The organism is Streptomyces sp. NPDC002004, assembly GCF_053593975.1.
Genome location: NZ_JBSFDP010000033.1, coordinates 1 through 57,671, shown reverse-complemented (window position 1 = coordinate 57,671; position 57,671 = coordinate 1). Strand labels below are relative to the sequence as shown.

The 57,671-nt window shown below is 71.8% G+C and carries 51 protein-coding genes and 1 pseudogene (1 of these 52 running past the window's edge); 33 read left to right on the top strand and 19 right to left on the bottom strand.

All coding sequences use genetic code 11. From position 1 onward, the window contains the following. The 4 genes from ACWCP6_RS30960 to ACWCP6_RS30945 all read left to right on the top strand — a co-directional run. A protein-coding gene (locus ACWCP6_RS30960) for a CinA family protein (protein ID WP_450935908.1) crosses the window boundary here: on the top strand, positions 1-430 show its 3' portion. Its footprint begins 107 nt before the window's first position; only the last 430 of its 537 coding nucleotides appear in the window; the start codon falls outside the window, past its left edge; its stop codon occupies positions 428-430. Between the two features lie 109 nt (positions 431-539). After that, positions 540-914, top strand: a complete 375-nt coding sequence (locus ACWCP6_RS30955; RefSeq protein ID WP_450935907.1) for a helix-turn-helix domain-containing protein — start codon at positions 540-542, stop codon at positions 912-914. 221 nt (positions 915-1,135) lie between these two features. After that, entirely contained in the window at positions 1,136-1,606 is a 471-nt protein-coding gene (locus tag ACWCP6_RS30950; protein WP_450935906.1) for a Dps family protein, read from the top strand. 47 nt (positions 1,607-1,653) lie between these two features. Further along, complete coding sequence (locus ACWCP6_RS30945; RefSeq protein WP_450935905.1) at positions 1,654-1,917, top strand: hypothetical protein; 264 nt, start codon at positions 1,654-1,656, stop codon at positions 1,915-1,917. Here the strand turns inward: ACWCP6_RS30945 and ACWCP6_RS30940 are convergent. The 3 genes from ACWCP6_RS30940 to ACWCP6_RS30930 all read right to left on the bottom strand — a co-directional run bounded on the left by ACWCP6_RS30940 (position 1,865) and on the right by ACWCP6_RS30930 (position 8,330). Further along, complete coding sequence (locus tag ACWCP6_RS30940) at positions 1,865-2,629, bottom strand: SDR family NAD(P)-dependent oxidoreductase (RefSeq protein WP_450935904.1); 765 nt, start codon at positions 2,627-2,629, stop codon at positions 1,865-1,867. The genes ACWCP6_RS30945 and ACWCP6_RS30940 overlap by 53 nt on opposite strands. A gap of 32 nt (positions 2,630-2,661) precedes the next feature. Further along, positions 2,662-3,489 (bottom strand): Fpg/Nei family DNA glycosylase, encoded by an 828-nt coding sequence (locus ACWCP6_RS30935; protein WP_450935903.1) that lies wholly within the window; start codon positions 3,487-3,489, stop codon positions 2,662-2,664. A gap of 80 nt (positions 3,490-3,569) precedes the next feature. After that, on the bottom strand, positions 3,570-8,330 hold the full coding sequence (locus tag ACWCP6_RS30930; RefSeq protein ID WP_450935902.1) for an ATP-dependent helicase: 4,761 nt from the start codon (positions 8,328-8,330) through the stop codon (positions 3,570-3,572). Positions 8,331-8,422: 92 nt separating this feature from the next. On the opposite strand from ACWCP6_RS30930, the gene ACWCP6_RS30925 reads away from it, so the two are divergent. The 3 genes from ACWCP6_RS30925 to ACWCP6_RS30915 all read left to right on the top strand — a co-directional run bounded on the left by ACWCP6_RS30925 (position 8,423) and on the right by ACWCP6_RS30915 (position 10,619). Continuing rightward, positions 8,423-9,400 carry an AraC family transcriptional regulator gene (locus tag ACWCP6_RS30925; protein WP_450935901.1) on the top strand — a complete coding sequence of 326 codons (978 nt, stop codon included), beginning with the start codon at positions 8,423-8,425 and terminating at the stop codon, positions 9,398-9,400. 212 nt (positions 9,401-9,612) lie between these two features. Continuing rightward, on the top strand, positions 9,613-10,314 hold the full coding sequence (locus ACWCP6_RS30920; RefSeq protein ID WP_450935900.1) for an AzlC family ABC transporter permease: 702 nt from the start codon (positions 9,613-9,615) through the stop codon (positions 10,312-10,314). Then, the gene (locus tag ACWCP6_RS30915) at positions 10,311-10,619 is read left to right on the top strand and encodes an AzlD domain-containing protein (RefSeq protein ID WP_450935899.1); all 309 of its coding nucleotides are present in this window, start codon (positions 10,311-10,313) and stop codon (positions 10,617-10,619) included. Before ACWCP6_RS30920 ends, ACWCP6_RS30915 begins: the two co-directional genes overlap by 4 nt. A 113-nt stretch (positions 10,620-10,732) precedes the next feature. Here ACWCP6_RS30915 and ACWCP6_RS30910 read toward each other — a convergent pair whose 3' ends face one another. Beyond that, complete coding sequence (locus ACWCP6_RS30910) at positions 10,733-12,250, bottom strand: nitrate/nitrite transporter (RefSeq protein WP_450935898.1); 1,518 nt, start codon at positions 12,248-12,250, stop codon at positions 10,733-10,735. Next, positions 12,250-13,626, bottom strand: coding sequence for an alkyl sulfatase dimerization domain-containing protein (locus ACWCP6_RS30905; protein WP_450935897.1), 1,377 nt, complete (start codon positions 13,624-13,626; stop codon positions 12,250-12,252). Before ACWCP6_RS30905 ends, ACWCP6_RS30910 begins: the two co-directional genes overlap by 1 nt. Before the next feature lie 150 nt (positions 13,627-13,776). Between ACWCP6_RS30905 and ACWCP6_RS30900 the strand changes: the two genes are divergently transcribed. From ACWCP6_RS30900 to ACWCP6_RS30890, 3 genes and pseudogenes are all read left to right on the top strand, one after another. After that, positions 13,777-14,982, top strand: coding sequence for a PucR family transcriptional regulator (locus ACWCP6_RS30900; RefSeq protein ID WP_450935896.1), 1,206 nt, complete (start codon positions 13,777-13,779; stop codon positions 14,980-14,982). A gap of 433 nt (positions 14,983-15,415) precedes the next feature. Continuing rightward, a complete protein-coding gene (locus ACWCP6_RS30895; protein ID WP_450935895.1) occupies positions 15,416-15,772 on the top strand; it encodes a DUF6191 domain-containing protein in 357 nt (118 codons plus the stop codon). Then, positions 15,733-16,200 (top strand): annotated as a pseudogene (locus tag ACWCP6_RS30890) (DUF3995 domain-containing protein); the annotation flags it as partial. The gene ACWCP6_RS30895 and the pseudogene ACWCP6_RS30890, both read left to right, overlap by 40 nt. Before the next feature lie 55 nt (positions 16,201-16,255). Here the strand turns inward: ACWCP6_RS30890 and ACWCP6_RS30885 are convergent. Beyond that, the gene (locus ACWCP6_RS30885) at positions 16,256-17,218 is read right to left on the bottom strand and encodes a hypothetical protein (protein WP_450935894.1); all 963 of its coding nucleotides are present in this window, start codon (positions 17,216-17,218) and stop codon (positions 16,256-16,258) included. Between the two features lie 78 nt (positions 17,219-17,296). Between ACWCP6_RS30885 and ACWCP6_RS30880 the strand changes: the two genes are divergently transcribed. Together ACWCP6_RS30880 and ACWCP6_RS30875 are read left to right on the top strand one after the other, a co-directional pair. Next, positions 17,297-17,491, top strand: coding sequence for a DUF3046 domain-containing protein (locus ACWCP6_RS30880; RefSeq protein WP_450935893.1), 195 nt, complete (start codon positions 17,297-17,299; stop codon positions 17,489-17,491). 248 nt (positions 17,492-17,739) lie between these two features. Beyond that, the gene (locus ACWCP6_RS30875) at positions 17,740-19,023 is read left to right on the top strand and encodes an AI-2E family transporter (protein ID WP_450935892.1); all 1,284 of its coding nucleotides are present in this window, start codon (positions 17,740-17,742) and stop codon (positions 19,021-19,023) included. 19 nt (positions 19,024-19,042) lie between these two features. On the opposite strand, the gene ACWCP6_RS30870 is transcribed toward ACWCP6_RS30875, so the two are convergent. Next, on the bottom strand, positions 19,043-19,942 hold the full coding sequence (locus ACWCP6_RS30870; protein WP_450935891.1) for a hypothetical protein: 900 nt from the start codon (positions 19,940-19,942) through the stop codon (positions 19,043-19,045). A gap of 331 nt (positions 19,943-20,273) precedes the next feature. Between ACWCP6_RS30870 and recA the strand changes: the two genes are divergently transcribed. Continuing rightward, on the top strand, positions 20,274-21,401 hold the full coding sequence (gene recA / locus ACWCP6_RS30865) for a recombinase RecA (protein ID WP_450935890.1): 1,128 nt from the start codon (positions 20,274-20,276) through the stop codon (positions 21,399-21,401). Between the two features lie 3 nt (positions 21,402-21,404). Continuing rightward, positions 21,405-22,034 (top strand): recombination regulator RecX, encoded by a 630-nt coding sequence (gene recX / locus ACWCP6_RS30860; RefSeq protein ID WP_450935889.1) that lies wholly within the window; start codon positions 21,405-21,407, stop codon positions 22,032-22,034. 176 nt (positions 22,035-22,210) lie between these two features. Here recX and ACWCP6_RS30855 read toward each other — a convergent pair whose 3' ends face one another. The 8 genes from ACWCP6_RS30855 to ACWCP6_RS30820 form a co-directional block, all read right to left on the bottom strand. Next, entirely contained in the window at positions 22,211-22,669 is a 459-nt protein-coding gene (locus tag ACWCP6_RS30855; RefSeq protein ID WP_450935888.1) for a rhodanese-like domain-containing protein, read from the bottom strand. Then, positions 22,666-23,223, bottom strand: coding sequence for a cysteine dioxygenase (locus ACWCP6_RS30850; RefSeq protein ID WP_450935887.1), 558 nt, complete (start codon positions 23,221-23,223; stop codon positions 22,666-22,668). The genes ACWCP6_RS30855 and ACWCP6_RS30850 overlap by 4 nt, the downstream gene beginning before the upstream one ends. A gap of 161 nt (positions 23,224-23,384) precedes the next feature. Next, positions 23,385-23,570 carry a putative leader peptide gene (locus ACWCP6_RS30845; protein WP_450935886.1) on the bottom strand — a complete coding sequence of 62 codons (186 nt, stop codon included), beginning with the start codon at positions 23,568-23,570 and terminating at the stop codon, positions 23,385-23,387. Then, positions 23,509-25,104, bottom strand: coding sequence for an FAD-dependent monooxygenase (locus ACWCP6_RS30840; RefSeq protein ID WP_450935885.1), 1,596 nt, complete (start codon positions 25,102-25,104; stop codon positions 23,509-23,511). Before ACWCP6_RS30840 ends, ACWCP6_RS30845 begins: the two co-directional genes overlap by 62 nt. A 209-nt stretch (positions 25,105-25,313) precedes the next feature. Then, the gene (locus ACWCP6_RS30835; protein ID WP_450935884.1) at positions 25,314-26,213 is read right to left on the bottom strand and encodes an amino acid ABC transporter permease; all 900 of its coding nucleotides are present in this window, start codon (positions 26,211-26,213) and stop codon (positions 25,314-25,316) included. Continuing rightward, entirely contained in the window at positions 26,210-26,875 is a 666-nt protein-coding gene (locus tag ACWCP6_RS30830; RefSeq protein WP_450935883.1) for an amino acid ABC transporter permease, read from the bottom strand. The genes ACWCP6_RS30835 and ACWCP6_RS30830 overlap by 4 nt, the downstream gene beginning before the upstream one ends. A gap of 102 nt (positions 26,876-26,977) precedes the next feature. Continuing rightward, positions 26,978-27,808 (bottom strand): glutamate ABC transporter substrate-binding protein, encoded by an 831-nt coding sequence (locus ACWCP6_RS30825; protein ID WP_450935882.1) that lies wholly within the window; start codon positions 27,806-27,808, stop codon positions 26,978-26,980. Positions 27,809-27,963: 155 nt separating this feature from the next. Further along, positions 27,964-28,740 carry an amino acid ABC transporter ATP-binding protein gene (locus tag ACWCP6_RS30820; RefSeq protein ID WP_450935881.1) on the bottom strand — a complete coding sequence of 259 codons (777 nt, stop codon included), beginning with the start codon at positions 28,738-28,740 and terminating at the stop codon, positions 27,964-27,966. A 284-nt stretch (positions 28,741-29,024) separates the two neighbouring features. Between ACWCP6_RS30820 and ACWCP6_RS30815 the strand changes: the two genes are divergently transcribed. Beyond that, entirely contained in the window at positions 29,025-29,723 is a 699-nt protein-coding gene (locus tag ACWCP6_RS30815; protein ID WP_450935880.1) for a response regulator transcription factor, read from the top strand. A 9-nt stretch (positions 29,724-29,732) separates the two neighbouring features. Beyond that, positions 29,733-31,148: an ATP-binding protein gene (locus ACWCP6_RS30810; protein ID WP_450935879.1), complete on the top strand. Its 1,416-nt coding sequence runs from the start codon at positions 29,733-29,735 to the stop codon at positions 31,146-31,148. A gap of 77 nt (positions 31,149-31,225) precedes the next feature. Here ACWCP6_RS30810 and ACWCP6_RS30805 read toward each other — a convergent pair whose 3' ends face one another. Further along, positions 31,226-32,221, bottom strand: a complete 996-nt coding sequence (locus ACWCP6_RS30805; protein WP_450935878.1) for a TAXI family TRAP transporter solute-binding subunit — start codon at positions 32,219-32,221, stop codon at positions 31,226-31,228. 1,210 nt (positions 32,222-33,431) lie between these two features. Between ACWCP6_RS30805 and ACWCP6_RS30800 the strand changes: the two genes are divergently transcribed. Further along, positions 33,432-36,443, top strand: coding sequence for a BTAD domain-containing putative transcriptional regulator (locus ACWCP6_RS30800; protein ID WP_450935877.1), 3,012 nt, complete (start codon positions 33,432-33,434; stop codon positions 36,441-36,443). Here ACWCP6_RS30800 and ACWCP6_RS30795 read toward each other — a convergent pair. Next, a complete protein-coding gene (locus ACWCP6_RS30795) occupies positions 36,415-37,053 on the bottom strand; it encodes a DedA family protein (RefSeq protein WP_450935876.1) in 639 nt (212 codons plus the stop codon). The two genes, ACWCP6_RS30800 and ACWCP6_RS30795, sit on opposite strands and share 29 nt — an antisense overlap. A gap of 286 nt (positions 37,054-37,339) precedes the next feature. Between ACWCP6_RS30795 and ACWCP6_RS30790 the strand changes: the two genes are divergently transcribed. From ACWCP6_RS30790 to ACWCP6_RS30720, 15 genes are all read left to right on the top strand, one after another. After that, complete coding sequence (locus ACWCP6_RS30790) at positions 37,340-38,335, top strand: alpha/beta hydrolase (RefSeq protein ID WP_450935875.1); 996 nt, start codon at positions 37,340-37,342, stop codon at positions 38,333-38,335. Between the two features lie 124 nt (positions 38,336-38,459). After that, complete coding sequence (locus tag ACWCP6_RS30785; protein ID WP_450935874.1) at positions 38,460-39,641, top strand: acyltransferase family protein; 1,182 nt, start codon at positions 38,460-38,462, stop codon at positions 39,639-39,641. 67 nt (positions 39,642-39,708) lie between these two features. Further along, the gene (locus ACWCP6_RS30780) at positions 39,709-40,407 is read left to right on the top strand and encodes a class I SAM-dependent methyltransferase (RefSeq protein ID WP_450935873.1); all 699 of its coding nucleotides are present in this window, start codon (positions 39,709-39,711) and stop codon (positions 40,405-40,407) included. 98 nt (positions 40,408-40,505) lie between these two features. After that, the gene (locus tag ACWCP6_RS30775; protein ID WP_450935872.1) at positions 40,506-41,681 is read left to right on the top strand and encodes a cytochrome P450; all 1,176 of its coding nucleotides are present in this window, start codon (positions 40,506-40,508) and stop codon (positions 41,679-41,681) included. Between the two features lie 88 nt (positions 41,682-41,769). Continuing rightward, positions 41,770-43,314: a tryptophan halogenase family protein gene (locus ACWCP6_RS30770; protein ID WP_450935871.1), complete on the top strand. Its 1,545-nt coding sequence runs from the start codon at positions 41,770-41,772 to the stop codon at positions 43,312-43,314. A 92-nt stretch (positions 43,315-43,406) separates the two neighbouring features. Then, positions 43,407-43,961 carry a flavin reductase family protein gene (locus tag ACWCP6_RS30765; protein ID WP_450935870.1) on the top strand — a complete coding sequence of 185 codons (555 nt, stop codon included), beginning with the start codon at positions 43,407-43,409 and terminating at the stop codon, positions 43,959-43,961. Beyond that, complete coding sequence (locus ACWCP6_RS30760; RefSeq protein WP_450935869.1) at positions 43,955-45,262, top strand: cation:proton antiporter; 1,308 nt, start codon at positions 43,955-43,957, stop codon at positions 45,260-45,262. Before ACWCP6_RS30765 ends, ACWCP6_RS30760 begins: the two co-directional genes overlap by 7 nt. Positions 45,263-45,395: 133 nt before the next feature. Then, a complete protein-coding gene (locus tag ACWCP6_RS30755) occupies positions 45,396-47,927 on the top strand; it encodes a non-ribosomal peptide synthetase (protein ID WP_450935868.1) in 2,532 nt (843 codons plus the stop codon). Further along, entirely contained in the window at positions 47,924-48,922 is a 999-nt protein-coding gene (locus ACWCP6_RS30750) for a TauD/TfdA family dioxygenase (protein ID WP_450935867.1), read from the top strand. Before ACWCP6_RS30755 ends, ACWCP6_RS30750 begins: the two co-directional genes overlap by 4 nt. A gap of 50 nt (positions 48,923-48,972) precedes the next feature. Then, positions 48,973-50,007: a 2,3-diaminopropionate biosynthesis protein SbnB gene (sbnB, locus tag ACWCP6_RS30745; protein ID WP_450935866.1), complete on the top strand. Its 1,035-nt coding sequence runs from the start codon at positions 48,973-48,975 to the stop codon at positions 50,005-50,007. A gap of 18 nt (positions 50,008-50,025) precedes the next feature. Beyond that, a complete protein-coding gene (gene sbnA / locus ACWCP6_RS30740; RefSeq protein ID WP_450935865.1) occupies positions 50,026-51,021 on the top strand; it encodes a 2,3-diaminopropionate biosynthesis protein SbnA in 996 nt (331 codons plus the stop codon). Further along, positions 51,018-51,260, top strand: a complete 243-nt coding sequence (locus tag ACWCP6_RS30735) for an MbtH family protein (protein ID WP_450935864.1) — start codon at positions 51,018-51,020, stop codon at positions 51,258-51,260. Before sbnA ends, ACWCP6_RS30735 begins: the two co-directional genes overlap by 4 nt. Then, positions 51,257-52,246: a TauD/TfdA family dioxygenase gene (locus tag ACWCP6_RS30730; RefSeq protein ID WP_450935863.1), complete on the top strand. Its 990-nt coding sequence runs from the start codon at positions 51,257-51,259 to the stop codon at positions 52,244-52,246. Before ACWCP6_RS30735 ends, ACWCP6_RS30730 begins: the two co-directional genes overlap by 4 nt. A 36-nt stretch (positions 52,247-52,282) precedes the next feature. Further along, on the top strand, positions 52,283-53,245 hold the full coding sequence (locus tag ACWCP6_RS30725) for an ATP-binding cassette domain-containing protein (RefSeq protein WP_450935862.1): 963 nt from the start codon (positions 52,283-52,285) through the stop codon (positions 53,243-53,245). Then, positions 53,242-54,000, top strand: coding sequence for an ABC transporter permease (locus ACWCP6_RS30720; protein ID WP_450935861.1), 759 nt, complete (start codon positions 53,242-53,244; stop codon positions 53,998-54,000). The genes ACWCP6_RS30725 and ACWCP6_RS30720 overlap by 4 nt, the downstream gene beginning before the upstream one ends. Positions 54,001-54,024: 24 nt before the next feature. Here ACWCP6_RS30720 and ACWCP6_RS30715 read toward each other — a convergent pair whose 3' ends face one another. Then, complete coding sequence (locus tag ACWCP6_RS30715) at positions 54,025-54,684, bottom strand: response regulator (RefSeq protein WP_450935860.1); 660 nt, start codon at positions 54,682-54,684, stop codon at positions 54,025-54,027. After that, a complete protein-coding gene (locus ACWCP6_RS30710) occupies positions 54,681-56,030 on the bottom strand; it encodes a sensor histidine kinase (protein ID WP_450935859.1) in 1,350 nt (449 codons plus the stop codon). Before ACWCP6_RS30710 ends, ACWCP6_RS30715 begins: the two co-directional genes overlap by 4 nt. Positions 56,031-56,184: 154 nt before the next feature. Here ACWCP6_RS30710 and ACWCP6_RS30705 point away from each other — a divergent pair. Beyond that, positions 56,185-57,671, top strand: a 1,487-nt coding sequence (locus ACWCP6_RS30705) for an amino acid adenylation domain-containing protein (protein ID WP_450935858.1), incomplete at its 3' end; no start/stop codon positions are given.

Sequence of the window (57,671 nt, the reverse complement as noted above, 5' to 3'; positions counted from 1 at the left end):
TGTACCCGGGGCCTCCAAGGTCTTCCGCGGCTCCGTGACGGCGTACGCGACCGACCTGAAGCGGGACCTGCTGGGTGTCGACGGCGCCCTGCTGGACAGCAGCGGAGCCGTGGACCCCGGGGTCGCCCTTGAGATGGCGGCCGGGGTGCGCAAGGCGCTCGGAGCGGACTGGGGCCTCGCGACGACCGGCGTCGCCGGGCCCGACGCCCAGGACGGCCGGCCGGTCGGCACGGTGTTCGTCGCCGTGCACGGGCCGACCGGTGGCGGGAAAGTGGCCGCCCTGCGGTTGAACGGTGACCGTTCGGAAATCCGTATGGAGAGTGTACGGAGCGTGCTCGATCTGCTCCTGGAGGAGCTCATCGGCGCACGTACCGGCGAACGTACCGGGAATGAACGGGCACAGGATACGGAACAGAACGGGGGGACTTGATGTTTGCAGCCCTGAGTGAACACGACATCGCTCCCCGCACGGCCGCGGCGCGAGGCGGTACGGTGGGGCGTGAAGGATGCGGCTACACGGTCCGAGGAGGGAGCCACCGATGATTTTGCTCCGTCGCCTGCTGGGTGACGTGCTGCGTCGGCAGCGCCAGCGCCAGGGCCGTACTCTGCGCGAAGTCTCCTCGTCCGCCCGAGTCTCGCTCGGCTATCTCTCCGAGGTGGAGCGGGGGCAGAAGGAGGCTTCCTCCGAGCTGCTCTCCGCAATCTGCGACGCGCTTGACGTACGGATGTCCGAACTCATGCGCGAGGTGAGCGACGAGCTCGCTCTCGCCGAGCTGGCCGAGTCGGCGGCAGCCACTGAGCCGGTGCGTGCACCGGTACGCCCGATGCTCAATTCCGTCTCGGTGACCGGAGTGCCGCCGGAACGGGTGACGATCAAGGCGCCTACGGAAGCAGTGGACGTAGTCGCCGCCTGACGCCCCGGGGTGCGGACAGCCCCTGCGTCGACGCCTACGCATGACAAGAGCCCCGGCCGATGGCCGGGGCTCTCGCGTGTGCCCGGGGGCCACTGCCGGGGCTTCCCGGCAGCCGTACCGCCCGGACACCGCCGCATTCCTCGAGTGACCGGCTTTGCGGCTTTATGTCATGGTTGATGGAGCTGGGGGTCGGGCTGGACCGAGTGCCTGGAGGATGACGGATGTACGTCGTGAAGAGCCCGCTGTCCGAGACGGACCAGAAGACCGTCGGGAACGCTCTGCAGGGCGCGCTCGTGGATCTGCTCGACCTCTCGCTGGTCGCCAAGCAGGTGCACTGGAACATCGTCGGGCCGCGCTTCCGCTCCGTGCACCTCCAGCTGGACGAGGTCGTCGACACCGCACGGCTCCACTCCGACACCGTGGCCGAGCGGGCTGCGACCCTGGGGATCCCGCCCGACGGGCGGGCCGGGACCGTGGCGGGGACCAGCGGGATCGGGGCGGTACGGGAGGGCTGGGTGCAGGACGCGGACGCCGTCAGCACGCTCGTGGACGCGCTCGGCGCCGTCATCACCCGTATGCGTGAACGCATCGACGCCACCGGTGACCCGGATCCCGTCAGCCAGGACATCTTCATCGGAATCACGGCGGACCTCGAAAAGCACCATTGGATGTTCCAGGCGGAGAACGGCTGAGGCCGTGGTCCCCGGCATATGTGCGGCCGCGGCCTGAGGTGGCGGCCTTGGACGGACGAATACCGCGCGGGGTGCCCCTCGCCGTGCTCGTCGTGCTGGGCGCCCTCTGGTGGTGGGCGGTGCTCCGGCTCGCCCTGATGCCCGATGCCGGTCTCCTGGAGGGTGCCGTCGCCACGGGCGGCTGGGGGCTGAGTCTGCTCCCCGTGCACTGCGTGCCCAAGGAGAACGACCGGTCCGGGGTGCGGGGCGTCATCGGGGCTACCAGGGCATGGCGACGCCGCCGTTCGGGCGCAGGATCTGGCCCGTCGTGAACGCGGCCGCGTCCGAGGCCAGGTGCAGTACGGCATGCGCGACGTCCTCCGGCTCGCCGACCCGGCCCAGGGGGGACATGCGCACCATCAGGGCCTCCGTGTGCGCCTGGGCGCGAGGGTCGTGGCGCTCGGTCATCGGGGTCCTGATCCACCCGGGCGCGACGGCGTTCACCCTGATCCCGTGCGGCCCCACCTCGGTGGCCAGCGTCTTCGTCAGCTGGACTACCGCGGCCTTCGCGACGCCGTAGCAGAGCAGGCCCGGGCCCCCGGTGTCGACGGCGCCCGAGGCCATGGTGACGATGCTGCCGCGGGTACCTGAGGCGATCATGGCCTCGGCGGCCTCCTGGCAGGCGTGGAGCACGCCCTTGAAGTTGACGTTCAGCACCCGGTCGAGGTCCTCGTCCCGGGTCTCCAGCACGGGGCTGCTGTGCATGATCCCGGCGACGGCGGCCAGCACGTCCAGACGGTCGCAGGACCGGACGGCCCGTCGTAGCGCTGCGCGGTCGGTGACGTCGAGGACGTGCAGGTGCGCGACACCGCCGGCTCCCTTGACCAGTGCCGCGGTCTCCTCCAGGCCGGCGGCGTCCAGGTCCGCGCCGTGCACGACGGCCCCGGCCCGTGCCAGCAGCACGGCGACGGCACGGCCGATCCCGCTCGCGGCGCCGGTGACGAAGGCGGTGCGTCCCGTGAGGTCGTACGCGGCGACAGGCATGAAGGGACCGTACGAGCATTTCTGACGGTCCGTCAATTGGTTGGGCGGGAGCGGCCGGTACGGGGCGCGGGCGCCGGGCCCGGCTGGCAGGCCGGGCACCAGTAGGTCGGGCGGTCCTTGGTGCCGTCCCCCTGGTCCGCCGCGCGGACCGGGGTGCCGCAGCGCAGGCACGGGCGCGGGGCCCGGCCGTACACGAACAGGCGCTGGTCGCGGTGGCCGGTGGTGGAGCGGGCGGGACGATCGCGGTTCGCCTCGAGCAGCCTCTTCGCGAGGGCCGGCAGACGCTCGGCGGTCTCCGGCGGCAGCTCGCCGACGGGAAGCCACGGAGTGGCGCGGAGCAGGAAGCACAGCTCGGACTTGTAGACGTTGCCGATGCCCGCGAGATTGCGCTGGTCGAGCAGGGCCTCGCCGAGGGGCCGGCCGGGGTCCCGGAGGAGGTTCTCCAGGGCCAGCGCCGGGTCCCAGTCCGGCCCGAGCAGATCGGGCCCCAGGTGCCCGACCGCCTTCTCCTCGTCGGCCGTGCGGAGCAGTTCGAGGACGGGGAGCCGGTACCCGACGGCCGTGCGGTCGGCGGTGCCGAGAATCGCACGGATCTGGTGTCCGGGCCCGCCGCGCCAGGGCTCGCCCGCCGCGTACACCTTCCATGCGCCGTCCATCCGCAGATGGGAGTGCAGGGTGAGACCGCCCTCGATACGGGTCAGCAGATGCTTGCCGCGCGGTGTGACGTCCAGGACGGTGCGGCCCGTGAGGTCGGCCGTCGCATACCGCGGCACCCGCAGATCGGACCGCACGAGCACCCGTCCCGCGAGCGCGGTGTGCAGTCGGCGTGCGGTCTGCCAGACGGTGTCTCCTTCGGGCATGGAACCAGAGTGGCACGCGGGACGGCCGTATCCGGGCGGGCTTACCGTCCCGAGTGATGCATCCGCGCCCGCGGACCCCGTCACGCCCGTATCCGCAGCCCCCGGGGAGTCGCGTGGAAGCCCGACGTCTCCAGGAGCACACCGAGCGGCGAGGTGAGGGCCGAGACGCCGTTGATGCGCTCCACGGTGACCGTACCGAGGGCGCCGTCGCGGGCCGCGGTCGTGAGCGCCTCGGCCGCCGCGACGAGCCGGGGGTCGTCGGGCGCAGCCGGTTCCTCCGGGTTCGTCGGCCAGGCCAGCAGGGTCTTGCCGCCGCGCTCCATGTACAGGGTGAGCTCGCCGTCGACCAGGACGACCAGGGAACCGGCCTTGCGGCCCGGCTTGTGCCCGGCGCCGGTCGGCGGCTCGGGCCAGGGCAGGGCCGCCCCGTACGCGTTCGCCGGGTCGGCGGCGGCCAGCACCACACTGCGGAGGGCGGCGGAGCGCGGCCCCGCGCCGGGAAGGCCGGCGCCGAACCCAACGCCGGCGGCATCGCCCCCGAAGCCGTTCCCGGAGAAGCCGCCGGAGGGGAAGCCCGCCTGCGCAGCCAGGGCCGATTCGCCCCGCTCACGGGCGTTCGCCGCGGCGCGCAGCCGGTCCACCGCGCCGTCCATCGCGAACTGGGCGGCGCCCAGTCCCTCCACCACATAGCCCCGACGGGCCTGACCGCTCTCCTCGAACGCCGACAGCACGCGGTACGTCGCCGAGAAGCCGCCCTCGATCCCCTCCGCGGCGACCGCTCCCCGCGTCACCACCCCGTGCCGGTCGAGCAGGGTGCGGGCCACCGCGTGCGCGCGCACCGTGGAGTCCGGCTCCCGGGCGGGCAGCAGTGACCAGCGGCCCGCGACGGTGGGCGGGCCACCGCGCGAGGCCGGCCGGGCGGCGGCCGTCAGCGTGCCGTAGCGTCCGCGCGGCACGGCCCGCTTCGCGCGGTGCGCCGTGGAGCCTGCCGTGCGCCCCGAACCCAGCAGGGCGCGGAGCGGGGCCAGTGTGTCGTTCGTGAGCCGCCCCGTCCAGGCCAGATCCCAGAGGGCGTCGGCCAGTTGGGGATCGGTGACCTCGGGGTGCGTGGTGGCGCGGACCTGGTCGGCGATCTGACGGAAGAACAGGCCGTAGCCCCCGGACAGCGTGTCCAGGACGGACTGGTGCAGTGCCGTCGGTTCGAGCGGGTGCGGGGCCGGCAGCAGCAGCGGAGCGGCGTCCGCGAGATAGAGCGAGACCCAGCCGTCCTTGCCCGGGAGCGATCCCGCCCCTGACCACACCACCTCTCCGGCGGCGGTGAGTTCGTCCAGCATCGCCGGTGTGTATCCCCGCACCCGGGACGGCAGGACCAGCTTCTCCAGCGCGGACGCGGGAACGGACGCCCCCTGCAACTGCTCGACGGCGCGCACCAGTCCGTCGATGCCGCGCAGCTCCTGCCCGCCCAGGTGCTGCCACTGCGGCAGGAACTGGGCGAGCGCGGCGGGCGGCACCGGCTCCAGCTCGTGCCGCAGCGCCGCGAGCGACCGGCGGCGCAGCCGGCGCAGCACCGCCGCGTCGCACCACTCCTGTCCGATGCCCGCGGGGTGGAACTCGCCCTGGACGACGCGCCCGGCCGCGGCGAGCCGCTGGAGGGCGCCGTCCGTGACCGCCGTGCCCAGGCCGAACCGCGCCGCCGCCGTCGCCGATGTGAACGGGCCGTGGGTGCGCGCGTACCGCGCGAGGAGGTCGCCCAGCGGATCCTTCACCGGCTCCGTGAAAGCCTCCGGCACCCCCACGGGCAGGGCCGTGCCCAGGGCGTCCCGCAGCCGCCCCGCGTCCTCGACCGCCGCCCAGTGGTCCGCGCCCGCGATACGGACCCGGATCGCGCGCCGGGCCCCGGCCAGCTCCTCCGCCCAGCCGGGGTCGGCGCCGCGCTCGACCAGCTCGGCCCGGGTGAGCGGCCCGAGCAGCCGCAGCACGTCCGCGACGCCCTCGACGTCCTTGACGCGCCGGTCCTCGGTCAGCCACTGGAGCTCGCGCTCCAGCTCCGTCAGCACCTCCGCGTCCAGCAGCTCGCGCAGCTCCGCCTGGCCCAGCAGTTCGGCGAGCAGCCGCGAGTCCAGGGAGAGCGCCGCGGCGCGCCGCTCGGCGAGCGGTGAGTCGCCCTCGTACAGGAACTGGGCGACGTAACCGAACAGCAGCGAGCGGGCGAACGGCGACGGCTCCGGGGTGGTCACCTCGACGAGCCGCACCTTGCGGGACTCGATGTCGCCCATCAGCTCGGTGAGACCGGGGACGTCGAAGACGTCCTGGAGGCATTCGCGCACGGCCTCCAGCACGATGGGGAAGGAGCCGAACTCGCTCGCCACCTGGAGGAGCTGAGCGGCGCGCTGGCGCTGCTGCCACAGGGGGGTGCGCTTGCCCGGGTTGCGGCGCGGCAGCAGCAGCGCACGGGCGGCGCACTCGCGGAACCGCGAGGCGAAGAGCGCCGAGCCGCCCACCTGGTCGGTGACGATCCCGTCGACCTCGCCCTTGTCGAAGGCGACGTCCGCCGCACCGACGGGTGCCTGCTCGGCGTCGTACTCGGTGCCCGGCTTCGAGGGCTCCTGGTCGAGCAGGTCCAGGCCCATCAGGTCGGCGTCCGGCAGGCGCAGCACGATGCCGTCGTCGGCGTGCATGACCTGAGCGTCCATGCCGTACCGCTCGGAGAGCCGGGCGCCGAGGGCGAGCGCCCAGGGGGCGTGCACCTGGGCGCCGAACGGCGAGTGCACGACGACCCGCCAGTCGCCCAGCTCGTCCCGGAACCGCTCGACGACGATCGTCCGGTCGTCCGGCACATGGCCGCAGGCCTCGCGCTGCTCCGCCAGATACGCCAGCACGTTGTCCGCCGCCCAGGCGTCGAGCCCGGCGGCCAGCAGACGCAGACGCGCGTCGTCCTTCGGCAGGGAACCGATCTCGCGCAGGAACGCGCCCACCGCCCGGCCCAGTTCGAGCGGGCGGCCCAGCTGGTCGCCCTTCCAGAACGGGAGCCGGCCCGGAACCCCCGGAGCGGGGGAGACCAGGACCCGGTCACGGGTGATGTCCTCGATCCGCCAGGAACTGGTGCCCAGGGTGAACACATCGCCCACCCGGGACTCGTAGACCATCTCCTCGTCCAGCTCGCCGACCCGGCCGCCGCCCTTCTTCGGGTCGGACCCGGCGAGGAACACCCCGAACAGGCCGCGGTCCGGGATCGTGCCGCCCGAGGTGACGGCCAGCCGCTGCGCGCCCGGCCTGCCGGTGACCGTCCCGGCGACCCGGTCCCACACCACGCGCGGGCGCAACTCCGCGAAGGCATCGGACGGATAGCGGCCGGCGAGCATGTCCAGCACGGCCGTGAAGGCCGACTCGGGAAGCGACGCGAAGGGGGCCGCCCGGCGCACCGTGGCGAGGAGGTCGTCGACCTGCCACGTGTCCAGGGCCGTCATCGCGACGAGCTGCTGCGCCAGGACGTCCAGCGGGTTGGCGGGCACCCTTAGGGACTCGATGGAGCCGGAGCGCATGCGCTCCGTGACCACCGCCGATTGCACCAGGTCGCCCCGGTACTTCGGGAAGACCACACCCCGGGAGACCGCCCCCACCTGGTGTCCCGCACGGCCGACCCGCTGGAGACCGGAGGCCACGGACGGCGGCGACTCGACCTGCACCACCAGGTCCACGGCGCCCATGTCGATGCCCAGCTCCAGGCTGGACGTGGCGACCACGGCCGGCAGCCGGCCCGCCTTCAGGTCCTCCTCGACCAGGGCCCGCTGCTCCTTGGAGACCGAACCGTGGTGCGCGCGGGCGATCACGGCGGGCGCACCCTGGGCCGCCCCGGAGCCGCCCATGAGCTCGGCCGGCGAGTGGTGCTCCGCCAAGGCCTCGCCGGTCGCCCGCTCGTACGCGATCTCGTTCAGCCGGTTGCACAGACGCTCCGCGAGACGGCGCGAGTTGGCGAAGACGATGGTCGAGCGGTGCGCCTGGACGAGGTCGGTGATCCGCTCCTCGACGTGCGGCCAGATCGAGGGCCGCTCCGCGCCCTGCTCGGAGTCCGCGACCGGGGAGCCGCCCAGCTCCCCGAGGTCCTCGACGGGGACGACCACCGAGAGGTCGAACTCCTTGCCCGACGGCGGCTGGACGACCTCCACCTTGCGGCGGGGGGACAGATAGCGGGCCACCTCGTCCACCGGACGCACGGTCGCCGACAGGCCGATCCGCCGCGCGGGCCGGGGCAGCAGCTCGTCCAGCCGCTCCAGGGACAGGGCCAGATGGGCGCCGCGCTTGGTGCCCGCCACCGCGTGCACCTCGTCCAGGATCACCGTCTCGACACCCGTGAGCGCGTCCCGCGTCGCGGACGTCAGCATCAGGAACAGCGACTCGGGCGTGGTGATCAGGATGTCCGGCGGGCGGGTGGCCAGGGCGCGGCGCTCCGCGGCAGGCGTGTCGCCCGAGCGGATGCCGACCTTGACCTCGGGTTCGGGCTGCCCGAGCCGCACCGCCTCCTGCCGGATGCCGGTGAGCGGGCTGCGCAGATTGCGCTCGACGTCGACCGCGAGGGCCTTCAGCGGCGACACGTACAGCACCCGGCAGCGCTTCTTCGGGTCGGCGGGCGGCGGGGTCGAGGCGAGCTGGTCCAGCGCGGCGAGGAACGCGGCCAGCGTCTTGCCCGAGCCGGTCGGCGCCACCACCAGCACGTCCGAGCCCTCGGCGATGGCACGCCATGCCCCGGCCTGGGCGGCGGTGGGCGCGGAAAACGCCCCCGTGAACCAGCCGCGGGTCGCGGGGGAGAACGCCTCGAGGGCACGATGCGTGGGGCTGACCATGTCCCCATCCTGCACCCGGCCACCGACAAACGTGCTGACCTGCACAAACACCATCGGATCCGGTCGTCGTGGGTGTGCCGCAAAATGGGCACATGGCAGGTTCGGGGGAGCGGGCGCGGCACTGGCAGTACGAGGAGCTGCCCGGTGTCGACCTGCTGCGGGCGCGCTACATCCGCAAGACCTTCGTCCGGCACACGCACGAGAACTTCGTGATCGCCGCGATCAGCGACGGCCTCGAGGTCTTCCACCACGGAGGCGCCGACCAGTACGCAGGACCCGGCACCCTGGCCCTGGTCAACCCGGACACCCCGCACACCGGCCGGGCGGGCGTTCCCGAGGGATGGCGGTACGGGGCGGTCTACCCGGCACCGGAACTGGTCGCCGAGATCGCGGCCGAGACCACGGCCATCCGCGGCACCCCCGGGTTCCAGGCACCCGTGTTCCACGACCCGCGGTCGGCGCGCCTGGTCCACGAGGTGCTGCGGGCAGCCGACGAGGGCAACGCCCTCGCCGCCGACACCCTGCTGCGCGTGGTCGTGACCCGGCTGCTGCGCCTCAACGGCGGGGCGCTGCCACAACGGACGGTGCGCACCGCCGGAGCCCGCACCGCGGCACGCGCCCGGGCCGTCCTGGAGGAGCGCATGGCCGAGCCGCCGTCGCTGGAGCGACTGGCCGGCGAACTCGGCACCAGCCCGTTCGCGCTGTTGCGCGCCTTCCGCGACAGCTACGGCATGCCGCCGCACACCTGGCTCACCGACGCCCGGGTCCGCCGCGCCCGGCACCTCCTCGACGCGGGAACGGCACCCGCCGACGCAGCCGTCGCCGTGGGCTTCACGGACCAGCCGCATCTGAACCGTCACTTCGCGCGGATCGTCGGGGTCCCGCCGGGGGCGTACCAGCGCGAGCGCAAGAACGTACAAGATCAGGCAGGACGCCTCCTCGTACCGTCCAGGGCGTGGCAGAACGTACAGCAACCGGGGACATACGTCGCGAGGGCGACGCACCACGAGCCGGCGGGTCCCGGCCGGACACAGGGCCCGGGGCCGACGCCGGGCACCGGACGGACGTAGAGGGCCGGACGGACGTAGAGGGCCGGACGGACGGAGAGAGCCGGCAGGGCGGACGGAGTCGGTGGGATGCAGGGAGCCGTCGGGACGACGGGAGACCGCGGGGTGGTCCGGTCCCCGGGGACGGCGCACGTACCGGGGACGGCGGGCGCACGGAGGACGGTGGGCACCGGAAGTCCGACCGGGCCGTCGTCCGTGACGCACTCGGGGTCGGCGTGGCCGTGGGGCTCTCCGGGTTCGCCTTCGGAGTGACCTCGGCCGGCAGCGGCCTCACCGTGCTCCAGACCTGCGCCCTCAGCCTCCTGGTGTTCACCGGGGCGTCCCAGTTCGCGCTGGTCGGCGCGCTGGCGGCCGGCGGCAATCCGTTCACCGCGGCAGCGGGAGCTTTCTTCCTCGGTGTGCGCAACGCGTTCTACGGGCTGCGGCTGTCGCAACTGCTCGCCCTCCCGCGCGCGGTGCGTCCGTTCGCCGCCCACTGGGTCATCGACGAGACCACCGCGGTCTCGCTCGCCCAGCCCACCCGGCGCACCGCTCGCCTCGGGTTCACGGTCACCGGAGTCAGCCTCTATCTGCTGTGGAACCTGACCACCGTGCTCGGAGCCATCGGGGCCGAGGCGATCGGCGACACCGACGCCTGGGGCCTCGACGCCGCGGGACCGGCCGTCTTCCTGGCGCTGCTCGCACCGATGCTGCGGTCGACGACGGAACGCGCCGTCGCGGGCCTCGCCGTCGTCCTCGGACTGGGCCTGCTCCCGGTACTCCCCGCCGGCGTCCCCGTCCTCGTCGCGGCACTCGCCGCCCCGGCCGTGCTCTACGTCCGGGGGCGTGGGATGCGCGGGGGCGGCGAGCGGGAGAGCGAGGCGCAGCAAGCGAAAGAGGCGGATCAGGAGCACGAAGCGCGGAGGGAAGGCCGATGAACGTCTGGATCGCGGTCGGCGTGACCGCCGTGGGCTGCTACGCAGTCAAACTGATCGGCCTTCTGGTGCCCGCCGGGGTCCTGGAGAAGCCTCTGGTCAAGCGTCTCGCGGCGCTGCTTCCCGTGGCCCTGCTCGCCGCACTCACCGCCCAGCAGACGTTTGCCGACGGGCAGTCCCCGGTCCTCGACGCGAGGGCCGCAGGGCTCGCCGCGGCCGCCGTCGCCCTGGTGCTGCGGGCGCCCTTTCTGCTGGTGGTCGCGGCCGCCGTCCTGGTCACGGCAGGAGTGCGGGCGATGACCGGCTGAACCCGGCGGCACTCCGAGGGGGGCGACGGCCCGGCGGACTGGTCCAGGGGCTGCGGTCCAGGGGGCTGCGATCCGCGGGACGGCGGCCCCCTGGACGGCGAGACCCCGGCGCCCTACGGGAGGACCGGGAGGGCCAACGGCTCCGTCGACCGGCCCCCGAGCCGCAGCGCGTCCTGCTCGGGGCGGCAGAAGCATGCCGCCAGGAGTCCCGCCGCGACGAGGAGTCCCGAGGTGAGCAGCCAGCCGTGCTCGTAGCCCTCCCGGACCGTCGCCGCGCGGTCCACGAGGGTGCCGAGCACCAGGGGGGACAGGACGCCACCGAGCGCGTACACGCATGTCAGCGTGCCCAGGACCACACCGCGTTGAGCGGGCGGCGTGATCCGCGCACACGCGGTCGCCGCCACCGTCAGCATGACCATCGCCAATGCCATCGGGCCCATCATCAGCGGCACCTTGACCTCGACGGAGTCCACTGTTCCGTACACGGCGGTCGCGCAGCCGGCGGCCGTCAGGAGCAGCCCGGCGCCCGCCCCGACGGGCAGCCGACGCGGGCGTGCGCGGCGCGCCGAGCGCTGTGCGATCAGACCGTGGCCGAGCAGCACCAGGCCGTTGGCGACGGCACCGGCACCGACCATCGTGCCCGCCCGGTGCAGATCCCAGCCCAGCACGCTCTCCAGATAGTCGGGGGCCCAGGTCAGCAGGGTGCTCATCCACCAGTAGGCGGCGAACGCCCCGAACGCCGTCGTGACGAACGTGCCGGACAGCAGGATGCGGCGCAGGGGCGGCGGTCCCGGCTCGGAGCCGGTCGAGGCGGGCCCGTCCGTCCGGCCGTGATCCTCCCGGGCGGCTGCCCTGCTTGGAGTCCCCGGGTCGGCAGCCGCCTTGCCGTTCGCCCTCCGGCCCGTGGCCGTCCTGCCCGGCGTCTCGCTGTCGGCAGCCGTCCTGCCCGGCGCCCCCCGGCCCCGGCCCGCAGCCGCCCCGTCCGTCGTCACCCGTCCGGACACCGGGGCCATTGGGCCCTCGGAACCCCCTCGGGTCCAGACGGCGGCCCAGAGCAGGCCGGCGAGGCCCACCGCACCGAACGACCAGCGCCAGCCCCAGAGCGTGATCACGCTGCCGAGCACGGGAGCGGCGACGGCCACCCCGACGGCCGCGCCCATCAGCAGCACCGCGGTCGGCAGCGCCCGTTCCCGCTGGGCGAACCACCCGTGCACATGGTGCAGCGCGACCGGCGCCGCGGGCCCCTCGGCGGCCCCCAGCAGTACGCGCGTGCCCACCAGGGCGCCGAACCCGGCAGCGCCCCACAGCATGGGCAGCTGCGCCGCCGACCACAACAACGCCAGCACCAGCAGCAACGTCGAGGTACGCACCCGGCGGGTGAGCGCACCGACGGCGAGCGCCGACAGGGGGAACAGCACGAAGAACGCGGCCTGGGCGGTGCCGAACTCCTGCCGGGTGATGCCGAATTCGGCGCGGATCTCCGGGCCCGCCAGACCCAGGACGGCCTTGTCCGCGAAGTTCACCACCATGAAGGCCAGCAGCAGCCAGGCGGTGCGCCAGGCGCCGCGCGCGGGCGGCGACCCGGCGGCTCCCGTGACTTCGAGGACGGCCGAGGACTCGGCCCGGCCCATCAGTGGTGCTCGTCCTCGTCACCCAGAGTGCCGACGCTGATGTCGCCCTCCGCGCGCTTGCGCCCCTCCGGGCTGCGCGTGAGCTCGGTCGTCAGGTCGGTGCCCTCCGCGACCGCGGCCGACTCGGCGGCCGCCCAGTGGAAGACGCCCCGCGCCATCGTCGAGGTCTCCGCCTCTGCACGCCGCGCGTACACATCCGCACGCACCCGTGCCACCTCGACATCTTCGGGCGCCGCCAGCGCGGCCGTCTCCGCGAGATGCGACGCCAGCCGCAGCTCGCCCTTGTCGAGCAGTTCGGCGGCGCGCCGTGCGAGCACCGGGGCGCCGCCCGCGGCGTCCGCGAGTTCGACGGCGACCGCCGCCTCCGGAGCCGGCTTGAGGTGCGCGGGATTCTGGTCGTACCAGCCGCCCCACAGCCGCCACAGGTTCCGTACGACGAACTCCGGCTCGTCATAGGCGGGATGGAGGTACGGCTTGTCCAGCAGTTCCTGCGGGACCCGTACGCCGTGCAGCACCGCGTCGAGGCGATGGCCTGCGTTCATCAGGTCCCGGGTCTGTTCGCACAGCGTCTCCAGCAGGCGCGCCGTGTCGCCGAGCGCCTCGTGGATGCGGTCGGCTCCCGTGATCGGGACGCCGTGGCCGGGCAGCAGCAGCTCGGCACCCAGCTCCTGCATGGCGCGCAGCGCCTGTGCCCAGTCCTCCGGATAGCGCTGCACCTTCTGCGGATTGCCCGCGTTCGGCGTGTTCCAGATGAACAGGTCGCCCGTGCACAGCGCCTTGACCTCGGGCACCCACACATAGGTGTGGTCGTCGGTCTCCCCGCGCGCGTGGACCAGCTCGAACGTCAACTCCCCGCGGCGCAGCGTCAGCCGGTCGCGGTACGTGGTGTCCGGATAGCGGTAGTCGGTCGGCCATTCGAGCGCCGGCACCCCGAACTGCCGGCGGTTGATCCAGGCGTTGTACCCAGCGGTCCGGACGTAGCGGTCGAAGCGCGCCGGCAGCGCCTCGTGTGCGATCACCTCGGGGCGTGCGCGGCCCGCGTCGTCGGCCTCACGGTCGAACGGGCCCACCCCGAAGACGTGGTCCACATGGCCGTGTGTGTACACCACGGCATGCACCGGGGCCCCGCTGAACTCCCGCACCGCGCCACGCATGCGCTCGGCCGTGAACCAGTCCCCGGAGTCCACCAGGACGAGGCCGTCCCCGGTGTCGAAGACGGCGACATTGGCGAATCCGGGGAAGACGGCGACGCCGTCCGCGACACGCGCCAGACCGTCCGCGGCGAACGCGCCCGAGAAATGCTTCAGCAGCGACTCCTCGCCGCGCCACACGCGGTCGGCGTACCCCAGGTAGTCCTGCCCCTTGTGCTCGGTCATACCGTGGCTCCTCCGGTGATCCGTGGCCGGTCGCCCCCCACTCACGAGTCTCGGCCCGCTCCGGGACGGGCGACACCGCCCCTCGTCACACCCCGAGGCGGCCGCTACTGTGACGCATCACAGTCCGACCCACGCCGGACGGGAGGTGCCGTGGGAGCCCCGACCCTGTCGGCGGCGGCGAGGGCGCTCGCCCTGCGCTGCGAGCCCAAGGTCAACGAACTGGCCCGGCGCATGGCCCGCGAGTCCTTCGAGACGCTGCCCGGCTACGCCCAGCTTCCCGACGACGTCAAGGACATCGAGGTCGCCGCGACGGCCCGGCACGGCATCCGCGCCTTCCTAGGCGGCGCGGCCGACGGCCGGCTCACCCCCGGCCCCGGAAGCCTCCGGCTGTTCCGCGAACGTGCCGCCCAGCGCGCCGATGAGGGCATGCCGCTGCCCCTGCTGCTGCGCACCCACTCCCTCGGTGCGTACGTCCTGTGGCAGGCACTGCGGGAAACGGCACTCCCCGGGGACGAGGCCGCCCTCGTGGAGCTCGTCGACCTGCTCCTGGGGGCGCACCACCATGTCGTGGGGGCCGTCGCCGAGACGTACGCCGACGAGCGCGCCGCCCTCGAGGCCGACGCACGCGCCCAGCACCGCTCCCTGGTGCGCGGGCTCGTCGACGGCGTTCTGCCCCCCGGCCATGTCCTCCTCGACGAGCTGCACCTGGAGGCGCCGGCCGTGGTCCTCGCGCTCCACCTCGGCGGCCCGGCCGAGGGCCCCGTCGCGGAGCGTCGCAGACAGCGCCGCGTGCAGACCGCCCTGGACCACGCCTTCGGCACGGAGGTGGCGGCGCTGCTCGACAAGGGACACGGACGGGCCGTCGTCCCCGCGGCGGACGACGCTCCGGACGACCTGGCGCAGCGGCTCGGCACGGCCACCGGGGCACCGGTGGCGGTCGCCTGCGTCCGCACCGGCGACCTCGCGGACATTCCCGAGGCGGCGCGTACCGCGACGGAGATCCTGCGCGTCGCGCGCGCGTGCGGGCTGCCGCCCGGCCTGCACCGCATGGAGGACGTCCTCCTGGAGTTCCATCTCTCCCGGCCCGGCCCCAGCAGCCGCAGCATCGCCGCCCTGCTGGACCCGGTCGCCGACCGCCCCGAGCTCCTGGAGACCCTGCGCACCCATCTCGGGACCGGACAGGACCGCAGGGCCACGGCCGCCGCCCTCGGTCTGCATCCGAACACGGTCGACAACCGGCTCACGAGGATCACCGAGCGCACCGGCGTCGATCCGGCGTCCCCGCGCGGCAGCGCACTCGCCATCGCCGCACTGCTGCTCAGGGAGACGGAGTACGCCCAGGAGCAGGGCTCCTAGGCGTGCTGTCCGGCAGGTCCACCGGAGCCGGGCCTGCTCCCACGGCACTCCGCCATGCGGTGGATCTCCATGGCGGCGCCTCCGCCGCATGGGGGAAGCGGATCATGCGCCGGACCGATCCACTGCGCGGTGCGGATCCAGAACAGTGATCGCATGGCAATCCAGCGAGACGAGTCCGACGACGGCGGTCGAGGGGACCGAGCGGCCTGTGCCCTCCGGGCAGAGCGCATTGCCCGCGAGACGGGAAACCACCCCTGCCGGGTGACGTACGACGCTACCGGGACGGGTGCCGGAGCGTCCGTGCGAGCGGTCCACGCACGGAACGATGCCCGCAGCCCCGAGTTCTCCCGGGCCGCACGTCCGGCGAGAACGACGCCGGCCCTTCCGCTGCATCCCGGCAGTCAACCGTGTTGAGGACGATGAGGGACCACCTGTGGCGATTTGGCTCATGTCGTTCCCGGCGTTCGCGTGCCTACTGGTCTTCTTCGCCCTGATGGAGAGCGCGTGGCGATGGTTCACGGGGCTGGGCCTGATCCCGTGGCTGCGCAGGCGCACGGGGCGGTCGTTGTCGAACACGGCCTTCGACGAATTCACGGCGGTCGTGAACGGAAACAAGACGGTGGAACTGGAGCAGCGGCGGGTGGAGCTGCTGCGGCGGGACGACGAGAGCGACGGTGCGCCGCCGCGCTCCAGCATCGACCTGACCAAGGGCACCGCGTTCATCGTGTTGCCACAGGAAGCGGACGGCCCGTGCGCTGTCAGGCGCGATGCCCGCGAGGGCCGACGGTGAAAGGCGAACCGGAGGGAACGGGCGCAGAACCGTCCACGCTGTGGGGGCGCATCGCATGCTTGTGGGCAGCCGCGTTCGCCGGGTTGCACTTCTACTGGGCCGTCGGCGGTGATGTGGGGCTGAGCATCTCCGCCGGTCCGCTGGCCACCGAGCGCCCGCTGTGGTTCGTCGTAGCCGGTCTGTGGGGTGTGGGTGCACTCTGCCTCCTAGGCGCCCTGCTGGCATGGCTGCTTGCCCGGACCAGGCTCCGGGGCGTTCCCGCTCTGCTCGCAAGGGGGCTGGGGTGGGGCGTCAGTGCCCTCCTACTGGCCCGTGGCATCGGTATCGAGGTGCTGCTGCTGACCAACACAACGCATCTGGACACCTCCGTGAGCGTGGGACAGCGGACCTGGACGCTGGTCCTCTGGAACCCCTGGTTCATCGCCGGAGGACTGGCCTTCGCTCTCGCCACCCTTCGGTCCCGCAGGCATACCGACGCAGAAGTCAGCCGATGGACCGCCCGTACGCGCGCAGGGTGCGCAGGGCCTCGATGGTCACGCAGGGCCGCGCCTCCAGGGCCGTACCGGGTGCCCACTGCTGCCAACGGACGGGCCAGCCGCCGTCCTCGGCCTGATCGCCCTCCAGGAAGTCCAGGGCGCGCCCCATCTCCTCGTCGGTGAACCAGGTGCGCGCCAGCGACTCCGGGACCTTGGCGAAGTCGTACGGGAAGTGGTGCTCGCCCGGCGCGTACCCCGGCGCCACCGGGAAGGCGTCGCGTCGCGCCGGGTCCAGCACCACGAGCCGCTGCTCGCGCACCAGCCGCCCCAGCCGGTCCGCGACCGCCTCCGCGCGCGGGCGGTCCTGTGCGCCGTCCAGGAACGCGACGGCCGCCTGCACCTCGTACGGGTGCGACTTGTCCAACGACTCGACCGCCCGCCAGCAGAAGTCGGTGGCCCGGAACAGCCAGGCGTGCCACACCTCGTTGTGGTGCAGCAGCCCCACCACGGGCCCCGTGGCCAGCAGCGCGCTCGGAGGGTCGTCGAGGACCGGCACGAACGGCGCGGCCGGGTAGCCCCGCTGGCTGGGATGGACCGCCGGAAGCGCACCGTCCGGCGTCGAGACGGACGTCAGATAGCGGCACACGTGCTCCGCACGCTGGCCGCCGCAGCGGCCGATCGAGTCCAGGACGTGCAGCGCGTGCGCCGTGTGCAGGGGCTGGCTGACCGGGCCGCGCAGATCCGGCTCGAGCGCGTGCCCGTAGCCGCCGTCCTCGTTGCGGTACGCGTCGAGGGCGGTCTCCACGGCGTTCGCCTCGGCGGAGCCGCCGTGCCGGAAGTGGTAGGTGAACCGGCGCTGCTCCAGGACGCGGGCGGTGAGCCACATGAACTGCTCGGCGCGGGAGAGCGGGGAGGACCCGGTCGGCTCGGTGGGCGACGGGGGGAGTGGGGATGCTCCGGATTCGGCCATGGACCGACGGTAGGGCGGAAAGCGCTCCCGGTACGGCTCCCGGCCCCGGCTGCACTCTCAGGGCGGGATACTGAGGGCATGCGGTTGACGGTCTTCTGGCAGCGAATGGCGGATCACTTCGGTCCCGAGTACGCCGACAGCTTCGCGCGCGATCACGTGATGTCGGAACTCGGCGGGCGCACCGTGCACCAGGCGCTCGACGCGGGCTGGGAGGCCAAGGACGTCTGGCGCGCCGTGTGCACCGCGGTGAGCGTCCCCGCCGACAAGCAGTGACGTGATGCTCCTCACACATCTCCCCGTGGACGCGCGCCGGATGCGACCCGACGGCGGCCTTGTACGCGGGACGTGAGGTGCCGGGCGCCGGCTGCGCGGAACGGGTCCGTGGGATCGCCCGCGCGCGTGGGACGTGACGTGCCGGCGCCTTCCCGCGCGTGGGACGTGTCGGGCGCCCCGCGCGTGGGATGCGACTCATCGGGCCGCCGGGGCGGCGGGTTGTCGGAGGCGTCGGCGACACTTGGCCCGTGGCCCCGACAGACGAGACCGCGCAGGTCGCCCAGGACGAAGCCCCGCTCGGCACGACCCCGACCCCGCCGCCCGGCCCCGGGCAGGCGCCGGGACGGGTCGCCCGCATGCCGCGCTGGCTGCCGCGCGCCATGGTGCTCGCCCTCGCCCTGGTCGCCTGCTTCCAGTTGGGCAGTTGGGCGTTCCACCAGCTCACCGGGCTGTTGATCAACATCCTGATCGCGTTCTTCCTGGCGCTGGCCGTCGAGCCGGCCGTCAGCTGGATGTCCTCGCACGGCATGCGCCGGGGCCTGGCCACCGGGCTCGTGTTCCTGGCGGTGATGATCTTCGGTGCGGGTTTCGTCACCCTGCTCGGCTCGATGCTCGCCGGGCAGATCCTCGGCATGGTCCAGGACTTCCCCGGCTCCCTCGACTCACTGATCAACTGGATCAACGGGACCTTCCACACCGAGCTGAACCGGCTCCAGGTCCAGGACAGCCTGGTCCACTCCGACTGGCTGCAGAAGTACGTGCAGAACAGCGCGAGCGGTGTCCTGGACGTGTCCGCCCAGGTGCTCGGCGGTCTCTTCCGCCTGCTGACGGTGCTGCTGTTCTCGTTCTACTTCGCCGCCGACGGGCCCCGGCTGCGCCGGGCGCTGTGCTCGGTGCTGCCGCCCGCGCGGCAGACCGAGGTGCTGCGCGCATGGGAGATCGCCGTCCACAAGACCGGCGGCTATCTGTACTCGCGCAGTCTGATGGCACTGATCTCCGGCGTCGCGCACTACGTCCTGCTCGTGGCGCTGGGCGTGCCCTACGCGCCGGTGCTCGCCGTCTGGGTCGGCCTCGTCTCCCAGTTCATCCCCACGATCGGCACGTATCTGGCGGGCGCACTGCCCATGCTGATCGCCTTCACGGTCGACCCCTGGTACGCGCTGTGGGTGCTGGTGTTCGTCGTGGTCTACCAGCAGTTCGAGAACTACATGCTCCAGCCCAAGCTGACGGCGAAGAGCGTGGACATCCACCCCGCGGTCGCGTTCGGCTCCGTCATCGCCGGCACGGCGCTGCTCGGCGCGGTCGGCGCGCTCATCGCCATCCCGGCGGTCGCCACGCTCCAGGCGTTCCTCGGGGCGTACGTGAAGCGGTACGACGTGACGGACGACCCCCGCGTGCACGGGCACCGGCGCCGCGGCACGGCCACGCTCCTCACCCGCGTCCGCGGAGCGGTGCGGGACCGGCCGGGGACGGCGGGGGAGCCGGTACGGGAGCCCGCGGCGGGACAGGCGCGCACGCAGGGCGAGGCCTGACGCGGAAGCGGGAGGCGGCTCAGTACGTGAGGGCCGCCCACACGCCCGCTCCGAGCACCGCCGCGGCGTAACAGCCGACCGCCGCGTACATCACCCGCTCCCTGACGCGCTCGCTCCACGGCGTGCGGGACATCAGCCAGGCCAGGGCCGGCAGCACCAGCACGGCGTGCAGGCTGACGCCGTGCAGCGGCTTCAGGGGTGCCGTGGAGTGGTAGGCGGCCTCCTGGTGGCCGGTCCGGGTGAGCACCACCCCGCGCGCGATCATCGCCGCGCCTGACCCGAGCGCCACGAGCAGGATCGCGAATCCGGCGCGCAGCGCGAGCGGCATCCCGGCGGGCCCCTCGGGGCGGCGCCGGAACGCCGCGGCCGAGAACACCGAGAGCAGCACCACGAGGACGCCGCCACCGACCGCCAGCGCCATGGAGACCGTGGTGTTGAACGCGCCCTCCATGTCGAGGTGCGACGGCACGTGGCGCCATGCCTGGAGCGTGATCCCGCCGACCTCGAGGACACAGTCGGCGGCGAACACGAAGAGGAGCGCCGTGCGCAGCCGGGCATCCATGCGCAGGTAGGACGTGACCCAGGTGACGGCCGCGAGTGTCAGACCGAAGGAGAGCCCGAACGTCACCGGTTTGCGCCAGGAGACAGGCCCGTACCAGGGGCCGCCGTCGATCGCGAACACCACCAGGTGCAGCAGCCCGGACAGGACCAGGAGGGCCCCGGTCGCGCAGCAGAGCCGCTCGGCGGGGCGCAGCGCCCGCCACCGCGTGCGCAGGGCGGAGCGGCGGGGCCCTCCTGGTCCTGCCGGGGATGCGGCCGGGGCGTGCGGCGATGCCGTGCCGGAGGACGCGCCGGCCGGCGGCGCGGTGCCCGGCGAGGGCAGGGGGATCCGGCGGGAGGATCCGGTACGGCTCTTCATGGGCCCAGCTTCATGACCTCGCGCACCGTGGTCGTCGTCCGGCCGAAGGCTTCTGCCGTACGACCTGGGGAGTAGCCCCGGGGGCCGTCGGGACCGGCCCGTGCGCCGCGGCGCGGGCGCCCGGAACGGGTGTGTGGTGCGCTTGACACCAAAATCGAACATCCATTCTTATGGGGTGTCCGGTGGTGCTCGCCCGGGAGATTTCCCGGCGGATTCCGGGGGAAGACCCCGAGTTATCCACAGGCCGGACGGGCGTCGGGGCGCATTGTCAGTGGCAGGCGTTAGCGTCTTTGACGTGAAGCGATCGACTCAAGCAAACCGGGTGGAACCCATGGCAGGAACCGACCGCGAGAAGGCCCTGGATGCCGCACTCGCACAGATTGAACGGCAGTTCGGCAAGGGCGCCGTGATGCGCCTCGGCGAGCGGCCGAACGAGCCCATCGAGGTCATCCCCACCGGGTCGACCGCACTCGACGTCGCCCTCGGTGTCGGCGGTCTGCCGCGTGGCCGTGTGGTGGAGGTGTACGGCCCGGAGTCCTCCGGCAAGACGACCCTGACGCTGCACGCGGTGGCGAACGCGCAGAAGGCGGGCGGCCAGGTCGCCTTCGTGGACGCGGAGCATGCCCTCGACCCCGAGTACGCGAAGAAGCTCGGCGTCGACATCGACAACCTGATCCTGTCCCAGCCGGACAACGGTGAGCAGGCCCTGGAGATCGTGGACATGCTGGTCCGCTCCGGTGCCCTCGACCTCATCGTCATCGACTCCGTCGCCGCGCTCGTCCCGCGCGCGGAGATCGAGGGCGAGATGGGCGACAGCCACGTCGGTCTCCAGGCCCGGCTGATGAGCCAGGCGCTGCGGAAGATCACCAGCGCGCTCAACCAGTCCAAGACCACGGCGATCTTCATCAACCAGCTCCGCGAGAAGATCGGCGTCATGTTCGGCTCCCCGGAGACCACGACCGGTGGCCGGGCGCTGAAGTTCTACGCCTCGGTGCGTATCGACATCCGTCGTATCGAGACCCTGAAGGACGGCACCGAGGCGGTCGGCAACCGCACCCGCTGCAAGGTCGTCAAGAACAAGGTCGCCCCGCCCTTCAAGCAGGCCGAGTTCGACATCCTCTACGGCCAGGGCATCAGCCGTGAGGGCGGCCTGATCGACATGGGTGTCGAGCACGGCTTCGTCCGCAAGGCGGGCGCCTGGTACACGTACGAGGGCGACCAGCTCGGCCAGGGCAAGGAGAACGCCCGCAACTTCCTGAAGGACAACCCCGACCTCGCCAACGAGATCGAGAAGAAGATCAAGGAAAAGCTCGGTGTCGGCGTGAAGCCCGAGGCTCCGGCCGCCGAGGCGGGTGCCGACGCGGCAGGCGCCCCGGCCGCCGCCGACGACGCGGCCAAGGCGGGGTCCGCACCCGCCGCCAAGGTCACCAAGCCCAAGGCCGCGGCGGCCAAGAGCTAGGCCGTGACCCGACGAACCGACTGGCCGGAGTACGCCGGCTCCACGGGCCCGGCCGAGCCCGCGAGCCCCGGCGGCGCCCACCAGGACGGCGGTCCCTCTTCCTCGTCGAGGGCCGGGAAAGGGGGACCGCCACAGGACCCGGCGGAGCGGGCGCGGGCGATCTGCCTGCGCCTGCTCACCGGTACCCCGCGCACCCGCAAGCAGCTTGCGGATGCGCTGCGCACCAGGGACATCCCCGAGGACGTGGCGGACGAGGTGCTGTCCCGCTTCGAGGAGGTCGGCCTGATCGACGACGGTGCCTTCGCGGGCGCCTGGGTGGAGTCCCGGCACCACGGCAGGGGCCTGGCCCGGCGGGCACTGGTGCAGGAGCTGCGGACGAAGGGCGTGGACTCCGCGCTGATCGACGAGGCGGTGGGGCGGCTCGACGCCGAGCAGGAGGAGGCGACGGCCCGTGAGCTCGTCGCCCGCAAACTGCGCTCCACGCGAGGCCTCGACCGTGACAAGCGGTTGCGCCGCCTCGCCGGCATGCTCGCCCGCAAGGGCTACCCCGAGGGCATGGCCCTCCGTGTGGTCCGTCAGGCCCTGGAGCAGGAGGGCGAGGACACGGAGGACCTTGGGGACGAAGGGTTCTGAGGCCGTGCGCGACGGCGGGCGCCCCTGCGGTGAGGGGCGCCCCGGTGGCGTCCGGCGGAGAACCCGAGGCGCACCCGTCCGGCGGAGGACCGGCGGCGCGCTCCGGAAGCCGTGACCTCAGCCGTTCCACGCAGGACCGGTCGCCGCCGGCCGGCGGTTGCCGGGCCCTCCGTGTCCTAGGCCTGTGTCTGCGCCTGGGCCTGCGCTTGTGCTCGTGCCTGGGGAGGCTCGGTGACCGGTAGGCCGGACGCTCTCCACGCCTGGAAGCCGCCGATCAGATCGGTCGCGCGGTGCAGGCCGAGCTGCCGAAGTGACGCGGCCGCGAGACTCGACGCGTAGCCCTCGTTGCAGACGACCACGACCCGCAGGTCATGGCTCGTCGCCTCGGGCGCGCGGTGGCTGCCCCGCGGATCGAGACGCCATTCGAGCTCGTTGCGCTCGACGACGAGGGCTCCCGGGATCAGCCCGTCGCGCTCCCTCAGCGCCGCGTACCGGATGTCGACGAGCAGCGCACCGGAGGCCGCGTCCTCGTACGCCTGCCGCGGATGGACGCGGTCGAGGTCCGCACGCACCCGCTCCAGCAACTCGTCGATGCCGACGGGCTCTTCGCCGGCGCCCGTGGTCCGCCCGCTCACTGCCAGTCCTCCGGGCGCTCGACGGATTCCAGCCGCAGGACCTCACCCGTCCGGCTGTACCGGCGGATCTGCGGGAGCGGCGGGTAGTACGCGTGGACGGAGACGGCGTGGCCGGTGCCGGAGGCGTTGAGCACCTCGTGGACATGATGGCGGTCGAAGGCCCTGCCCTGCCCGGCGCCCAGCCGGCGCTCACGGTCCACCCCTTCGGCGAGCTCCAGGGTCTTCCAGCCGTCGGCCGGCAGCCGCACGGTGAGGGAGTTCTCCGTGAGCGTGCCGGCGGCGGTGACGAAGGCGCCGACCGACTCGGCGTGGTCGTGCCAGCCGGTGCCGGTTCCGGGCGGCCAGCCGATCAGCCAGGCCTCGCTGCCGCCGGGTCCTTCGAGCCGCATCCAGGTGCGGCCGTCCGTGTCCAGCGGAAGCGAGTCGATCAGATCGTGGTCGGTCGCCGTACGGCGCGCGAAGTCGAGCAGTTCGGCGGAGGTGGGCGCTTTGCCGGGCGCGTTGGTGAGCGCGGTGGCGGGCTCGGAGTGGGACACGGGTACGGGGTGGGACACGAGTGCCGTCCTGGAGGATCGCTGGGACCGCGCAGCCCTGCCCGGCAGTCGTGGCCGGGAACCGGTGAGTCCCGGAGAGGGGGCCGACTACAGGGGGCGCGTGGGCCGAATGCGCGTACGCCGGAGGTACGCGAGGCGCGCGGAGTGGGGGCGGGTGAGGTTCAGCAGGACGGACGACACACGCAGCCCGCGTACCGGAGGAGGTCCATATGGACCCTCCGCCACAGGCGCACATCGGTGTCGGTCACGCTCCGGAGTAGACCATGGCCGTGGGGGCCGGTCAACTCACGTTCGCAGTGCGGACGCCGTTTCGGCCGGGTGGTCGGCCTGGCCGCCGAGCGCCGCATCGGCCGCCGCGTACAGCGCCTCGGGGTGCACTCCGCCGAGCGCGGTCACCAGGTGTCCGTCCGGGCGGATGAGCAGCACACTGTGCGCGGCGGCGCCCGGATAGCTCTCGGCCACCAGCAGTTCGGCACGGTGCGGCAGGGCCGCCACCGCGCCCGCCAGACGCGGCATGATCCCGGCGCCCACCCAGTGCCGGCGCTCCCACACGCCCGTGCCGGGCGCGACCAGCAGCACGATCAGACGGCTGCGTCCCAGCCGCTCCCGCAGTCGTACGAAGGTCCCGTCCTCCGCCGTCACCCGGACGTCGGTGATCTGCGCACCCGGTGCCGTGTCCACCTCCGAACCGGCCGCGGAGTCCATGGGCGCGAGCGGCGAGTCGGCGTACACGCCGGGCGCTCCCAGCGGTCCGCGTCCCAGGTGGCCGTCCAGGAGCAGCGCGTCGTGACCGCGTGCCGCCCCGGGGACGTACGAGCGCAGCCCCCCGCCGCCGCGCAGGACGGGAAGTGCCTGGTCGGCGGCGCGCAGCCGTGCCGCGACGACGGCCCGTCGCTCCGTCTGGTAGCTGTCGAGCAGCTTCTCGTGCGGGCCGTGGTGCCACACCTGGGCCAGCTTCCACGCCAGGTTGTCCGCGTCGCGCAGGCCCTCGTCGAGTCCCTGGGTGCCGAGTGCGCCGAGCAGATGCGCGGCGTCCCCGGCGAGGAACACCCGGCCGGACCGCCACCGGCGGGCGAGACGGTGGTGGACGGTGTGCACCCCGGTGTCGAGCAGTTCGTACGGCGGAGTGGGGCCGTCGCACCAGCCGGCCAGCGTCTCCCGCACACGCGCCACCAGGGCGTCGGGCGTGACCAGCTCGTGCCGCGGCGGCAGCAGCCAGTCCAGGCGCCACAGCCCGCCGGCGAGGGGGCGGCAGGTGACCTCGCTGCCCGCCGACCGCCACGGCGGCATCCGATGGATCAATGCCTCGCCGGGCCAGGGGAGTTCCGCGCGCAGCGTCGCGACCGCATGCCGCTCGACGGCCGTGCGCCCCGGGAAACGGATGTCGAGGAGCTTGCGCACGGTCGACCGGGAACCGTCGCACCCCACCAGATAACTGCCGCGCCACCATGTGCCCTTGCCGCCACGCGTGTGGGCGGTCAGCCCGCCCTGCTCCTGCTCGATCGAGTCGAGCCGGCTCTCCACGGCGACCTCGATCAGCCGCTGCCCGGCGACGGCCTCACGCAGCGCAGCGGTCAGCTCGTGCTGGGCGATGTGCACGGGGGCCGGGTCCTCGTGACCGAAGGTGACGCGCTGGACCGTCTGCCTGCGCCGCAGCGAGCGCAAGCCGGACCAGCGCGCTCCGGGGACCGCCAGGTGCGTGCCCGTCAGCCGTTCCACGAAGGCCGCGGTGTCCTCGCGCAGCACGACCGTCCGCGCGGCGCGCTGTTCGTCCTTGCCGGACCCCTCGTCGAGGAGGACCGAGGGCACGCCGTGGCGCGCCAGCGCGAGCGAGAGCGCAAGCCCCACGGGCCCCGCCCCGACGACGATCACCGGGTCCACGGCGCGGCTCCCGCTGCCCGGAGGCTGGTCCCGAGGGGTGCACGGAGGCGGGCAGTTGACGGTGGAACGGGGTGAGCGATCACAGAACGTATGCAACCCACTGCCGTGGCCCCCGTCAAGCGACGGAGGCAGTGGCGAGCACACCACTGCCTCCTGAGGCTACCGATGGGTCGGATGATCCTTGTGGGACCTCCGTCCGGGACGGCGTGTCAGATACCGCCACCGCCGGCCATGGCACCGCTACCGAAGTCCGACACCGTGTCCGCGGCGGGAACCACGGCACCCGTCGACTTCTTGCCCTTGCGGAGCCTGCCCTCCAGCCAGCTCGCGAACGTCGTCAGCGTGAAGTTCACGGCCACGAAGAGCGCGGCGACGATCGTGAAGCAGGCGATCGTGTTCGCGCCGTACGCCGCGCTCATCGGGCGCACCGACGCCAGCAGCTCGGAGAAGTTGAGCATCGCGCCGCCGAGGGCGGTGTCCTTCACGATGACCACGAGCTGGCTCACGATCGCGGGGAGCATCGCCGTGACCGACTGCGGCAGCAGGATGGTCCGCATGACCTGGCCCTTGCGCAGACCGATCGCCATCGCGGCCTCGGACTGGCCCTTGGGCAGCGACTGGATGCCCGCCCGCACGATCTCGGCGAGGACGGACGCGTTGTAGAGGACGAGGCCCGTGACCACGGCGTACAGCGGCCGGTCGTCGGAGCTGACGTTCGAGAACTCGCCGTACACCGCGTCCGCGAAGATCATCAGCACCAGCACGGGGATGGCACGGAAGAACTCGACGATCACACTGGCGGGGACGCGGACCCAGAGGTGGTCGGAGAGCCGGGCTATGCCGAAGAACGCACCGAGCGGCAGCGCGATCACCATGGCGAGCGCGGCGGCTATGAGGGTGTACTCCAGGCCGGGAAGTATGTACGTCGTCCAGGACTGGGAATCCGTGAAGAACGGCTTCCACTTGACCCAGTCGAGCTGGCCCTTCTCGTCGAGCTTGCTGTACACCCACCAGACGACGGCCGCCGCGACGGCCAGGAACGCCACCGAGTAGACGATGTTGCGCCGCTTCGCGCGCGGGCCCGGCGTGTCGAACAGGACGGAGCTCATCGCTTCACCGCCACCTTCTTGCCCACCCAGCCGAGCAGCAGACCGGTCGGCAGGGTCAGACAGACGAATCCGAATGCGAAGACGGCGGCGATCAGAACGAGCTGGGCCTCGTTCTCGATCATCTTCTTCATCAGCAGCGCGGCTTCCGCCACACCGATCGCGGAGGCCACCGTGGTGTTCTTGGTCAGGGCGATCAGGACGTTCGCGAGCGGTGCCACGACCGCCCGGAAGGCCTGCGGCAGGATGACCAGGGTCAGCACCTGTGTGAAGCTCAGCCCCAGGGCGCGGGCCGCCTCCGCCTGACCGGTCGGGACCGTGTTGATGCCGGAGCGCAGCGCCTCGCAGACGAAGGCGGAGGTGTAGGCGATCAGGCCGAGCACCGAGAGCCGGAAGTTGACGACGGTGAAGTCCTGGGCGCCGAGGCCGATGCCCAGCGTCTGGAACAGGCCGAGCGAGGTGAACAGGATGATGACCGTGAGCGGAACGTTCCGCACCACGTTCACGTACGCGGTGCCGAAGCCGCGCATGAGGGGCACCGGTCCGACCCGCATGGCTGCGAGCAGGGTGCCCCAGATCAGGGAACCGACCGCTGAGAAGACGGTGAGCTGCACCGTCACCCAGAAGGCCCCCCACAGGTCATAGCCTTCAAGAAAGTCGAACACGTTATCCCGCGCTTCCGCGTAGCTGGAGGGCGCGGCGCGCCGCCGCCTCGGCTGGCGGCGCGCCTGCGGACCCTGCGGATGTTGTCCTGGCCGGTCCGGCCGTTACTTGACGATCTGGCCGATCTTCGGCGCGGGCTCGTTCTTGTACTGGGCCGGGCCGAAGTTCGCCTTCACGGCCTTCGCCCACGAGCCGTCGGAGACCATCTTGGCGAGCGCCGCGTTGATCTTCTTCTTGAGCGAGTCGTCGCCCTTCATCAGGCCGATGCCGTAGTTCTCGTTGGACAGCTTCAGGCCGGTCAGCTTGAACTTGCCCTGGAACTCCTTCTGCGCGGCGTAGCCGGCGAGGATGTCGTCGTCCGTGGTCAGGGCGTCGACGGCCTTGTTCTCGAGGCCGGTGATGCACTCCGAGTAGCCGCCGTACTCCTGGAGGTTGGCGTGCGGGGCGAGCTTGTCGTGCACGTTCTGCGCCGACGTCGAGCCCGACACGGAGCACAGCTTCTTCTTGTTGAGGTCCTTCGCGCTCTTGATCGTGTTGTCGTCGGCGCGGACCAGGAGGTCCTGGTGGGCGAGCAGGTAGGGGCCGGCGAAGTCGACCATCTGCTTGCGCTCGTCGTTGATCGAGTAGGAGGCCACGATGAAGTCGACGTCACCGCGCTTGATCATCTGCTCGCGGTCGGCGCTCTTCGCCTGCTTCCACACGATGTCCTTCTCGCCGTAGCCGAGCTGCTTGGCCACGTACTTCGCGACGTCGACGTCGAAACCGGCGTACGAGCCGTCGGGCAGCTGCTGGCCCACGCCCGGCTGGTCGAACTTGATGCCGATCTTGATCTTCTTGCCGTCGCCGTTGTCGTCCTTGGAGCCGCCGCAGGCGGTGGCGGTGAGGGCGAGAGCGAGGGCGACGGAGGCGGCCGCGGTGACCTTGCGGAGCTTCATGAGGAACATTCCTTATGGGTCGGAAGGGGGTGTAACGGGCGCGCTCAGGGGCGTGCGTTCCCGTCGGGACGGTGCGGCGGGGCACCACGCGTCGGGGTGGGGTGGGGTGGGGGCGACGGGCGACGCGCGCCGGACTCGGGCGCGCACGCCGTACGTCAGTGGTGCAGGATCTTCGACAGGAAGTCCTTGGCCCGGTCGCTGCGCGGGTTGCTGAAGAACTGGTCGGGGGCCGCCTCTTCGACGATGCGGCCGTCGGCCATGAAGACCACGCGGTTCGCGGCGGAGCGGGCGAAGCCCATCTCGTGCGTGACGACGACCATCGTCATGCCGTCGCGGGCGAGCTGCTGCATGACCTCCAGCACCTCGTTGATCATCTCGGGGTCGAGCGCCGAGGTCGGCTCGTCGAAGAGCATCACCTTCGGGTTCATCGCCAGCGCCCGTGCGATCGCGACGCGCTGCTGCTGACCGCCGGAGAGCTGCGCCGGGTACTTGTCCGCCTGCGTGCCGACGCCGACGCGGTCCAGCAGGGCGCGCGCCTTCTCCTCGGCCTCCTTCTTCTCCGTCCTGCGGACCTTGATCTGGCCCAGCATCACGTTCTCGAGCACGGTCTTGTGCGCGAAGAGATTGAAGGACTGGAAGACCATGCCGACGTCGGCGCGCAGCCGGGCCAGCTCCTTGCCCTCCTGGGGGAGGGGCCTGCCGTCGATCGAGATGGCTCCCGAATCGATGGTCTCCAGGCGGTTGATGGTGCGGCAGAGGGTCGACTTCCCGGACCCCGAGGGCCCGATCACGACCACGACCTCACCACGACCGATCGTCAGGTCGATGTCCTGGAGGACATGCAGTGCGCCGAAGTGCTTGTTCACGTTCTTCAGCACGACCAGATCGTCGGTGGCGGGTACGGCGTCCTTGGTCACCGAAACATTGGTCATCGGCTTGGTGCTCCGTCCTCCTCGGTTGGCAGGACAGTAGGGAAGCCGTACAACCAGTGTCATTACATCTGAGCGAGAATTGAGCATCACGATCCGGTGTCAACCGGACACCGACGGTCAGTGGCGACGGACGCGTGCGATACCGGCTCCGTAACGGAACGTGTCCGGAACCCGAAGCCTCTTGACGCGGTCCTTATCCATCGGGGTGGATGCCATGGTGCGCTCCGTGCGCGTGCAGGTGTACACAACAGGACCGAACGACCGATGAACCGAAGGGGGCCGGGATGAGACTGCTTCTCGTCGAGGACGACGACCATGTGGCCGCTGCGCTGTCCGCGGTCCTCGCACGGCACGGCTTCGACGTCACGCACGCCCGCAGCGGCGAGGAGGCCCTCCAGGCGCTGCTCCCCGGCGAGACCTCGGCCAAGGGACCCTTCGGGGTGGTCCTGCTCGACCTCGGGCTGCCCGACCAGGACGGGTACGAGGTCTGCGGGAAGATCCGCAAGCGCACCAGCACCCCCGTGATCATGGTGACCGCCCGCTCCGACGTGCGGTCCCGGATACACGGTCTCAATCTCGGCGCCGACGACTACGTGGTGAAGCCCTACGACACCGGGGAACTCCTCGCGCGTATCCACGCCGTCAGCCGGCGCAGCGTCGCGGGCGACGGGTCCTCGCCCGCCGATGACGACCTGCGCCTCGGGCCCGTCCACATCGAACTCCCCAACCGCCGTGTCAGCGTGGACGGTACGGCGGTCCAGCTCACCCGCAAGGAGTTCGACCTGCTCGCGCTGCTCGCCCAGCGCCCGGGTGTGGTGTTCCGCAGGGAGCAGATCATCAGCGAGGTGTGGCGGACCAGTTGGGAGGGCACCGGGCGCACACTGGAGGTGCATGTGGCGTCGCTGCGCTCCAAGTTGCGCATGCCCGCCCTGATCGAGACCGTGCGCGGCGTGGGCTACCGCCTCGTCGCCCCGGCGGCGTAGCGGGCCAGGGTGCGCACACGACTTCTCCCCCTGCTCATCGTGCTGATGGCCGGCGTGCTGCTCGCGCTCGGCTTCCCGCTGGCCGTGCGGGTGGCCGCGGGGCAGCAGCAGCGGGTGGTCGTCGACCGCATCGACGACACGGCACGGTTCGGGTCGCTCGCCCAGTTCGTCACCGTCCGGCCGTCCGGTTCGCGGGTCGTCGTCAAGGACGAGCGCCAGGAGACCCTGCAGAAGGAACTCTCGCGCTACAACGACGTGTACGGCATCCGTGCGGGCGTCTTCTACCGCGACGGCACACCCATGGCACACGCACCGGCGAACTGGTACCTGCCCTCCAAGGGGGCGGTGCGCACGGCCTTCCAGGAGGCGCTGTACTCGCGCCCCGGACACGACCCCAGACAGGTGTGGCCCTGGCAGCGCCGGGGCCGTCTCGTCGTCGCATCGCCCGTCATCCGGGACGGCGACGTCATCGCCGTCGTCGTCACCGATTCCCCCACCGCGCAGATGCGGGCGAATACGCTGCACAGCTGGCTGATGATCGCCGCGGGCGAGGTGGCCGCGATGGTGCTGGCCCTCGCCGCGGCGCTGCGCCTGACGGGCTGGGTGCTCCGTCCGGTCCGCGTCCTCGACGCCACCACCCACGACATCGCGACCGGACGGCTGAAGTCCCGGGTCGCGGCCGCCGGCGGACCGCCGGAACTCCGCAGACTGGCCCGGTCGTTCAACGAGATGGCCGACCATGTCGAGGAGGTGCTGGAGCAGCAGCGCGCCTTCGTCGCCGACGCATCGCACCAGCTGCGCAATCCGCTCGCCGCCCTGCTGCTGCGCATCGAACTGCTCGCCCTGGAACTGCCCGAGGGGAACGAGGAGATCGCCTCGGTGCGCACCGAGGGCAAACGCCTCGCCCAGGTCCTCGACGACCTGCTCGACCTGGCGCTCGCCGAGCACGCCGCGGCCGACCTCCAGCTCACCGACATAGGCGAGCTGGCCGCGGAACGTGTCGAGGCCTGGCGGCCGCTCGCCGAGGACAAGGGGGTACGGCTGCGCGAGCACTGCCCAGCGGTCACGGCGTGGGTGGATCCGGTCGCCCTGTCCAGCGCCCTCGACGCGGTGATCGACAACGCGCTCAAGTTCACGCCCGAGGGTGCCGAGGTCGTCGTCACCGTCGCCTCGAACGGTGACACGTCCACCATCGAGATCGCCGACGCCGGCCCCGGTCTCACGGCGGAGGAGCTGGCCCGCATCGGTGACCGCTTCTGGCGCAGCGGCCGTCACCAGAACGTGAAGGGCTCGGGCCTCGGCCTGTCCATCTCGCGGGCGCTGCTGGCGGCCGGCGGCGGGTCGCTCGTCTTCGCCCGCCACGAGCCGCAGGGCCTGAAGGTCACGGTCAGCGTGCCCCGTACGGAGCCGGTGGCGATCACCTAGGGCCTGTCGTCACATTCCCGTCTGCCCCGCGGGGGGCCGGCCCCACGACGCGACCGGGCGCAGGGCATCCGCCGGGCTCACGGTTTGACCGAGCGGTAGTAGCGGCTCGCCCCCACGTGCAGCGGGAGCGGGTCCGTGTACAGCGCGGTCCGCAGGTCGACCAGCTGTGCCGCGTGCACCTGCGCGCCGATGTGGTCGCGGCTGTCGATCACCGTGCGGGTCAGCTGTTCGGTCAGCTCCGGGTCCGTACGGTCGGTCGTGACGAGCAGGTTCGCCACCGAGAGCGTGGAGACCGCCGAACCCTGCTGGGCCGCCGGATAGGCGTCCGCGGGCATCACGGAGGCCCGGTAGTAACGGGAGGCGCCGCCCTGCGCGTGCAGCGCGTCCACCAGGCTGCCCAGTTCCAGGAAGCGGATGTCGAAGCGCTCGGACAGCGCCCGCACGGAGTTCGTCGGCAGACCGCCCGACCAGAAGAAGGCGTCGACGTCCCCGTCGCGCAGCGCCTTGGGCATCTTGTCGATGCCGATGGAGACGGGCTCGATGTCCTTCCCGAGGCTGAGTCCTGCCGCCCGCAGCACCCGGTCCGCGATCAGCCGCACACCGGAGCCCACCTGCCCCACCGCGACCCGCTTGTGCCGCAGGCCCCGCACCGAGAGCACCCCCGACTTCCGGGGGACCACGAGCTGGACGTAGTCGTCGTACAGCCGGGCGCAGCCGCGCAGCCGGTCCGCGCCCGGGCGGCCGTCCAGCCGGTACTTCTCCACGGCGTCGGCGGCGGCGATGGTGAAGTCGGCCTGTCCGGTGGCCACGCGCTCCACGTTCTGCTGCGAGCCCTCGCTGTTGCGCAGCCGTACGTTCAGGTCCGGCATGTCGTGCGCGAGCGCCGTCTCAAGGAGCTTCCCGTACAGCTCGTACACGCCCGACCGCACGCCCGTGCTGATCGTCACCGTGCCGCCCGGGGCGCGTTCGCCGAGCGGCAGCACCCACCACAGCAGCAGACCGAGCGCCACGAATGCCGCGACCGCGCTCTGGAGTGCGCGACGTCTGCCGATACGGGGGAGTGCCTGGAGCATGCGCGCGATCCTGCCAGGTCGCCCTGCGCACTGACCAGGCCCCCCGGCCCCGCGGGCGGCCGTGGACCCGGCAGACGTGCTCGTACCCCGCCGCAGCGACTGCCCTGGTGGACGTGCGGAGGGGGTCGTGAGAACCCTCCCGGGCGGAGGCTCTAGGGTTCAGTCACGCGGTAGCAGGTGCGGGACGAGGGGGGGCTGGTCTGCATGGCCGTCATGGCGAGCCTGTGTGTGGGCGCGTGCGTCGCGCCGACCCGGAGCCACGTGGCCGGAACGCACCGCCCCGGGGTGCAGGCGCCTGGGAGACCTCGTCCCGGTTTCGCCGGAGCCGGGGCCCCCATGGACCGTACGTCGGCCTCGACGGACCGTGCTCCGGCCCCGGAAGTCCTGGGGAGATCCGGCCACTGAATGCCGTCGCAGAGCTTGCGGACATCGCGTTCCGGTTGCCTGCCGTATGTTTGTCCTGCCGCCCACGCGCGGTAATCTGTCGTATTTTACCGCGGCGTCCCTTATAGGGGTGCCGATGGCGAGCGCCGGAAATCGTGAAGGACGCGCCCCGGGCGGGCTGTGATACCGAGACGATAACGACACAAATTTTGGCGCGACTACGTTATGTGTCATCGAATCCGAACCCTGAGAAGCGAGCCTTGGAAGATAATGCAGTTGACCACTGGTGCTATGGCCACCCGTGCAGACCGCGCAACATTCGTCCTGGCCGTCGCTCCCGTATGTGCGGAGCGGACCCGAGAGTCGGTCCGCACCTCCGGCGGTGGACGGAGCGTCTCGTCGAGAGCCTGGCGTGCAGGAATGCCGCCGTCTAACCAGGACTGGATCTGAGGACCGCTCGCCCGGCGACGCATCCGCCGGACCCGGCGCCGGCTCGGCCATCCGCTCGGCGGACGGTTCACCCCGACAGTGGCGGGTCCGTGCCGCGGCATCATCCCGTTTTGTGGACTTTCTGTGAACGGACTCGTTCCGTGCGCATGCATGAAGTGTTGTGCGTCACATTCTGCATCTGGCTGAAACCTTCCGGCGGCGAAGTCCGTGGGTTCTGTAAATAGGAAATAAATTCACCGCTCGTCAGCGGCGCGTTAACTGGTGCGGGGCGGGTGGAACGCACGTCTCCGCTGCGCCTATATTGGCAGTCGGTTGCGAGCCGGATGACTCCGGCTCGGGCGGTACAACGGGGCAAGAAAAATCGGGGGTCAATGGCGTGAATGCCGAGAACGCAGGACAGGAAGAGATAGAGGTAACGTACTCAATTCTCGGGTCGCTGAACGTCATGGCCGGGAACACGCCCGTCGCCGTGAGCGGCCCCCGGCAGCGGACCATCCTCTCCATGCTGGTGCTCGCCTGGGGACGTGTCGTCTCCGTGGACAGCCTGGTCGACGCGGTGTGGGGCGACCGCCCGCCGGCCACGGCACGCACCCAGATAGCGATCTGTGTGGGCGCCCTGCGCAAGGCGTTCAAGCAGGCCGGGGCCGGGGGCGACGTCATCGCGACCGTCCACCCCGGGTACTCCCTGAAGACCGCGCGCAGCGAAACCGACGCGATGCGGTTCTCGGCGCTGGTCGCCCAGGCCGCGGCGAGCACGTCCCGGGGCGAGCCGAACGAGGCGAGCGCGCTGTACCGGAAGGCACTCGACCAGTGGCAGAGCAGCGCCTTCGCCGGGGTGACCGGACGGCGTATCGAGGACGAGGCGACCCGCCTCGACGAGATGCGGCTCGCGGCCTACGAGGCCTGGTCCGAGGTGGAGCTGAGGCTCGGACGCCACCAGGCGCTGATCTCCGAGCTGGCGGCGGTGACACAGGAGTACCCGTTCCACGAGCAGCTGAGGCACCATCTGATGCTCGCCCAGTACCGGGCGGGACGACGGGCCGAGGCCGCCGAGGGATTCCGGTCCTGGCGCAGGCACTTCGTCGGCGAGCTGGGGCTCGAACCCAGCCCGGCCATCCTCGAGCTGCACAGCGCGATCCTGCGGGACGACCCCGATCTGACGCTCTCCGTCGACGTGGCCGACGCGCAGGCCGCGACCCGTCTCGTACCGGCGGAACTCCCGCCGGAGCCCGCGGGTTTCGTCGGCCGCGGCGAGGAACGCACCCTGCTGGACTCCCTCGTCACGGACCGTGGCCCCCAGGTCGCACTGGTCACCGGGGTCGCCGGGGTCGGGAAGACCGGCCTGGTCATGCACTGGGCGCACCAGGTGGCCGAGGAATTCCCCGACGGCCAGCTGTACGCCGACTCCTTCGCGAACGACGCCGAGCAGGGACGTGTCTGCACGCACGCCATGGCCGGGCGCTTTCTGCGCGCGCTCGGACTGCCCGCCGAGCGGATTCCGGCGGACGCGGGCGAGCGGATCTCGTTGTACCGCAGCGTGCTCGCCGATCGCCGCGCCCTGATCATCCTTGACAACGTTTGCACGATGGAGCAGGTGAGGCCGCTGCTGCCGGGCAGCGGGCGCAGCCGGGTCGTCGTCATCGGCAGAAAGCACCTGGCCGCGGACCACGACGTCGTGCAGATCCGGCTCGGGCTGATGCCGGGGGCGCAGGCCCAGGAACTGGTCCGGCAGATCGCGCGGACCTCGCCGTTACCCCGTCGCGACGGAGGCTTTCCGGACCGGGGCGACGGCGCAGCCATGCACGAGCTGGTCCGTCTGTGCGGCGGGCTCCCGCTTGCGCTGCGCATCGCGGCGGGGCGTCTCGCCTCCAAGCCGCACTGGTCCGTGGAACACCTGGTGCACCGGCTCTCCGACGAGCACCGCCGCCTCGACGAACTCAGCCTCGGTGGTCTCGAGGTCCGCGCCAGCTTCGCCCTCACCTACCGGGCCCTCTCGCACGAGGCGGCCCGGATGTACCGCCTGCTCGGCCTGCTCGACGTTCCCGACTTCGCCGCCTGGGTCGGCGGTGCGCTCCTCGGCATCCCGCCGGGCGAGGCGGAGGACGTCATGGAACAGCTCGTCGACGCCCACTTCCTGACCGTGTCCGGCACCGACGCCACCGGCACCCTCCGGTACCGGTTCCACGACCTGCTGCGGCTCTACGCCCGTGACCGCGCCGAGTCGGACATCCCCCGGAACGAGCGTGACGCCGCCCTCACGAGAGCCTTCCGCGGATTCCTGACCCTGGCCGACGAGGGCCATCGACGCGAGTACGGCGGGGACTTCGCCATCGTCCACGGCACCACACCGCGCGAGCGGGACCTCCTCCCCGACGCCGTCGTCGACGGCCTTCTGCACACACCGCTCGACTGGTACGAGGCGGAGCGCGCATCGCTCGTCGCCGTCGTCGCCCAGGCCTGCGACCTCGGACAGGATGAGCTGGCCTGGGAGTTGGTGATGTGCAGCGTCGTGCTCTTCGAGACGCGCAGCCACCACGACGACTGGCGGTACGTCAGCGAGCGGGCGCTCGAGGCGACGCAGAAGGCGGGCAACCGGCGCGGCGAGGCCGCCATGTGCTTCGAGCTCGCCTCGGTCGAGATGTTCCAGCAGCGCTTCGACCTGGCCGTTCCGCTCTTCCGCTCGGCCCTGCGCCTCTTCGACCGGGTGCAGGACACGCACGGGCGGGCGCTGACCCTGCGGAACATGGCGATCGTCGAACGGGTCCAGGGCGATCTGCGGTCCGCGATGGACCTCCTCAAGGAGGCGCGGGCCACCTTCCGTTCCGTCGGTGACCTGTCCGCGGAGGCCCACGCGCTCAACCAGATGGCCCAGATCGAACTGGAGTGGCAGGACCCGGACACCGCGGTGCGGCTCTCGCTGGAGGCCGTGCGCATCGCCGGCCGCCTCGGGGAGACCCGCGGCGGCGCCCAGGCCTATCACCGGCTGGCCGGTGCCTATGTGGCGCGGCAGCAGTACGCCGAGGCCGAGGACGCGTACGGCCGCGTGCTGCGGATGGTGCGCCGCAAGGGCGACACCCGGGGCGAGGCGTACGCCCTCCTGGGACTGGGGGAGAGCCGCCTCGCCGCCGGCCACCCGGCCGATGCCGAGGGCGATCTGCTCGATGCGCTTCAGCTGGCGCAGCGAGGCGTCGACCTCTCGCTGCTCGCACGGACGAATCTGGCGCTCGGCAGATGCTTCGAGCGGCTGGACCGGCCCACGCAGGCCGCCCAGTACCTGCGGGTGGCGGTGAGCATGTACCACCAGTTCGGCTCCGTTTCCGGGGAGAGGGAGGCGGCCGATGAGCTCGCCCGGATGACGTTCAGTCGGACGACCGGACTGCGCTGCTGAGTTCGGACGGCCGCACCGCGCCGCCGAGTCCGGACGCCCGGACAACGGCGGGCGACGGCCGGTGGCTGCGGCGGCGCACCCACTGCGCCGCCGTGGCCACGACGGCCGCGAGCAGTGAGACCGCGGGCCCGATGAGCAGCGGCGCCAGACCGTCCGATGTGAACGAGCCGCCCAGATAACCGAGTCCGGTGGTGCAGGAGACGAAGAGCGACTCGGCGATCACCGCTGCAAGCAGGTAGTGGCGCAGCGGGAGGTCGACGACGCCCGCGGTGAGTCCCCCGACGCCCCGGCCCGCAGGGACGAACCGCACGGCGATCAGGGAGGCGATGCCGTGCCGCCGGAGGCTGCCGACGGTCCGCTCCAGGGTGCGCCGCCGCAGACCGTCGCGCGAGAGCCAGCCGATCGCGCGGTCGCGGGAGCGGCGGCCCAGCCAGAAGACCGCCATGTCGCCGAGGACGGTGCTGACGAGCAGGGTGACGACGAGGACCGGCACGCTCAGCCTGCCGGCGGCGGCGAGGGCACCGGCCGCGGCCAGCAGCGCCGAGTTGGGCACCATCGGAGGCAGCGTCACCAGGACCAGCAGTGCGTAGAGACCATGAGTGCCGCTCACGAAGGACCACCTCCTCTGGACGTACTGTTCCGGGCCGCGTTCGGCAGCGGGCATGCCGAGGCTGACAGGCGCCGACGGCGGATCGCAAGGCGGTCCGGACCGTGACGGGGAGAATCCTCAGCGAGGCGGACCGGGGTTACGACCTCAGGCGTAGCACCCCCTACTTGAGAGCTAGAGGCGAAGTGCACTCCTGAGCGTGATCCGGACGGCGGGCGGCCGTCCCTAGTCTGATCTGCAGATCTTCGGCACGACATCCCCAACGGAGAACACGAGGAAAGGAGCCGCCATGCGGGCTGCTCGGCTCAGGCGCGGGCTGCTGATGGCCGCGGTCGCGGGCTCCATCGTGGCGTCGGTCACGGCGGCCGCGCAGTCCCTCACCCCGGGCACCCCCCGCGCCCCGCACCTGCCCGCGGTCCGGGCCGCGGACCTGGACGGGCGTTACGCGGCGAACCGGCGCTTCATCCTCGAGTCCGAGCGCGCCGCGCGGCGCCTGCACGACACCGGACGGGCCCGTGCGCTGGGCAGGTTGGCACGGCCCGGGCGGCAGTTCCTCTCCTTCAGCCCCGTCGGCGACGGACAGGCCGTGGAGGTGCTCGGGAACCTCGCCCGGGCCGACCGGATATCCGTGATCGTGCCGGGCTCCGACACCACCGTCGACACCTTCGACCAACTCGGCACCACCTATGCCTCGTTGAACGGCGGGGCGCGGGCGCTGTACGCCGAGGAGCGGCGGCTGGCCCCGAAGAAGCACATCGCCGTCGTCGCCTGGTACGGCTACCACGCGCCGCGCACCATGAGCCGCGACATCGCCGTCGCCGGCCGCGCCGATGATGGCGGCCGCCGCCTGAGGAGCCTCCTCGCCACCCTGCACCGGGTCGACCCCGGGGCTCCGGTCGCGATGCTCTGCCACTCCTACGGCTCCGTGGTGTGCGGAAAGGCCCTGCGCGGCATGGACGCCGACGCCGCGTACGCCCCCTCGGACGCGGTGGTGTTCGGCAGCCCCGGACTGGGCGTGAACTCCCGGGCCGAGCTGCACACCCGGATACCCCTGTGGGCGGGCCGGGGAGCGACGGACTGGATCACCCGGGTCCCGAACGTCAGCGTCGACGTGATGGGCGAACGCATCGGCTTCGGTGCCGATCCCGTGTCCCCGTCCTTCGGCGCCAGGCACTTCCCGGCAGGGCTCCTGGGGCACAGCGACTATCTGCGGCCCGGAGGCCTCGCCCTGAAGAACATCGCCCGTATCGCGCTCGGTCGCGGATCGGAGGTCACCCGTGACTGACCTGCAGATCCCTCCCGCTCCCCGGGCCGACCGCCCCACCGACGTCCCCGACCGGGGACGGGCAGTAAACCCCCGGCTGCCCCGCCCCGGTCGGCGGACCCTCTCACAGCGGGTCCACGAGGCCGTGCTCCGTATCGACGCGGCGACCCCGGCCGGCCGTGACCGCGCGGTCGACACCCTCCGCGTCCTGGCCATCACCGGCGTGGTGCTCGGACACTGGCTGGTCAGCGGCATCGTCCTCCAGGCCGGCGGACACCTCGTCGGCGACAGCCCGCTGCACCACATGCCCGGCCTCGCGCCCGTGTCCTGGGTGCTGCAGCCGCTCGCCGTGTTCTTCTTCGTCGGCGGCCGCGTCGCCGCCCGCAGCCACGCCGCGGCCCGCGCCGCCGGAACCGGCTACCGGGCCTGGCTCGGGCGGCGCATGGCCCGGCTGCTGCGCCCCGTCGGTGCGCTCGCCGCCACCTGGGGTCTGGTCTGGGCCGGGCTGGTCGCCGGCGGCGTCGCGCACGAGACCATCCACACCCTCATGTGGCTGGCCCTCTCCCCGCTGTGGTTCCTCGCGGTGTACGCGGCCCTGACCGCCGTCACACCACTGGTGTACCGGCACGGGCTGCGCACCGCCGTCGCAGCGGGCCTGGTCGTGGCCTGCCTCGACGGGGCGCGCGCCGTGTTCGGGGACGACGGCGCGGCGGGTACGCTCCGGCTGCTGAACGTCCCCGCGGGCTGGCTGGTCCCCTACGCCCTCGGCGCGGCCTGGGCCTGCGGACACTTCGCGCGCCGTCGGCAGGCGGCGGCCCTGCTGGTCGGCGGGGCCTGCGCCATGGCCGTGCTCGTCCTGTGGTGCGGCTACCCCGCGAGCATGGTCGGGGTGCCCGATGCCACCCTCTCCAACCTCGACCCGCCGTCGGCCGCGGCCGTCGCCTTCGGGCTGGCCCAGTGCGGCGGGGCCCTGCTGCTCACCGGACCCCTGCGGCGCCTCACGGGACAGCCCGGCACGGAGGCGTCACGGAGCCGACGGCCCGGAGCCCGCCGTGCCGGGCCCGCCCAGTTCCTCTGGGCCGCGGTGGCGCTGCTGAACATGTCCGCCATCACGGTCTTCCTCTGGCACCAGACGGCGATGATGGCGACCACGCTCGTCCCGCTCGGCCTCGGGAAGTTCCTCACCGGTCTCCACACGAGCCCCGACAGCGCCTCCTGGGTCGTCGCACGGCTCGCATGGATTCCGGTCTTCGCCGCCGTCCTGCTGCTGTTCCTGACGGCCTTGCGCGGCCGTGGGACCCCGGGCAGGACCTCCACCGGGCGATAGAGGCGTGATATCGCGCCGCCCTACCATCCGCCGAATCACCGTCCCCCCACCCCGCATTGGAGTAGCCATGGCCGTGCTCGACGTCGACTACATCAGCCGCCTCTACGTGAAGTTCGAGAGCGACCTGGGCAAGGTGCGTGACGCCCAGCGCAGCTACCTCGCCGAGCGCGGAAAGGCGATGAAGCCGCAACTCGACGACTTCGAGGCGGAGATCACGTATCTGCTGCTCCGGGAGCTGCGGCCCGAGACAGTCGTCGAGATCGGCACCTTCTACGGGTGGTCCACCCGCTGGATCCTGAGCGCCCTGCGCGACAACGGCACCGGCCACCTCCACTCCTTCGACATCGTCGACAACGTCGTGAAGAACGTCGACGGCGAACTCTCCCGCGGCCGCTGGACCTTCACCCAGGGCGACGTCCGGGAGAACCTGGCCAAGGTGCCCGACGACACCGGCTACCTCTTCATCGACGCCGACCACGGCGCGCGCTTCGCCCACTGGTACATAGACAACCTGTTCCCGGCCGTCCCCGCGCGGACGCCCACCAGCGTGCACGACGTCTTCCACGGGCGGCGGCCCAAGCCGCTGAGCGAGGGGTCCGTCATCATCAAGTGGCTCGAGCAGCAGGGCATCACTTACTTCACCCCGTCCACCGCCAAGGCGCCGGAAGTCACCGAGCAGCTCGGCCAGGTGAAGAAGGAACTGGGGCTGGACACCCCGGTGCGCACCAGCCGCCACAACCCGATGATCTTCTTCGACCTGCCGTAGCCCGTAGCCGTAGCCGCTGCGACGGCGACTTTCGAGGCGACACCCGCGCGTCGACTCCGCGGCGGTCCGCGCGCCCAGCGACGAGCACCGAGGTTCCGATGTCCGACCAGTTCCAGATCGCCGTCCCGAACGCGGACGGCAGCGACGCACTCTTCCACTGGCTGCGCACCATGCGGGAGGAGCATCCGGTGTGGCAGGAGGGCGACGGGCCCTACCACGTCTTCCGCTACGCCGACGTGCAGCGGGTCGTGTCCGACCCGAAGACCTTCTCCAACGACGCCAGCCGCGTCATGCGGCATCTGAAGCCGCTGACGGTGGGGAACATCAACTCGATGGACCCGCCGGAGCACGGAAAGCTGCGCCGGCTGGTGAGCCAGGCGTTCACCCACCGGACGGTGTCCGAGCTGCGGCCGCGCATCGAATCCGTGACCCGTGGGCTCATCGACGAGATCGTGGACGAGCGGTTCGACCTGGTCGACGCGCTCACGTATCCGCTGCCGGTGATCGTGATCAGCGAACTCCTCGGCATTCCCGCCGAGGACCGCAAGCTCTTCCGCGGATGGGCCGACGGGTTCATCGACCTCGGCGAGCAGTCGATCCCCCCGGACCGTTTCGTCGCCGCCTTCCAGGAGGCGACCCGGGAGATGGACGACTACCTCCTCGACCACGTGCGGCGGCGCCGCGTCGCCCCCCGGGATGACCTGATCAGCAGGCTGGCGGTCGCCGAGGTGGACGGCGAGCGGCTCACCGACGACGAAGTCGTCAAGTTCTCCGGGATCCTCTTCCTGACCGGTCACCTCACCGCGACCCTGCTGATCGGCAACGCCGTGCAGCTGCTCGACGCGCACCCGCGGGCCTGGGCCGAACTCCGCGCCGACCGCACCCTCGTCCCCTCCGCCGTCGAGGAAGTCCTGCGCCTGCGCTCGCCCTTCACGACCGTCAGCCGGGTGACGGTCACCGACGTCGAGGTCGGCGGCCGGCTGATCCCGGCCGACAGCATGGTGACGCCCTGGGTGATCTCCGCCAATCATGACGAGACGCAATTCCCGGACGCCGGCGCCTTCGACATTCGGCGCACTCCGAACCGGCACATCGCCTTCGGTCATGGCGGACATTTCTGCGTCGGTGCGCCGCTCGCCAGGATGGAAGCGGATATTGCGCTCAATGCCCTGATGGACCGGTTCTCCGAGGTCACCGTCGACCCCGAAGCGCGGCCCGCCTATCACGCCCGGGGAATGTACGGGGCGAAAAGCCTCCCAGTGCTCGCTCAATAACGAGACAAAAACTCGCCTTCCTAGTCTCTCCCGTGGATCGACCCGGCCGGCACGGTGGGGTGTCATTCATCGACACGGGAGACACGGCGTGATCAATCGAGTTGTCATTGTAGGCGGCGGCACCGCCGGGTGGATGAGCGCCACCTATCTGAAGGCGGCTTTCGGCGATCGGGTGGATGTCACCCTGATCGAATCGGACAAGGTCTCGACCATCGGTGTCGGAGAAGCGACCTTCAGCACCGTCCGGCATTTCTTCGACTATCTCGGCCTGGACGAGCGCGAATGGATGCCGCACTGCGCCGGCGGGTACAAGCTCGGCATCCGCTTCGAGAACTGGCGCGGAAAGGGGCACCACTTCTACCACCCCTTCGAGCGGCTGCGGACCTCCGACGGCTTCACCCTCGCCGACTGGTGGCTCCAGATGGGCGACCGCAGTGAGCCCTTCGACCGGTCCTGCTACGTCACCACGGCCCTGTGCGAGGCCCAGCGCTCGCCGCGGATGCTCGACGGCTCCCTCTTCGCCAGTGGCCTCGACGACTCGCTCGGCCGCTCCACCCTGGAGGAGCAGCGCGCCCAGTTCCCCTACGCCTACCACTTCGACGCGGGCCTCCTCGCGCAGTTCCTGACCAAGTACGGAACGGACCGCGGGGTCCACCACGTGGTCGACGACGTGGTCGACGTGGCCCGCGACGAGCGCGGCTGGATCACCCACGTCACCACTCGTGAGCGCGGCGACATCTCCGGTGACCTCTTCATCGACTGCACCGGATTCCGCGGCCTGCTCATCAACAAGACCCTGGACGAGCCCTTCGAGTCGTTCGAGGACGTGCTGCCGAACAACCGGGCCGTCGCCCTGCGCGTGCCGCAGCCGGACCAGGCCGAAAAGGGAATGAACCCCTACACCACGGCGACCGCCATGGACGCGGGCTGGATCTGGACCATTCCGCTGTTCGGCCGCCACGGCAACGGTTACGTGTATTCCGACGAGTTCTGCACCCCGGAGGAGGCCGAGCGCACTCTGCGGGAATTCGCCGCCCCCGGCCAGGACGACCTCGAGGCCAACCACATCCGGATGCGCATCGGCCGCAACCAGCGTTCCTGGGTCAACAACTGTGTCGCCATCGGACTGTCCAGCGCCTTCGTCGAGCCGCTGGAATCCACCGGGATCTTCTTCATCCAGCACGGTATCGAGCAGCTCGTGAAGAACTTCCCCGACGAGCGCTGGGACCCCGCCCTTGCGGACGACTACAACCAGCGAGTCGCCCGGGTGCTCGACGGCGTCAAGGAATTCCTCGTCCTGCACTACCGCGCGGCGCAGCGCAACGACACCCCGTACTGGCAGGCGACCAAGACGCGGGCCCTCCCCGACGGCCTGGCCGAGCGGCTCGAGACCGCCGCCTCGCACCTGCTCGACGAGCGCACCATCTACCCCTGGTACCACGGCTTCGAGGAGTACTCGTGGATCACGATGCTGCTCGGACTCGGTCATGAGCCGGCCGCGGCACGCCCGGCGCTCGCCCATATCGACCCCAGCGGTGCCCGCGCGGAGTTCGCGGCGCTCCAGGCCGATGCCCAGCAGCTCGTGAAGGGCCTGCCCAGCTGCTACGAGTACCTCGCGTCCATCAACAAGTAACGGGTGAACCAGGTTCCACTGCCGCCGGCGTCCGCCCCCCCACCGGGGGCGGAGGCCGGTTTCCGACCGATGGATGTGGAGGATGACGTCGCATGGCAGGCCTGCCCACTACCCGATCCGTCCCGCCCGCAGCGGACGCAGGGGTGGACCCCGGCTGCTTCCGCTCGCTGATGAGCGCCTTTCCCACCGGAGTGGCGATCGTCACGACGTACGGGGCGGACGGCCGTCCGCGCGGACTGACGTGCACTTCGCTCTCCAGCGTCACCACCGCCCCGCCGACCCTCTCCGTCTGCCTCACGTCGCGGGGCGAGAGCCTCCTGGCGCTGCGTGAGCACGGCGCGTTCGCGGTGAACCTCCTGCACGAACAGGGGCGGCAGACGGCCGAGGCCTTCGCACGTCCCGTCGCGGACCGCTTCGGGCAGACCGAGTGGCGGCCCTCGCCCGGCGCCGGACTGCCCTGGCTGACGTCGGCGGCGTTCGCAGTGGCCGAGTGCCGGGTGGTCCATCTCATCGAAGTCGGCGACCACACCGCGGTGTTCGGCGAGGTCACCGGGGTCGTGCAGGACCCGGGGATCCCCCTTCTCTACGGGGAGCGCCGCTTCTCGTCCTGGTCGCAGCTTTCCCACCCGCAGGAGCCGTCGTGCTGAGCACTCTCCACGAGCTGGTCACCGTCGATGTGATGGCCCGCTTCCTTCTGGCCGTGGCAGCCGTCATCCTGCTCAGCCATCTGCTGGGCGCCTTGCTCGGCCGGCTCGGACAGCCGCTGGTCGTCGGTGAGATCCTCGGCGGGCTGCTGCTCGGGCCTTCCGTGCTCGGCTGGCTCTGGCCCTCCGGCCAGAAGTGGCTGTTCGCCCCCGATGTCACCTCGACGCTCGGTATGGCGGCCCAGCTGGGACTGATCGTCTTCATGTTCCTGCTCGGCTGCGAACTACGGGTCGACAGTCTGCGTGAGCGCCGTTCCGCCCTCGGGGGCATCGTCGTCGGCGGCATGGGCCTTCCGTTCCTGACCGGGCTCGGCATCGCGGCCGCCGCCCCGGGGCTGCTCAAGGGCTCCGTACCGCAGTACGCCGCCTACCTCTGCTACTTCGGGCTCGCCATGTCGATCACCGCGCTGCCGGTCCTGGCGCGGATGCTCACCGACATGCGCATGGACCGGACGCCCCTCGGACAGGTCGCCCTGGCCGCGGCGGCGATGGGGGACGGTGTCGCCTGGCTCGCCCTCACCGTGATCCTCGCGGTGACCGGCACGGGCGGCGCGGGCAGCATCGCCGCCACCTTCGGGCTCACCGTGGCGCTCGTCGCGGTCACCGCCTTCGTCGTCCGTCCGCTCCTCGCGGCGGCCGTGCGGCCTGCGTCGCGGCGGGCGGGCACGGAGCGGCTGCTGCCGATGCTGCTGGTCGGCGCCCTCGCCTACGCGGTGATCACCCAGGTCCTCGGACTGCACCCGGTGATCGGGGCCTTCCTGTTCGGCACCGCCGTTCCGCGCGGCTCGGCGGTGACCGAACGGATCGCCCAGCAGTTGCAGGGCTTCACCCTGACCATCCTGCTGCCGCTGTTCTTCGCCGGTGTGGGCCTCAACGTCTCCGTGCGGACACTGGGCCTCAACCCCTGGCACTGGCTCCTGTTCGCCGGCGTGATCGTCGGCGCGACGGTGGCCAAGCTCGTCGGGGCGGGCGGCGCCGCCAGGCTGACCGGACTCAGCGCCTCCGAGTCGATGCGCTTCGGGACGCTGATGAACTGCCGTGGGGTCACCGAGCTGGTGATCGCGGGCATCGGCTGGGAGCGGCATCTCATCAGCACCACGGGACTGACGATGCTCGTCCTGATGGCGCTGGTCACGACGGCCATGACCGGGCCGCTGATGAGGCGACTCGGGGTGCCCGTGCGCCGGGACGAGGAGCCGGAGCCGGACGTGCGGACCCCCGTCGAAGTGCCGGCACGGCAATGAATTCGAAGTATCGCCGCCTCTTTCCGGTGCGATACCTGGCCAATAAGTGACCCGCCTACCGTCCTCATCGCTTTGTGGAAATGCAGTGATCGAAGTTCAGCATTCGAATCCTTGGGCCCAGGGAGGCAGAGGCGTGACGGCTGAAGACCGTGAGTTCTGGCGCGGAGTGCTGTCCGGCAGCCGGTACACCCCGGTGCCCCGGTGGTCGCGCGGGACGGGCACCCCCGCCGTCCTGCGCGCGCCCCTCCCGCAGGAGACGGCCGAGGCGCTGGAGCGCGAGGCCGGGCGACGGGAACTCTCCCCCGACACGCTGCTGCTGGCCGCGTACGTCAAGGTGCTCACCGTGCTCACCGGCGACCCGACCGTGGTGGCCGGGTGCCTGCCCGACCGGCTGCCCCTGGCCGTGACCGTCGCCGACGGCACCTGGTCCGGTCTCGTCGCCGAGACCGCCCGTACGACGGCCGCGGCGCGGAGCCACGGTCCGCACGCCCTGGACGCCCTGCGCGCCGAAGGCGCCGACACCGGCCCCCTCTTCGACGCGGTGTGGGTCGACGGCCGCGCACCGCAACCGCAGGACCTGGACGCCTCCACCGTCCTCGCGGTCGGTCTCGACCGCGGGACGGACGTCTGGGAGCTCGGTCTCGCCCACCGCCCCGACGTCCACGACACCGCCCACGCGTCCCGTGTCGCGGGCTATGTGCTCGCCGCCCTGCACACCCTGGCGACGGGCCCCGACAGCGCCCACCACGAGTGGAGCCCGCTCTCGCCCGACGAGGCCGCGGAGCAGCTCGCCGCCATGGCGGGCCCCCACCGCGACCTCCCCGCCCTGCGCGTCCACCAGCTCGTCGAGGAGCAGGCCCGCAAGCGCCCCGACGCCGTCGCGGCGGTCCACGACGGGGAGTCCTGGACGTACCGCGAACTCGACGAGCACGCCAACCGTGTCGCCCACGCGCTGCGCCGAACAGGCCTGCGGGACGAGGGCGTCGTCGCGGTCGTGACCGAGCGGAACCTGCACTGGCCGGCCGCCGTGCTCGGCGTCCTCAAGGCGGGCGGTGTGTACCTCCCGGTGGAACCGCACTTCCCGGCCGACCGCATCGCCGACATGCTGCGGCGCAGCGACTGCCGCCACGTCCTGACCGACGACGGCGCCTCACCGCACCTCGACGAGGCGCTGCGCAGCCTCGACGGCCTGCGCACCGACGACATCGCCACCCTGCTCGCCGGGGACGACCCGGTCACCGACCCCGGTGTCGCCGTCGCCGCCGACCAGCCGGCCTACATCTACTTCACCTCCGGCTCCACGGGCGCCCCCAAGGGCGCGATGTGCGAGCATGCCGGATTCCTCAACCATCTCCTCGCCAAGATCGAGGACCTGGACATCGGCGAGGGCCGTGTCGTCGCGCAGACGGCGCCCCAGTGCTTCGACATCTCCCTGTGGCAGCTGCTCGCCGCGCTCGCCGTCGGCGGCCGCACACTCGTCGTGGGGCAGCAGGACATCCTGGACTCGGCGCGCTTCGTCGACCTGCTGGAGGCCGCCGGCGTCGAGGTGTTCCAGGCGGTGCCCTCCTACCTCGAAGTCCTCCTCACCGAGCTGGAGCGCAACCCCCGCGCCCTGCCGCGGCTGCGCCATGTGTCCGTGACCGGCGAAGCGCTCAAGAAGGAGCTGGTGGAGCGCTGGTTCGGCGTCTTCCCGCAGGTCGCCCTGGTGAACGCCTACGGGCTGACCGAGACCTCCGACGACACCAACCACGCCGTTCTGCGGGGCGTACCGGACCAGCCGTCGGTGCCGCTGGGCCGCGCCGTGGCCAATGTGCGCATCCATGTCGTCGACGAGCGCCTGCGCCTGGTCCCGCTCGGCTCGCCCGGCGAGATCGCCTTCTCCGGTGTCTGCGTGGGCCGCGGCTACGTCAACGACCCGGAACGGACCGGCGCCGCCTTCGTGTCCGACCCGTACGACCCCGGACGGCGCCTGTACCGGTCGGGCGACTTCGGCCGCTGGCTGCCCGACGGCAACCTGGAGTTCCTGGGGCGCCGCGACGCACAGGTGAAGATCCGGGGCTTCCGCATCGAGATCGGCGAGGTGGAGAACCGCCTCCTCGGGATCCCGGGCGTACGGGACAGTGCCGTCGTCGTGACCGGCGAGGGGGACGGGCGGCGGCTCGCCGCCTTCTGCACGGGATACCCGGACACCCCCGAGGCCCTCAGGCAGGCACTCGCCGAGAAGCTGCCCGCCTATCTGATGCCCGGCGACCTGTACATCGTCGAGTCGCTGCCGCTGACCGGCAACGGCAAGACCGACCGCAAGGCCCTGACCCGTCTCGCCGAAGCGGACGGTGCCGCCGACGCGGCAGGCGCCGCCCCGCGCACCGACACCGAGCGCAGGCTGGCCGCCCTGTGGGCCGAGGAGTTCAAGGTCCCGGTGGAGCGGATCAGCCGCTCGTCCCGGTTCTTCGACAGCGGTGGCACCTCGCTGTCCCTGCTGCGCCTGGCGATCGCCCTGGACCGGCTGCTCACACCGGCCGAACTCAAGAGCCATCCGGTCCTCGCCGACTGCGCCGCCCTGCTCGACCGCAAGGCCGCCGAGGCCGTCCCCGAACGACCCGCAGAATCCACCGATTCCGCCGTACCCGCCGATTCCGCCGATTCCAGGAGGGCGGTCAGTTGACGGCCACCACCGACACCGCAGCAGGACAGGCACTGCCCGACGGGGCCGAGGTCGTCCTCGCCCCGGGCCGTACCCCGGTCCTCGAACTGCCCGAACGGTCCACGGGCCTGCCGGCCGACGCGGTGCGCACCCTCGTCGCCCGGCACGGAGCGCTCCTGGTCCGCGGCCTCGGCCTGCGCGCACCCGCCGACCTGGCCGACGCGGCACGCGCCCTCGGCGTGCGTCCGACGACCGAGCGCGAGGGCTTCACCGGCCGGAGCGACCTCGGCGACGGCGTCCACGGCTCCTCGCAGTGGCCGGCCGACGAACCCATGTGCATGCACCACGAGCTGAGCTACGCCGCACAGGTGCCCGGCATCGCCCTCTTCGGCTGCCTGACCGCGCCCGGGCAGGGCGGCGCCACCGCCGTCGCGGACGCCGCCCGGGTGCTCCAGGAACTCCCCGCCGAACTGGTCGACCGCTTCGAACGCGAGGGCTGGGTGCTCGCCCGCAGCTACGGCGAAGTGGGCATGAGCTGGCCCGAGGCGTTCGGCACCGAGGACCGGCAACGGGTCGACGCCTACTGCCGCGAGCACGCCATCGAGCACACCTGGCAGCCGGACGGCACCCTGCGCACCCGGCAGCACCGCTCCGCGGTCGTACGCCACCCGGCCACCGGCGAGCGGCTCTGGTTCAACCAGATCGCCTTCCTCAACGAGCTGACCCTCGACCCGGCGATCCGCGAGTACCTGATCTCGCTGTACGGGCCCGGCGCACTGCCGTTCACCACGTACTACGGCTCGGGCGAGCCCGTCCCCGCCGAGGTCGTGGCCACCATCAACGACGTGTACACGGCACAGACGATGCGCGAGCCGTGGCAGGCGGGCGACCTGCTCGTCGTCGACAACCTGCGGATGGCGCACAGCAGGGAGGCGTACGAGGGCGAGCGCGACATCGTCGTCGTCCTCGGCGACCCGGTGCGTCTCGACGACCACGTCCGCACCCCGGACGCCTGAGCCGCATCCGCGTGCCGACCCCGAACCCACACCCCTCGCTGGAGCTGTCCATGTCCCACACCCCTGTGGCGCCCTCGTTCTCCGTCATCCCAGGAGCGCAGGTCCACGCGGTCCTCGAGGGCCGTCACCAGGACGTCATCGACCTGATCGAGGCCGCGTACCGCCTGCACGGCGAGGGCGCGACCGTCAATCCGCCGTCGTACTTCCTGCGCTTCCCGGACCGGCCCTCGTCGCGGATCATCGCCCTGCCGGCCTCCGTCGGCGGCGAGAAGCCCACCCACGGCCTGAAGTGGATCTCCAGCTTCCCGGAGAACGTGGACGCGGGCATCCCGCGCGCCTCCGCCGTCCTCATCCTCAACGACCCGGACACCGGCTACCCGCTGGCCTGCCTGGAGAGCTCCATCATCAGCGCCGCCCGCACGGCGGCATCGGCCGCGCTCGCCGCGGACCGGCTGACCGACGGACGCGGACGCCCGAGGAGGATCGGCTTCTTCGGCGCCGGCCTCATCGCGCGCTACATCCACACCTATCTCGCCGGAGCCGGCTGGGACTTCGACGAGACCGGCGTGCACGACCTGTCGGCGGAACACGCCGCGGGCTTCGCCGGCCATCTGGAGGGGACGGGCCGGGCGGGCCGGATCACCGTCCACGACAGCGCCGAGGAACTCATCCGCACTTCCGACCTGGTGGTCTTCGCGACCGTCGCCGGAACGCCGCACGTCACCGAGCCCGGCTGGTTCGACCACAACCCCGTCGTCCTGCACGTCTCCCTGCGGGACCTCGCACCGGAGGTCGTGCTCGGCGCCACCAACATCGTCGACGACGTGGACCACTGCCTCAAGGCGAACACCTCGCTCCACCTCGCCGAACAGCAGGTCGGACACCGGGACTTCGTCCACGGCACCCTCTACGACGTCCTGTCCGGGAAGCTCACCCCGCCCGCCGACCGGCCGCTGATCTTCTCGCCGTTCGGCCTCGGCGTGCTCGACCTGGCACTCGGCCGGCACGTCCACGACTCCGTGCAGGCCTCCGGCGCCCTCCAGGTCGTCGACGACTTCTTCCACGACATGCGCCGCTACGGCTGAGAAGGGAGGGCGGACGTCGTGCCCACGATTTCAACTCCCCTCGAATTCAATGTGAACGACCTGTACGTCGACCTGGGCCCCTCGCTGGGGATGCCGCTCCACCTCAAGTGCGAGGGCTTCAACTTCAGCGGGTCCATCAAGCAGAAGGCCGCCCTGGAGATGGTGGAGGCGGCCGAACGGGACGGGGTGCTCACACCCGGCTCCGTGATCGTCGAGTCCTCGTCGGGCAACCTCGGTGTCGCGCTCAGCGTCATCGCGGCCAGCAAGGGCTACCGCTTCGTCTGTGTGACGGACTCCCGGTGCAACCTGGCGGCCAAACGCCTGATGGAGGCCCTGGGCGCCGTCGTGCACACCATCACCGAGCCCGCCGCCGAGGGCGGCTTCCTCGCCGCGCGACTCGCCCACGTACGCGAGCTGTGCGAACAGGACCGCCGCCATGTGTGGCTCAACCAGTACGTGAACAACGCCAACTGGCGGGCCCACCACCGCACCACCGCACCGGCGATCGACCGGAGCTTCCCCGGGCTCGACGTGCTCTTCGTGGGCGCCGGCACCACCGGCACCCTGATGGGCTGCGCCCGCTGGTACAAGGAGCACCGGCCGGGCGTACGCATCGTCGCCGTGGACAGCGTCGGGTCCGTCACCTTCGGACACCCGCCCGAGCCGCGGATGATCCCGGGCCTGGGCTCCGGGGTCCGTCCGCAGCTCCTCGACGAGTCCTTCGTCGACGACGTGGTGCTCGTGGAGGAACCCGACACCGTCCGGATGTGCCACCGGCTCGCCGGCAGCGGCTTCCTGTTCGGCGGGTCCACGGGAACGGTCGTCAGCGGCGCCGCCCAGTGGCTCGACCGGCAGCCGGCGCGGCCCGACCGGACCGCCGTGGCCATCTCCCCGGACCTCGGCGAGCGCTACCTCGACACCGTCTACCAGACCAACTGGGTCGAGGGCGTCTACGGACACGACGTCCTCGAAGCCGCCCCGCCCGCTTACGACACACGAGAGGCAATGCGATGAGCAACCCGTTCGAAGACGCCGACGGACAGTACCTGGCACTGGTCAACGACGAGGGCCAGTACTCGCTGTGGCCCGCGGACATGGACATACCGGAGGGCTGGACGGCGGCCGCACCCGCTGCGGGCCGTGCGCAGACCCTCGACCTGATCAACCGTGAGTGGACCGACATGCGTCCGCTCAGCCTGGTCCGCGCGATGGACGGGGCCGCAGACGCTGAGCAGGGGGCGGCGGCCCGATGACCACGGCCCTCGACCCCGGTTCGAAGACGCGGTCCGTCACCCTCCGGCCCGAGGACACCGCGCAGGCGGACGACACGGCCCGCCGTCTGATGGCCACCGGCGGCGCCCGGATCGACGACCCGGCCTGGGTCGACGCGGCCCGCGCCCTGTGGCCCGGTCTGCCCGCCGCGGTCCGCGACCCGCTGCGCGACTTCCGCCGCGACTCGGGCCCCAGCGGCGTACTCCTGCTGCGCGGACTCCCGGTGGACGAGCCGATGCTGCCCGCCACCCCCGACACCGCCGACGCGGTGCAGCGGGAGGCGGCCGTCCCCGCCGCCCTCCTCACGATGATCGCCTGCGCGCTCGGCGACCCGGCCGCCTACCGGCCCGAGAAGACGGGCGCCCTGGTCCAGGACGTCGTCCCGGTCCGCGGCAGGGAGGAGTTCCAGGGCAACGCCGGATCGGTGCTGCTGACCTTCCACAACGAGAACGCCTTCCACCCGCACCGGCCCGACTTCGTCATGCTGCTGTGCCTGCGCCCCGACCACGACGGCGTCGCGGGCCTGCGCACCGCGGGCATCCGCGAAGCGCTGCCCCTGCTGAGCGAGGAGAGCCGCGCCGCACTCGGCCGGCCCGAGTTCCGCACGGCGCCGCCTCCGTCCTTCGGCAGCCCCGGCGGCGCCGGCGGTCCGCAGCCCCGCCCGGTGCTCGACGGCGCCGCCGACGACCCCGACCTGTGCGTCGACTTCTCGGCCACCGAACCCCTCACGCCCCGCGCCCGCGAGGCCCTGGCCGAACTCGGCGGCGTCTTCGAGCGGATCGCGCACACCACGGTGCTCCGCGCGGGCGACCTCGCCGTCGTCGACAACCGGGTCACCACACACGGGCGCTCCGCGTTCCGGCCCCGCTACGACGGCCAGGACCGCTGGCTCCAGCGCACCTTCGTCCTCACCGACCTGCGCCGTTCCCGCGGCTTCCGCCCGGGCGACGGATATGTCCTTGACTGACGCCCCACCGCAATCCGATGAGAGGACCTGGTCCGCATGACCGCAGCCATCCGGATCGAGGATCTGGAGAAGAGCTTCGGCGCCACCGCGGCGATCCGCGGAGTAAGCCTCGAGGTGCCGGCCGGCACCGTCCTCGGGCTGCTCGGGCCCAACGGCGCGGGTAAGACCACGCTGGTGAAGATGGTGTCCACGCTGATCAGGCCGGACCGCGGACGCATCCTGGTGCACGGCCACGACGTGGTGCGCGAGGCGGACCGGGTCCGGCCCCTGATCGGCCTGACCGGGCAGTACGCCTCGGTCGACGAGGACATCTCCGGCTGGGAGAACCTGTACCTCATCTCCCGCCTCTTCGGGCTTCCCCGCCGCCGCGCCCGGGTCAGGGCCGACGAGATGCTCGAACGCTTCAGCCTCGCCGAGGCCGGGAGGCGGGCCGTCGGCGGCTACTCGGGCGGTATGCGGCGGCGGCTCGACCTGGCGGCCAGCCTTGCGGGCGATCCCAGGATCCTCGTCCTCGACGAGCCGACCACCGGCCTCGACCCGCACAGCCGCAACGGTCTGTGGGCCGAGGTGCGCAGGCTTGCCGACCAGGGCACCACCGTCCTGCTCACCACGCAGTACATGGAGGAGGCCGAGGCCCTGGCCGACGCCGCCGTGGTGATCGACAGGGGCCGGGTGATCGCCTCCGGCAGCACCGACGAGCTGCGCGGACGGATCGGCGGCCGGACACTGCGCATCCGGCCACGGGAACCGGGCGATCTGGAGCGCGTCCGCAAGACCCTCGTCAGCGCCGGACACACCGTGGCGGCCGAGGACACGGAGCACGGCGAGATCCAGCTGCCGCTGGCCGAACAGGGGCAGCAGCTCATCGACGTCGTGAAGACCCTGGGAGACGCGGACATCCCGCTGACCTCGCTCGACACCCATGTGCCCAGCCTCGACGAGGTATTCCTCCAGCTGACCGGGCCCGAGGCGGCACGAGCCGCAAGGAGCAGCGCATGACGACGTTGGCGCGCCACACGATGGCGTTCTCCCGACGCAATCTCCGCAAGTCCCTGGCGAGCCCCGGCCAGGTCCTCGACACCGCACTGATGCCGATCGTCCTGGCGCTGATCTTCATCTACGCCTTCGGCGGCGCCATCGTCGGCAACAGCTCCGACTACCGGCAGTACCTGATGCCCGGCATCATGGCCCTGAACCACACCATCGTCTCCAGGACTTCGGGCATCGCGCTCAACACCGACTTCACATCGGGCGTGATGGACCGCTACCGGTCCATGCCGGTGGCCCGGTCCGCCGCGCTCATCGGCCGCGTCGCGGCCGATTCGGTGCGGCTTCTCGTCGGCCAGCTGGTGATCTTCGCCTTCGCGCTCGCCATCGGTTTCCGCACCCGGACGGGCATCGCGGCGACGGTGGCGGCCTTCGCGGTCCTGCTCCTCTACGGGATCGCGCTGTGCTGGCTCAACGCGTTCATCGGCCTCGCCGCGCGGAGCATCGAGACGGTGCAGAGCGTCAGCATGATCGCGATGCTGCCGCTGCAGTTCGGCAGCTCCGTCTTCGTGCGGCCGGACACCATGCCGAGCTGGCTGCGGACCTTCGTCGAGCACAATCCCATGACCATGGTCGTGGACGCCGCACGCAATCTGATGATCGGCGGGCCCGTCGCCCAGCCCGTCACGGGTGCCCTGCTGTGGACCGCCGGCCTGATGGCCGTGTTCGTCCCCCTGTCGGTCTGGAAGTACCGGACCCACAGCTGAGACCCGGGGCCAGGGGGCGACGGGTCAGTCGCCCGCGACGACGAGCCCGCTCTCGTACGCATAGACCGCGGCCTGCGTCCGGTCGCGCAGCCCCAGCTTCACCAGGAGCCTGCTGACGTGCGACTTCACCGTCTGCTCGGTGATCACGAGTTCGGCCGCTATCTCCGCGTTCGACAGGCCCTGCGCGATCAGGCAGAGCACCTGGGTCTCGCGCTCCGTCAGGTCCGACACCCTGGACTTGCGTGGCGGCCTGGGCGCCCCCAGCCGGGAGAACTCCTCGATCAGGCGCATCGTCACCGTCGGCGCGAGCAGGGCCCCGCCGCCGGCCACCGTCCGTACGGCGTCGGCGAGCTGATGCGCCGACGAGTCCTTGAGCAGGAACCCGCTGGCGCCGGACTGAAGGGCCTCGTAGACGTACTCGTCGAGATCGAAGGTGGTCAGCACGAGCACCTTGGTGCCGCTGTCGCCCGCCGTGATCCGGCGGGTCGCGGCGAGGCCGTCGAGGACCGGCATCCGGACGTCCATCAGGACGACGGCCGGCTTCAGCTCGGCGACCCGCCGCACGGCCTCCTCGCCGTTGACGGCCTCCCCGACGACCCGGATGTCCGGCTGTGCGTTGAGCACGATGCGGAAGCTCTCCCGGATCAGGGTCTGGTCGTCGGCGATCAACACCTCGATGGTCATGCGTTCTCGCTCTCGCTCTCACCGGTGGGCAGCGTCGCCGCCACCTCGTACCAACCGTCGTCCCGCAGCCCGTGCGTGAGGGTGCCGCCGAGCAGGGCGGCCCGCTCCTGCATTCCGATCAGGCCGTGTCCCGCCCCGGACTGCCGCCTGACGGGCGCCGCGGCCGGACTGTTCACGACCCTGATGCCGAGGCTGCCGGGCCGGTAGGCGAGACCGATGTCGACCTCGGCACCCGGTGCGTGACGCAGCACATTGCTCAGCGCCTCCTGGACGATCCGGAACGCGGACAGCTCCACGCGCTGCGCCAGCCGGCGCGGCTCACCCGAGACCGACGTCGTCATGTGCAGCCCCGCACTGCGGACGTTCGCGACCAGGTCGCCGATGTCGTCCAGGGTCGGCTGGGGGGCGTAACGGCTCTCCGAACCGCGGGAGCCCGACGCGTCGGGCGGCGGCTCCAGGGTGTCGGAGCGCAGCATGCCCAGGATGTGCCGCAGTTCCGTGAGGGCGGAGAGCGCATTGGCGCGGATGCTCGCAAAGCTCTCGGTGAGCTCCTGCGGCGGTGCACTCACCTTGTACGGGGCGGCCTCCGCCTGGACCGCGACGACGGACATGTGGTGGGCGACGACGTCGTGCAGCTCACGGGCGATACGGGTGCGCTCCTCGAGCAGGGCGCGTCGCGATCGCTCGAACTCGGTGAGGTTCTCCTGCTGCTTCAGCAGCCGCCGGTCCTCGCTGCGGCCGCGCAGGGTCCGGACCGCGAGCAGGCCGACCCCGGTGAGCAGGGCGAGGGCGGGAAGATTGGTGTCGACGGACGGCGGCTGCACCGTCAGCGTGAGCACGGTGCCGGTCAGCACGGTCAGCACCCACAGCGGCACGGCCAGCGGAGCCGGTGTCTGCGCGGCGGCCAGCAGCGTCACGGCGACATGGGCGAGCAGGCCCATCTCGGTCCAGGGCCAGGGATCCCCGGGCGACAGGCTGCCCTGCGCCGACGCGGTGAGTGCCGCACAGCCCAGCCCGGCGAGGAGCGACAGCCACCAGGCGGGCAGGGGACGGATCAGGGCGAGCGGGACGGGTATCGCCTGCAGGACGGCGACGGCCGCGGCCCAGCCCCAGGGCAACTGGAGCCGCCCGACCAGCACCTGCGTTCCGTTGACGGCGAGGAAGCATCCCGCGAACACCGCGACGACGGCCGGCAGATGACGCGGAATCCGGGAGTTCTCACCGGATAAGTAGGGGGTGCGCGGCGGACCCCAGGAGAACAGCTCCCGGAGCGCCTCACCGGCCGGGGACACGACGGTGCGCCGCTCCCCGGAGAGGTGCTGGGCAGGGCTCCTGCGACCGGACATCACCCGACGATCGTACGTGAGCCCGTCGCGGCGGCCCGGTGGCCACCGGCCGGGCCGGGCCGCGAAACGGCTTCAATAGCGCACTGAAATCAGGGCTTCCTAGCCTGCGCGTCGGTGGTGTGCCGCACTCTTGCCGAAGCACAAGGAGTTCCCGATGAATGGTCAGACGGCCCAGGCCCAGGCGCAGGCGCGGTGGCAGGGGACGCAGCGGCCTGCTGCCGCTGTCCCGCTGCCCGAGCTCTTCGAGAACCAGGTGCGGCGCACCCCTGACGCCCCGGCACTCGCCTGGCACGGACAACACCTCGACTACCGGGAGTTGAACGAGCGCGTCAACCGGCTGGCGCGGCTGCTCATCGCGGAGGGCGCAGGACCCGAGCGGATCGTCGCGGTCCTGGTACCGCGCTCCGTCGACCTGGTGGTCTCCCTCCTCGCGGTGGCCAAGACCGGCGCCGCCTACCTTCCGCTGGACACCGAATACCCCGCGGAACGCGTCGCCTTCATGCTGTCCGACGCCGAACCGGCCTGCCTGATCAGCACATCGGACGCCGGCCACCCCGCGGCGGACTTCGCGGGCCGGACCGTGCTGCTGGACGACGCGACCGTGCAGGAGCGGATCGCACGGGCCGCGGTCAGCGACCCGCGGGACGCCGACCGGCTCGCCCCGCTGCACACCGCGTGCCCCGCCTACGTCATCTACACCTCCGGTTCGACCGGCACGCCCAAGGCGGTCGTCATCGAACACCGGGCCCTCGCCGACTACCTCACCTGGTCGCAGCGCACCTACCCGAGCGTGCGCGGCACGTCGCTGTGGCACTCGTCGGTCTCCTTCGACATGACCGTCACCTCGCTGTTCGCACCGCTGGTGTCCGGCGGCCGGGTCCTGGTGAGCGCGCTGGAGGAGGACGCCCCCGGCGAGACCCCGCACTGCACCTTCCTCAAGGCCACCCCGAGCCATCTGCCGCTCCTCGACGTCCTCCCGGAGGGCTTCTCGCCCACCGAGGAACTGATGCTCGGCGGCGAGGCCCTCATCGGGTCCGTGCTCGACGAGTGGCGCCGGCGCCACCCGGCGGCCACGGTCCTCAACGTGTACGGCCCGACCGAAGTGACCGTCAACGCGGCCGAGTTCCGCCTGGAGCCCGGCGAGCCGACACCCGAGGGCGTCCTGCCGCTCGGCCGTCTGATGGACAACGCGCGCGGCTACGTCCTGGACGCGCGGCTGCGCCCGGTCGACGTGGGCGAGCCCGGCGAGCTCTACATCGCCGGTCCTGGTCTGGCGCGTGGGTATCTGGGGCGTGCGGGGCTGACGTCGGAGCGTTTTGTGGCGGATCCGTTCGGGGTGCCGGGGGGCCGGATGTACCGGACGGGGGATCTGGCGCGGTGGCGTGCGGACGGGCAGCTGGAGTTCCTCGGCCGCACCGACCACCAGGTGAAGGTGCGCGGACACCGCATCGAACTGGGGGAGATCGAGTCCGCGCTGATGCAGGACCCCGCCGTCTCCCGCGCGGTGGTGCTCGTCCGTGAGGACCGGGCCGGGGACCAGCGGATCGTCGCCTATGTGACGGCGGTGGGTGGGTGTGTGGTCGATGGTGGGGTGTTGCGGGGTCGGGTGGCGGAGGTGTTGCCGGGTTATATGGTCCCGGC

Bases quoted from the DNA above. Each gene is read 5' to 3' on its own strand.
- ACWCP6_RS30955 (WP_450935907.1), top strand. From the start codon at position 540: ATGATTTTGCTCCGTCGCCTGCTGGGTGACGTGCTGCGTCGGCAGCGC.
- ACWCP6_RS30950 (WP_450935906.1), top strand. From the start codon at position 1,136: ATGTACGTCGTGAAGAGCCCGCTGTCCGAGACGGACCAGAAGACCGTC.
- ACWCP6_RS30940 (WP_450935904.1), bottom strand. From the start codon at position 2,629: ATGCCTGTCGCCGCGTACGACCTCACGGGACGCACCGCCTTCGTCACC.
- ACWCP6_RS30935 (WP_450935903.1), bottom strand. From the start codon at position 3,489: ATGCCCGAAGGAGACACCGTCTGGCAGACCGCACGCCGACTGCACACC.
- ACWCP6_RS30930 (WP_450935902.1), bottom strand. From the start codon at position 8,330: ATGGTCAGCCCCACGCATCGTGCCCTCGAGGCGTTCTCCCCCGCGACC.
- ACWCP6_RS30925 (WP_450935901.1), top strand. From the start codon at position 8,423: ATGGCAGGTTCGGGGGAGCGGGCGCGGCACTGGCAGTACGAGGAGCTG.
- ACWCP6_RS30915 (WP_450935899.1), top strand. From the start codon at position 10,311: ATGAACGTCTGGATCGCGGTCGGCGTGACCGCCGTGGGCTGCTACGCA.
- ACWCP6_RS30910 (WP_450935898.1), bottom strand. From the start codon at position 12,250: ATGGGCCGGGCCGAGTCCTCGGCCGTCCTCGAAGTCACGGGAGCCGCC.
- ACWCP6_RS30905 (WP_450935897.1), bottom strand. From the start codon at position 13,626: ATGACCGAGCACAAGGGGCAGGACTACCTGGGGTACGCCGACCGCGTG.
- ACWCP6_RS30885 (WP_450935894.1), bottom strand. From the start codon at position 17,218: ATGGCCGAATCCGGAGCATCCCCACTCCCCCCGTCGCCCACCGAGCCG.
- ACWCP6_RS30880 (WP_450935893.1), top strand. From the start codon at position 17,297: ATGCGGTTGACGGTCTTCTGGCAGCGAATGGCGGATCACTTCGGTCCC.
- ACWCP6_RS30870 (WP_450935891.1), bottom strand. From the start codon at position 19,942: ATGAAGAGCCGTACCGGATCCTCCCGCCGGATCCCCCTGCCCTCGCCG.
- recA (WP_450935890.1), top strand. From the start codon at position 20,274: ATGGCAGGAACCGACCGCGAGAAGGCCCTGGATGCCGCACTCGCACAG.
- ACWCP6_RS30845 (WP_450935886.1), bottom strand. From the start codon at position 23,570: ATGCGGCGCTCGGCGGCCAGGCCGACCACCCGGCCGAAACGGCGTCCG.
- ACWCP6_RS30835 (WP_450935884.1), bottom strand. From the start codon at position 26,213: ATGAGCTCCGTCCTGTTCGACACGCCGGGCCCGCGCGCGAAGCGGCGC.
- ACWCP6_RS30825 (WP_450935882.1), bottom strand. From the start codon at position 27,808: ATGAAGCTCCGCAAGGTCACCGCGGCCGCCTCCGTCGCCCTCGCTCTC.
- ACWCP6_RS30820 (WP_450935881.1), bottom strand. From the start codon at position 28,740: ATGACCAATGTTTCGGTGACCAAGGACGCCGTACCCGCCACCGACGAT.
- ACWCP6_RS30815 (WP_450935880.1), top strand. From the start codon at position 29,025: ATGAGACTGCTTCTCGTCGAGGACGACGACCATGTGGCCGCTGCGCTG.
- ACWCP6_RS30805 (WP_450935878.1), bottom strand. From the start codon at position 32,221: ATGCTCCAGGCACTCCCCCGTATCGGCAGACGTCGCGCACTCCAGAGC.
- ACWCP6_RS30790 (WP_450935875.1), top strand. From the start codon at position 37,340: ATGCGGGCTGCTCGGCTCAGGCGCGGGCTGCTGATGGCCGCGGTCGCG.
- ACWCP6_RS30780 (WP_450935873.1), top strand. From the start codon at position 39,709: ATGGCCGTGCTCGACGTCGACTACATCAGCCGCCTCTACGTGAAGTTC.
- ACWCP6_RS30775 (WP_450935872.1), top strand. From the start codon at position 40,506: ATGTCCGACCAGTTCCAGATCGCCGTCCCGAACGCGGACGGCAGCGAC.
- ACWCP6_RS30765 (WP_450935870.1), top strand. From the start codon at position 43,407: ATGGCAGGCCTGCCCACTACCCGATCCGTCCCGCCCGCAGCGGACGCA.
- sbnB (WP_450935866.1), top strand. From the start codon at position 48,973: ATGTCCCACACCCCTGTGGCGCCCTCGTTCTCCGTCATCCCAGGAGCG.
- ACWCP6_RS30735 (WP_450935864.1), top strand. From the start codon at position 51,018: ATGAGCAACCCGTTCGAAGACGCCGACGGACAGTACCTGGCACTGGTC.
- ACWCP6_RS30730 (WP_450935863.1), top strand. From the start codon at position 51,257: ATGACCACGGCCCTCGACCCCGGTTCGAAGACGCGGTCCGTCACCCTC.
- ACWCP6_RS30725 (WP_450935862.1), top strand. From the start codon at position 52,283: ATGACCGCAGCCATCCGGATCGAGGATCTGGAGAAGAGCTTCGGCGCC.
- ACWCP6_RS30720 (WP_450935861.1), top strand. From the start codon at position 53,242: ATGACGACGTTGGCGCGCCACACGATGGCGTTCTCCCGACGCAATCTC.
- ACWCP6_RS30715 (WP_450935860.1), bottom strand. From the start codon at position 54,684: ATGACCATCGAGGTGTTGATCGCCGACGACCAGACCCTGATCCGGGAG.
- ACWCP6_RS30710 (WP_450935859.1), bottom strand. From the start codon at position 56,030: ATGTCCGGTCGCAGGAGCCCTGCCCAGCACCTCTCCGGGGAGCGGCGC.